The following is a 53,680-nucleotide window of genomic DNA, read 5'->3' as shown; positions in this document are numbered from 1 at the left end:
GGAACCGGCACGGCGCTGGCCCGCCCGCATCGACGTCGGCGTGGTCGGCCCGCACCGCGCCGGCGCAGACGCGGCCTTCGAGGTGCGCGCCTTCTTTTCGGACCACCTCGGGACCATCGTCGAAGACCCCGTGACGGGCAGCCTCAATGCGTCGCTGGCGCAGTGGCTGTTCGCCAGCGGCGTGGCGCAGCGCGACTACGTTGCGGCGCAGGGCACACGGTTGGGCCGCCAGGGCCGCATCCATTTGGGCCGCGACGCAGCCGGCCAGGTGTGGGTCGGCGGCGAAACGCGCACCCATGTCACAGGCGAGCTGCAGCTTTGACGTCACGCCTGCAGCGCCGGCGCGCACCGCGCCTGTGCAGCGCTGCGGAACCATGTATGCGACCGGCCCTGCAGCGAGGGCGGCGTTCCGCACCGAGCGCCATTCAGGCCGTGAAGCGGCGCTCGGGCAAGGGGATGAACTCGCTCTCGCCCGGCACGCGGGCGAAGCGGCCGGCTTCCCAGTCGTCGGCCGCCTGCACGATGCTCTCCTTGCGGCTGGCCACGAAGTTCCACCACATGTGACGGTGCCCCAGCGGCGCGCCGCCGATCACGGCCACACGCGCGGGCGCCGTGCTGTGGATGGCCACGCCGGCACCGGGCCGCAGCACGGCCAGCTGGCGCGGCGCCACCTCCTGGCCGTCGACGGTCAGCGCATGGTCGACCGCATAGACCGCGAGTTCGGGCGCCAGCGGCGGCAGCACGAAGCTGGTGCCGCCCTTGAGCGCCACATCCAGGTACACGGTCTCGGAAAAGGTGGTGACGGGCGAGACCTTGCCGAAGGCATGGCCGATCAGCACGCGCACATGCACGCCGTCCACCTCCAGCGCGGGGATGCTGGCGGCCGGTGTGTGCTCGAAGCTGGGTTCGGTGCGCTCGTGTTCCTCCGGCAGCGCCGCCCACAGCTGCAGGCCATGGTTCACATACGACTGCTGCGCCAGCCGCGCCGGCCGGCGCTCGGAATGCGCGATGCCGCGCCCGGCCGTCATCCAGTTGATCGCGCCGGGCTGGATCTCCTGCTCCGAGCCCAGGCTGTCGCGGTGGAAGATGGCGCCTTCGAACAGGTAGGTCACCGTGGCCAGGCCGATGTGCGGATGCGGCCGCACATCGTGGTTGTCCTCGGGCCGCTGCGCGGCCGGGCCGAAGTGGTCGAAGAACAGGAACGGACCGACGGCCTGGCGCTTGGCTGCAGGCAGCAGCCGGCGCACGGCGAAGCCACCGCCCAGGTCTTTGTCGTGTCCGTTCAACAGCAGTTCGATGGCCATGCGCGTCTACTCCCAGTAAGCGTGTACCGCGCCAGTGTAGTCAGCGCCGGTCCACGCTGAAGCGCCCGGCACCGAAGGCCACGAACGCCAGCAGGCCACCCGCGATCGCCACGTTCTTCATGAACATCAGCTGCTGCACCATGGCCTTGTCGGCCGGCACCGCCCAGTAGTTGTGGAAGAAGAACGAGGCCGCCAGCGTGAACACCGCCAGCACCAGGGCCGCGAGCCGCGTCTTGAACCCGACCAGCAGCGCCAGCCCCAGGCCCAGCTCGACCACGATGGCCAGCGCCGCGCCCACCTGCGGCAGCGGCAGGCCGACCGAGCCGATGTAGCCCACGGTGCCGGCAAAGCCGGTGAGCTTGCCGAAGCCGGCCGGGATGAACAGCACGGCGAGCAGGATGCGGCCGACCAGGGCCAGTGCGTCCTGCGCCGGGCTCGGCGCAATGGGATGGGCGTTCATGTCGTACTCCTTGTCGGAAAGCCTGAGAAAAACGGCCCGCGCACCCCCATGGCGCGCGGGCCCCGCAGTATCAGGCCGCCAGGTCGAACACCAGCACCTCGGCATCCTTGCCGTCGGCCAGACGCAGCTCCGACTCACCGGCCAGCAGCGCTGCATCGCCGCCGGACAGGCGCTGGCCGTTGACGGTCAGCTCGCCGCGCACCAGGTGCACATAGCCCTTGCGCGCCGGGTCCAGCGCCAGCGTGGCCGCCTCGCTGCCGTCGAACAGGCCGGCGTACAGCGCGGCGTCGGCATGCACCGTGACCGAACCGTCGGCACCATCGGGCGAGGCCACCAGCCGCAGCCGGCCGCGCTTTTCCTCGGCGTCGAAGCGCTTTTGCTCGTAGCCCGGTGCAATGCCGTTCTTGGAAGGCTCGATCCAGATCTGCAGGAAGTGCGTGGTCTGCTCCGGCGCGTGGTTGAACTCGCTGTGCATCACGCCGGTGCCCGCGCTCATGCGCTGCACATCGCCGGGCGGGATGCCCTTGACGTTGCCCATCGTGTCCTTGTGCGCGAGGTTGCCCTCCAGCACGTAGCTGATGATCTCCATGTCGCGGTGGCCGTGCGTGCCGAAGCCCTTGCCCGGGGCGACGCGGTCTTCGTTGATCACGCGCAGGTTGCCCCAGCCCATGTGCGCCGGGTCGTGGTAGCCGGCGAACGAGAAGCTGTGGTGGGACTTCAGCCAGCCGTGGTCGGCGTGGCCCCGGTCGGCGGATTTGCGCAGTGTCAGCATGGTGGACTCCTTGGTGGTTCGACGTGCGCCACAAGCGGCGCATGGACAGAACTTTAGGTCTCGGCCATTCAAAGACAATGCACGTGAATTCGCGTCATCGTTCAAAGCAACTGAATCAGCCATGCCCAGCAACCAGCCCCCCAGCCCCCGCGACGTGCTGACGCCCGATGCCCTGGCCATGCTGCAGGCCATCTCCGCCTCCGGCAGTTTCGCGGCGGCCGCCCGTGCGCTCGGCCTGGTGCCCAGCGCGCTGACCTACCGCGTGCGCCAGATCGAGGATGCACTGGACGTGCTGCTGTTCGACCGCAGTTCGCGCCAGGCCCGGCTGACCGAGGCCGGTGCCGAACTCATGCGCGAGGGCCGGCGTCTGCTGCACGAGATCGACGCCGTGGCCAACCGCGTGCGCCGCGTGGCCACGGGCTGGGAGCCGCAGCTCACGCTGGCCGTGGACAGCGTGATCTCGCGCACCACCATCCTGGACCTGTGCGAGGCCTTCTACGCCATCGCGCCGCCGACGCGGCTGAAGATCCGCGAGGAGGTGCTGTCCGGCACGCTGGAGGCCCTCGTCACCGGCCAGGCCGACCTGGCCATCGGCGTCGTGACGCAGGGCGGCGCGATCCGCGACCTGCAGGTCAGGCCGCTCGGCAAGATGCGCTTCGTCTATGCCATGGCCCCGCACCACCCGCTGGCCCAGGCCGACGAGCCACTGGCCGACGCCCTGGTGCAGCAGCACCGCGCCGTGGCCGTGGCCGATTCGGCCCAACGCGCCAACGTCACGCTCGGCCTCCTGGGCGGGCAGGACGTGCTGACCGTTCCCACCATGCGCGCCAAGCTCGAGGCCCAGCTGCGCGGCCTGGGCTGCGGCTTCCTGCCGGAGAACCTGGCCCGCCCCTACATCGACACCGGCCGCCTGGTCGCGCGCCGCGTTCAGCAGCCCGAGCGCATCGTCGACGTGGGCTATGCCTGGCATGCCGCATCCAGTGGCCTGGGCCTGGGCCGCGCCGTGCAGTGGTGGCTGCAGCAGCTGGAGAGCCCGGCCACGCGCGCGGCCCTGCTCAATGCACCGCATGCGGGTTGATGCGGGTGTGACGGCGGGGGGAAGGCCAGCGCCCACCGTGTAGAGTCAGGCCATGAACACGCGCACCCGGCCCACAAGATCCACCACATCTGCCGCGCCTGCGCGGCGCATCGCCGTCATCGGCGCCGGCCTCGCAGGCATCGCCTGTGCGCGAACGCTGGCCCAGGCCGGCCACACGGTGCAGGTGTTCGAGGCCAACGGCGTCGTCGGCGGCCGCATGGCCACGGCCGACACCGCCTTCGGCGGCTTCGACCACGGCGCCCAGTACTTCACGGTGCGCGATGCCCGCTTCGCCCAGGCGCTGGAGCAGACCGCCAAGCCCCTGTGCAAGCCCTGGAGCGCCAACACGGTCCATGTGCTCGACCCCTACGGACGCGTGGCCGCCGCCGCCCTGCCCACCGGCGAGCGGCACTGGGTGCCAGCGCCCGGCATGCAGGCGCTGCCGGCGCACTGGGCCGCCCCGCTCGCAGCCATCGAGTGCGGCACGCGCGTGACCGGCATCGCGCCTGACCGCCTGCAGGCCGCGCAATGGCAGCTGACCACCGAAGGCATGGTCGGCACGCCCGATGCGCAGCGCGTGTTCGGCGGCTTCGACGACGTGGTGCTGGCCGTTCCCTGCGCACAGGCCCTCCAGCTGCTGCGTGCCAGCGGCCTGGCGCCCGCGCTGCAGCAGCGCATCGCCGCCGTCAGCGTCGGCCCGTGCTGGACGCTGCTGCTGGCCTTCCCGCAGGCGCAGCAGGCCGGCTTGCCACACCTGGGGCCCCAGTGGAATGCGGCACGCAGCACCCACCACCGCATCGCCTGGCTGGCGCGCGAGAACTCCAAGCCCGGCCGCGGCGCCATCGAACGCTGGACCGTGCAGGCCTCCACCGCCTGGTCGGCCGAGCATCTGCAGGACGAACCCGCGCGCGTGCAGGCCAAGCTGATGCGTGCATTCGCCGAAGTCACCGGCATCCGCGCCGAGCCGGCCTTCGCCACGGCCCACCTGTGGCACCAGGCCCAGACCCTGGTGCCGCTGGGCGCCAGCCACGTCTGGGACGACGCCCTGCGCATCGGCGTGGCCGGCGACTGGTGCCTGGGCCACCGCGTCGAGGATGCCTTCGTCTCGGGCCTGGAGCTGGCGCTGCAGATGGCGTGAGCTACACCGGCCGCTTCGCGCCCTCGCCCACCGGACCGCTGCATGCCGGATCCCTGGTCGCCGCGCTGGCCAGCTGGCTCGACGCCCGCGCCCACGGTGGCCGCTGGCTGGTGCGCATCGAGGACGTGGACGCCCCGCGCTGCCCGCCCGGCCTTGACGCACTGATCCTCTCGCAACTGGCCGCCTGCCAGTTGCTCCCCGACGAAGAACCCACCTGGCAATCGCGCCGCGGCGCGCTGTACCAGGCCGCGCTCGACCGGCTGGTGGCCGGTGGCCATGCCTACCCCTGCGCCTGCTCGCGCAGCGAGATCGCACAGGCGCAGCCGGCCCGGCGCCACGGCGAACTGATCTACCCCGGCACCTGCCGCCAGGGCCTGCACGGCCGGCCGGCGCGCGCCTGGCGGCTGCGCACCGACCGGGCGGGCCCCGTGACCTGGCATGACCGCCGGCTCGGCGCCCAGCAGCAGGACGTGGCGCAGGCCGTGGGCGATTTCGTGCTGCGCCGCGCCGACGGGCTGTGGGCCTACCAGCTCGCCGTGGTGGTGGACGACGCCGACCAGGGCGTCACCGACGTGGTGCGCGGCGAAGACCTGGCCGACAACACCCCGCGCCAGCTGCTGCTGCAGCGCGCCCTGGGCCTGCCCACGCCGCGCTACCTGCACACCCCGCTGGTGCTGGGGGCCAACGGCGAGAAGCTGTCCAAGCAGAACGGCGCCCAGGCGCTGGCGCTGGACGATCCGGCGGCCGCGCTGCAGGCCGCCGCTCGCATGCTGGGCTTGCCCGAGGCCGCTGGTACGGCGGCCGAACGGCTGGCGCAGTGGGCCGCGGCCTGGCCCTTCGTGTGACGGATTTCACGCTTGCACCCGGCAGGCCGACAACTTGATTTAGTTTTTTCGCAGGCTTGGCCGCCTTCTCCAGGTACGGGCGCAACAAGTGGCCTGTACCCCATCAACCGCAAGGAGTAAACCACATGCTGAGCCTGCACACGAACACGGCTTCTCTGTCCGGTCAGAACGCGCTGACCTCGACCAACAAGGCCCTGTCCACTTCGCTGACGCGCCTGTCCACCGGCTACCGTGTCAACTCCGCCATGGACGACGCCGCAGGCCTGCAGATCGCCACCCGCCTGAACGCGCAGACACGCGGCATGGCCGTGGCCCAGCGCAACACGCAGAACGGCATCTCCATGATGCAGACCGCCGAAGGCGCGTTCGCGGAAGTCACCAACATCCTGCTGCGCCAGAAGGATCTGTTGACCGAAGGCGCGACGGCGTCGACCACTCAGGAAGACCGCGTGGCGTTGCAAGCAGAGTACGACGCACTTGGCCTGGAGCTGTCCAACATCATCCGGAACACCTCGTTCGGTGGCACCGAGTTGTTCAGCGACGGCAGCTCAGTCACTGGCACCGGCGGCCTCCTCAGCTCAACTGCGTTGACCTTCCAGATCGGAGCCAGTAGCGGTGAAACGATGGCAGTCAACACGCAGGCAGACCTTACTGCGCTGACCACCGCGCTGGCCGCCGTCAGTAGCAATTTCACGACGGCGGCAGCCGGCGCGGAACTGGGCACCACCACCACGACCGTTGCCAACGGCAATCTTGCCGACCTGGATGCTGCGCTTACCGCCGTCGGCAAGTTCCGCTCTACGCTAGGTGCGGCCTCCAACCGCCTGGAGCACGTGTTCAACAACCTGGGCAACATGAGCCTCAACACCCAGGCCGCCAGCGGCCGCATCATGGACGTCGACTACGCATCCGAGTCCGCCAACATGACCACCAAGCAGATGCTGATGCAGGCTGGCACCTCGATGCTCAAGCAGTCGAACTCCATGTCGCAGCTGGCGCTGTCGCTGCTGCAATAAGCGGCCACGCCCTCCCGTGAAGCCAACCGCGATCCGGTTGGCTTTTTCATGCCCGCCACCACGCCACCACCACGTCCGCCGCCATGAGCCTGGAGCCGATCTCCGCCACCAGCCGCGCCGCCGTGGTGCGCGCCGCGGCGCAGGGCCCGCAGGAGCGCGCCCCGCCCGACCCGGCCCTGACGCTGCGCCTGGTGCTGGGCGCCGGTGCCGCGGGCGAGAAGCTGGCGCGCGGCGAGCACGGCCAGGTCTACCGCCTCGGCGCTGGCGACGGCCTGCCGCAGTGGCGCGAAGGCCAGACCGTGCTGGTGCAGGTGCTGCGCGCCGGCCCGCCGATGGAAGTGCGCGTGCTCGGGGTGCTGGCCCCCGACGGCAACGCGGCCACCGGCCTGCACGAGGGCCCGGACGCCGAACCGCCCGCGCTGCGGCCCGACCAGGCGGCCATCCTGCGCCTGGCCGCCGCCTCCAACGACACCATGGCGCTGGCGGCCCACTGGCGCCAGCGCACCCTGGCGGCGCTGCAGCAGGCCGCCACGCTGGCGCCTGCGCATTCCAGCGTCGCTGGCGCCGAAGCGCCCGCCCCGCCCGGCACCGAAGCCGGGCTGCTGCTGCGCGTGCTGCCCTGGCACGGCTGGCCGCTCACGCTGTGGCTGGAACAGCGGCGCTGGACCGGCGGCCCCAACCGCCGCGCACGCCGCCGCGCGGGCACCCGGCTGTGCATGTCGGTCGCGCTGGCGCCGCTGGGCCAGGTGGGCCTCATGCTCGATGTGCTGGACGTGCAGGTCGGCCTCACCCTCACCGTGGCCGATGCCGCCAGCGTCGCGCCCTTGCGCGCCCAAGTCGGCGCCATTGCGGCCCGCATGGGCCGCGCCGGCCTGCGCCTCATGCGCTGCCATGTGCGCCACGATCCCGGTTTCGCGGTGCCCGCCGCCGCCACCGCGCTGCCCGCCATCGGCAGCCATGAGTTGCCGCTGGCCCTGTTCCGCGCCGGCACCGAGGCGCTGGAAGCGCTGCGCCGCCATGTCGGCCGCGGCGCCCGATGAGCACCCGGGCCGCGCCGGGCCCGGCGCAGCACGGCACGGGGGTGCCATCGCATAACATCACGACACAAAAGTTGTCGTCACGGCCGACCCCCTGGCATTGCCTGGCGGCGGTGCCGGCACCAGCGGGAGGTGCGATGAACCACGGGGCAGGCCAGAACCCGGCTGCGCAGCAGCTGGCACAGCTGCGTGCCCTGGACGATGTGATGGCCATCGCCGAATTCGCGCCCGACGGCACGCTGCGCCGCGCCAACCAGCACTACCTGGCGCTGCTGGGCTGCACGGCCGACGTGGCCGTGGGCAGCCACCACAGCCGCTGGTGCACGCCCGCCACCGCCGCCAGCACCGACTACGCCGGGCTGTGGCAGGCGCTGCGGCGCGGCCAGGCCCAGGCCGGCCCCGTCGAACGCGAGCGCATGGACGGCAGCAGCTGCTGGCTGCAGTCCACCTACGCCCCCGTGGTGGACAGCAGCGGCCAGGTCACCGAGGTGCTGGAGGTGGCCGCCGATGTGACCGACCGCCTGCTGCGCGAGCGCGCCGACGCGGCCCACCTGCGGCGGCTTTCGCTGGCATCGGACACGAGCGATGCCGCCATCGTCGTCACCGACGCACAGGCCCGCATCCTCTATGTCAACGCCGGCTTCACGCGCTTGCTGGGCTGGCGTGCCGACGAGGTGGCGGGCCAGGATGCGGTGGCCTTGCTGCTGTCCAACCAGGCCCCCGTGGCGATCGAGGCCTTCCGCGCCACGCTGCGCACCGGGCGGCCGGTCGAACGCGAACGCATCGCCCTGGGCAAGAACGGGCAGAGCCGTTGGGTCAAGGTCATCAGCCATCCGATCTTCGACGAGCTCGACGGCCGCCGCTACACCGTCTCCGTCTACACCGACATCACGCAGGCCAAGGTGCACGCCGCGCTGCAGCACCGCGTGCTGGAGGCCATGGCCCGCGAGCGGCCCCTGACCGAGGTACTGGAGCTGATCTGCCGCCAGGTGGAGCACCTGGCGCCCGAGGTCTGCGCCAGCATCCTGGAGGTGGACGAGCAAGGCCGGCTGCACCCCCTGGCCGCGCCCAACCTGCCGGCCAGCTACTCGCGGCAGCTCGACGGCCTGCCCATCGGCCCCATCGGCGGCTCCTGCGGCACGGCCGCCTGGCGCAATGCCCCGGTGATGGTCGACGACATCGCCACCGACCCGCTGTGGGCGCCCTACCGCGAACTCATCCTGCCGCTGGGCTACACGGGCTGCTGGTCCACCCCCATCCGCAACAGCCAGGGCGGCGTGCTGGGCACCTTCGCCTTCTACTTCAGCCAGCCGCGCAACACGGCCAGCGCGGCATTCCACCAGCGTCTGGTGGACAGCTGCACCCATTTGTGCGCGCTGGCGCTGCAGCGCGAACGCACGCGCCAGCACATCCGCCAGCTGGCCTTCTACGACAGCCTGACCGGCCTGCCCAACCGCAGCCTGCTGCACGCCCGGGCCGACCAGGCCATCGCCGCGGCCGCGCGCAGCCGCGAGACGCTGGCCGTGCTCTTCGTCGACCTGGACCGCTTCAAGCAGGTGAACGACTCGCTGGGGCACCCGGCCGGCGACGCCGTGCTGCGCCATGCCGCGGCCCAGCTGCAGCTGGAGCTGCGCGCCTCGGACATCGCCGGCCGGCTGTCGGGCGACGAGTTCGTCGTCGTGCTGCCGCAATGCGACGCCGGGCACGCGGCCGAGATCGTCGCGCGGCTGCAGGCGCTGGTGGCGACGCCGCTGGCCGTGGGCAGCTCCACGCTGTCGGTCACCGCCAGCGTGGGCGTGGCCATGTTCCCGGAAGACGGCCGCAGCATGGACGCCCTGCTGCAACGGGCCGACATGGCCATGTACCAGGCCAAGACCGGCGGCCGCGGCCGCTTCTGCTTCTTCAGCGCCGGCATGAACGATGTGGTGCAACAGCGGCTGGTGCTGGAGACGGCGCTGCGCCAGGCCATGGGCACCGCCCAGATGCAGCTGCACTACCAGCCGCAGATCGACATGGCCAGCGGCCGGTTGCATGGCGTGGAGGCCCTGGCGCGCTGGACCGACCCCAGGCTGGGCGAGATCGAGCCGGCGCGCTTCATCCCGCTGGCCGAAGACTGCGGCCTCATCGCCGACCTGGGCCGCTGGGCCCTGCGCGAAGCCTGCCGCCAGCTGGCGCAGTGGCGCAGCGACGGGCTCACCGTGCCCTCGGTCTCGGTCAACCTCTCGCCCACCAGCTTCCACGACCGCGAGCTGGCGCGCACCATCGCGCAGACGCTGGCGCAGCACGCCCTGGCGCCGCAAGACCTCACGCTGGAGCTGACCGAAAGCGTGCTGCTGGACGCCAACCCCAGCACCCTGCAGACCATCGCCGAGGTGCGCGCGCTGGGCGTGCGCATGTCCATGGACGATTTCGGCACCGGCTACTCCAGCCTCAGCTACCTGCGCCGCCTGCCCGTGGACGAGATCAAGCTGGACAGGAGCTTCGTCGCCGACCTGGAGAGCGACGGTGCAGCGCGTGCGCTGAGCAACGCGATCCTGGAAATCGGGCGCAGCCTCAAGCTGACGGTGGTGGCCGAAGGGGTGGAGACCGCGGCGCAGGACTCGCTGCTGCGGGCGCAGGGGTATGCGGTGGCGCAGGGGTATCTGGTGGCGCGGCCGATGGCGGGAGATGCGCTCGGGGGGTGGCTGGGGCGAATGGCTGGCCGTTGACCGCTGGTCGTGTGCACCAGCCTCGGGACTTCAGTGCGTGGTGCCATTTGGCGCGCGGCGCACCTTGGCAGCGCGGAGTTTGGGGCTCTATCTGCAACCAGGCGGAGGGGAGCTCCCGCTCCAGTGCCTTCCACCTGCTCTGTATCGGGGCCCCGAGAACCCCCAGCCCGCCATGAATGCGTCCACCAGGATCGGAACGTCAGATGCGGCCCAATGCCGCGTGCGCCTCTTTCCAGCCGCTGGGCCCACGAAGAATGGGCGACCCGTTCGGGGTGAGGCCCCGTCGTGTTATTCGAACACCGGCCGAAAGAAGGTGCGCTCGTAGCTGAAGAAGCAACGGTTTTCCTCGGCGTACTTGAAGGGGCCTGGCACTCGGGGTCGTCGAACGACTTGGTTCGGTAGTCCTCGTAGGCGGCGAGCGATGGGAAGGAGAAGGACGCAAGCGCGATATTGTTGGCTCCTTCCGAGGGGAGCAGATAGCCGTGGTGGATTCCACCGAACTTCTTCACGAGCGGGATCCAGACCTTGCCGTAGTGCTCAAACTCTTTGATCTTGGTCGGATCGAGGACATACCGGAGATGGCAGGTAATCATTGGCTGGGACTCCTTGGTGAATATGGGTGTACGGGCTGACGTTTGAACTATGCGGCAGCTTGCGGCTTGCCCCAAGAGGTCTCCTGGGCCGAGGGGTCAGCCGGCTGGGCGCCCCTGGGCACCGCCTTGAAGTAGATGAGTTCGGGATCGCCTTCATCGAGGTTTTCGATGATGCCGCTGCGCGTGAACCCAGCACGGGCGAAGAGGCGCTGCGCTGGCGCATTGGACGCATTGGTACTGGTAAACAGCTTTGAGGTCAGGCACAGGCGCTCAAGCTCGACCAGTAAAGCCAGACCGAGACCTTTGAATTGGTGCGCCGTGGCGACGCAGATCAAGGGAATGAAGGCGTGGCCGAAGAAGTTGTACTCCAGCGTGGCAAAGCCAAGCGGCTGACCGTTGACCAGGGCAAGCAGACAAGATCCTTGCTGAACCACGCGGCGCAGCTCGACCCTTCTGCTTTCGTGATTCCTGGAATAGGGATCGCATTCGTAGAGCTGCGGCAGATCGGCTTGCACAGCGGGACGAAATGATGGCTCGGCGGCGGCTGACATAAGGTGGCTAGCGCAGAAGTGGGCGGCCTGCGCGCCTTGTCGCGGAGGTCCGCCCGACTGGCGGGTCCGGCGGCGCGCGGCGAGGAAGTGGGGAATGACTGCTAAGACAACGCATGCTCAATAGCCGACACAACGAATGGCACAAGCACCTTCTTCGAGAGGGCTATGTACCCGAAGAGTGCAGCGAAGAAAACAATGCGCCCGAAATCACCAAGCTCGCGAAGCCGCGCCGAAATAGACGAAGGAGAAAACAGGAGCAGTATGACCGGCAGACCGACAATTGAAGATGCGGCGAAGACAATGGCAAACGACGGACTGAAGAGAGCGGCAAGCCCCGTAACGCCACAGCACACGCCGACAAGTACGAGCCCCAGTGCTCTTTGCGCTCTAGCGGGACATTCAAGTTCGGCGGCTCAATTTCCATAGGATGACGCCCAACGTTCGACGTAAGGAGCGGCTCGCTTGCGGGACGTCCCCTTGACGGAGGGGTTGGGCGTCGCAGCAAGGGGAATGCGCGTGTTGGGCATGTGACCGAGCTCAACGCAGGGATAGCACGCATGCTGCAGCTGCAAACAGCGCGCCAAATGCTCCACCGACGAGGACTTCTCTAGGTGACAGCGTGATTGTGCTTATGCCTTTGTGTCGATTTGCCGTAGCAACGCCATACGCTGACCAAGCTAGAAGATGGACCACATAAGAGGCAGGCAGCCAACTCGGCACCGTTGACTCATCAGAGAACAGAACATAGACAGACACCCCTCCCCAGACCCATTCCACCGCGGAGAAGACCCAACCTGTATTTGAAGGGCGACCACGAGCCATTAAGTACAGCGCGCAATCAGCAACTTGTGCAAGGCCAACTGCTATAGACACCCACAAATACATTGAGACCATCGTGACCTGACGCCTAATGTTCGCGCTCAGCGGCCGGCATAGCCGTCCCGCTGCACCATAGGGTGAGGTGTCAGCGGCTCATCGCCCATAGTGATGTCCGGCCTGCTTGGCAAACGAATCAGCGAATGATGAGATCCTTTCGAATAGCACATCGGCTCCGAATGCCTTGGCCGAAAAGCAGAACGCCAAAATTCCGCGGTAGAAGTAGTTCCACAAGTCTTCACGGTGCTCGTCGTGCCGTGGCGTTCCCCTCATACCATCAACATAGAAGCGAGGAGGCGACCCCCCGTACATGTCCATGATCTGCGGTGAAGCCGCATGCACGTAACCGGAGTAGGTCTTGCTAACTTGGCGAGTGACTTCGACACCGCGACTGGGATCTAATGCCGCGCCCTCCATTCTGGCGATATAGGCACGGATTTTCTTGCGCGGAGGCATGGGACGATCTTGATCTCCGGGGTTTCCAGTAACCGGATCGAATTCCTCCTGGTAAAACGCCGCCAAGTAATTCTCGTGGATAGGCGTCAACTCACCGAATATCAAGCCAAATGCGAGAAATGTGATGTCCTCTTGGATCTCATCGAGCATCCGCTGAAGCGCTGCTTGTTCTTGAACGAATCCCTGATTGAACAGGATAACGGCTGCGCGAAGCGTTGTGACGTACCGCGCGAGCTTTTGAACGACCGCTTGTCGTGGCGTTTTTTCCAGATATCGATAGGCGAATGAATCCGCAAACGGCACGGTCTGTGGCTGAGGCACCAGATTCGCCAACTCGTGGACCGTTGCGCTCATGTGTTTCAGGGCCGTGGCGTACAAAGCTTCTGCCATCTTCTGACACCTAACGATTTAGCTCAGCGGACGCCGCAGGCGGTCCGATGAAGCGCGTTGTTAGCCACGTCGCGCGCCCCTACGACCGACGCCGAAGAATTGCATGAAAAATGATCCCAATGCCAACAACGATCCATGTAAATCCTCCTGCCCAGTTTTGCATTTCTTTTGGAAGAACGAGGCGAATCAAGTTGTCGATCCAGCATGACGTTCGACATAGATGTTTGTCGCCTATCGCCAAGGCAATCCCTATCAGCACGGCGCCGGCACCGATGGAAAGCGCTGCTAGGGAGATTCGATTTGCCATGGCTAACGTTTAATATGAGAGGCGGCGCCAGGCTTGCCGGGTGACGCCCTCTCGATGGAGGCGTTATGAGTCTGGTGGAATGAGCGCTTCGAGTTTCTCTGGTTCGAACATTTCAAATAGTTCACCAAACGTGAAATGGACGTACTGCTTCCCCGCCGCATATGCGGCCACAATGTACGGATCGAATATGAATGTCAGCCCGTACCGATCTATCACGAATCGCGAGAGGAACTCCGCGCCAGATGCTGCATCGGTCTCTACGGCAATGGGATCTAGCCCAGCTGAAAAAAGCCGAGCATTTACCGCCTCGGCCAGCATCGGAAGCGCCTTCGGAGAAGCGAGGAGTTCCTCAAGAACTATTGGAGCAAACGGGGTTACAAAGAAGTTCTGAACTCGTGTTTCGTAGAACCTATGCGCAGCCCCAAAGGCCATCATTTCTAAGTCGTATCGAACGCTGATCACCTTCAAGTCGCGTCGGCACACCTCGTAGGTGCCGTTCAACCAACCGATCGGATATTCGGACCTATTCCGACTCCCGCGATGCTCAGCATCCTGCGAATGACGGAATTCCTCCAACAGTTCGAGTCCCCAGGCTTCGATGTTTTTCGACACGATGAGGTCAGCCGGATTCATGAGGTCTGGAAACTCGAAGCTGAAGAAGCATTCGGCACTTGAAGGGTCCACTTCGTAGATGCGCCGCTTGATCTCTACGGGGGGAGCCGAGAATGACACCTCGCCCGAGGTCTGAAATGCAGCAACCAGGGCCGCCTTGTAGAGGTGCAGTGCCTTGCGGTCGATTTCACCTTTGTGTGCGCGTCGGTGGCAGTTGGGACAAAGTGCGATCAGGTTCCCGTACTCGTGCTTCTCACAGGCTTCCCATGGAGTGATGTGGTGAATGTCGACATCGGCATGTCCGCAGCGAGGGATGGCGCATCTATGACCTGCCTCAACAAGGACGGCACGACGTACAGCGGCGGGAATTTGTGGCCTACTGCGTAGACTCATAACGCTCAAGCTCAGCGGGCGGCGAAGCCGTCCGCTGGAGCGGTGGGTTGGGCCGCATCTCCGCGGCTAGATTGGCTACCACTTGAACGCCTCACTGTCACCTTCGGATAGAACATCACCTGATGACAAGCAGAGATTTCCTGTGTCGTCGTATGCAGCAAGCTGTCGGCCAGTTTGGTGAGCAAATAGGCGAGCTCCTTGATTCATCTCCACTCGCTTGGGGCCGAACCAAATAGCCTCAAGCACCTCGCCAGAATTCAATCGTATTTCCATCCCGCCTTCGCTGAGCCCGAGGCCGTTGTCGCCGCCAGTCGCTTCAACTGCAGCCACCAAGACGCCTTTCAGCAGGTCGCTTGTGACCTCTCCATCAAAACGCTGAACGAACACCACGCCTTGCCACGCATTTGGATGCTGACTGGGGAGCTCCGCGTGGGCCACCGGGGTCTTCTCGATGAGCTTTCGCTTTTGTCTTCTCATGCTGCCCAACGTTGAGATGAGAGGCGGCACCCGGCTTGCCGGGTGACGTCCTCTCGATTGAAGAGTTAGGCATCGGCGGTCATGACCGTGACTTGGTTAAGAGCGCCTTCTTGATTGAACTCATAGTGAACCGTGTGTTCTCCGAATGCGCCCTTGATCCAGCCTTCACCGTCTGGTTCATTACGGAACGAGATAGCCCGGGCTTGAAAGGCGGCCCTGGCTTCCGCGAAATTGCGATAGAACGGAACTCCGGCGTAGCGTGCGTCTATCGGCTGGTAGTGCCTTCGAGGCAGTATGTACATGAAGATTGCGTCGAGTACTTGCTTTTCATTGAATCGGAAGCCAAACCCCGCCTCGTGAAACGACGCCCAGTAGACATCGGGGCTGTTCTCGCGAAGACGATCGAAGTCGTAGATGACCTTGACGTCATAGTGCTCAAGGATCTCGATGACTTCATCGCTCTTGAGCGACAGGTTGACTAGGGAGAGCAGGTTCATCCGATGCCTAACGCTATAGATCAACGGACGCCGAAGGCGGTCCGCTGGAGCGTCGTGTTATGCCGAAGAAGAGGCGAATGCTCGGATACGCTAGAAAAAGACCGAGCAAGGCAACGCCGATGCCAAGCTCACGGCAGTACCCCAAGGTGTCAAGATAGCTCGCGACTTGACTTCGCATCCTGTTGCTTTTCTGTCCGGAGGAAATGAAGCCTTCGCAGCTTCCGGCGAGAAACGCGTCAGCTCCGGCGCCTACCAGAGCAATTCCAGCGGCAAACATGAGCAATGCGTGGCCCACAACTAAGCTCCTCTGCCGCTTTGGGGATGTCAAAAAATAGGCACTCCACCAGATGACGAACAGTGACAAGATAAAGATATTAAATGCAACACCTGCAATTGCCCTAGCAGAAGAAAAGCTCTCAAATATCGCCGCGTTGCCAAGCCAAGCAAGCAATAGGACAAAGGTGAGAAAAAACCATCTCATACGGCTTGGTCGAACGGGAGTGAACCACTAGGCATAACGATATAGCTCAGCGGGCGGCGAAGCCGTCCGCTGGAGCGTATAGTTAGACGTCATGTCTCTCGACCAGCAAGCCCGACGATTACCGCGGCTTCATTTCGAATTGTGAGCAGCTTTCCTATAAAGAGCCGCTTGTCCTCGGGGGCCGTCGACAACAGCAATGGCTCCAAAGCCGCTATTCGGTTTCGGAACCGTTCAACAGAGGGAACCGAATGTTCCCACGAAGTGAAGTCATCCCACTCCAGTGGGTACTTCATGGGTCCGTCTACGAACCGATCGATCAACGCGACCATCGACCGCAAATCGGCCGGGCCTTCCCCGCGCAGATGAACACGCGACGAATCTCGGAGCCAGCTACGAATGCGAGTTAGGAGCGCGTGCATGACGTCTAACGCCTGAATTAAGCCGACCCGCGAAGCGGGTTCGGCTTGAATGAATTGTTAGCCCTCGCCATCAAAGCGAGAACGCCTCGACTTTTGACGTCGCGGGGCAGTAGACGTGAGCTGGAAAGATAGCCGGCGCTCCCAAGTAACTAGCCAGCCTTTCGGCATTTTCCTGCGACAGATCAGGCATGGCCTTATTGAAGAGGTAGAGATTGCCATGGTGGTAGATGCCGAGGCACGCAGATGTTCTGTAACCAACAAGCTCTGTGCCACTTGGTAGCGAGACTACGGCAGACAGCCAAAGGTACCGAAAAGGCAGTGAAGCCGCTTGACTCGGCAAGGGGAAGACTTTCTCCTCGGGAGTGGCCAGACTTTCGAAGGCAGACATCACTTGAGTTGCTTCAAACCCGAGTCCCTCCAGTAGCTCCATCTCTTCGGGATCGTCGTAACTAGCCCACACAGGATGCGCCGCAAAATCGGCCTCTGTGAGTTGGTCCAAAAGTTTCGGAGCGAGAATTCTCATTGAGGGCTAACGCCTGATTTCAGCGGACGCCGAAGGCGGTCCGATGGAAAGAAATGTTAGCCATTTCAACGTCCCTCTTTCACCTTGGCAACGCGCTCTGCTCGATTTTTGTCGGCAGCCCCTTCCCACAACAGCCCCAAGCCGACGGAGCCAATCACAAGCGCAAGACCAAAAGCCCCGGAGAACCATGGGAGGGTGGCGGCGAGAAATATAGCCAAAACGGTTGTGCCGACTACTGACAAACCCAGCCGCCAGTGGAACACGAGCAGCATAAACAAGTCGATCAGTGCATCCATGGTCTGGCTAACGCAAAGGCCAGCGGACGCCGTAGGCGTTCCGTTGGGCCGACCTGTTAAGGCTCATAGCTTGAGTGCCTCCCGGTTGGCCTTTTCAACCGCAACTACCTCGGCATCATTGGCCTTCCATTTCTGATGAAGTTGGGAGTAGGTGGAATACCAATTTCTACCCGCCAAATTTTCTAGAAGCGCAAGCATGACGTCGATGCTCGATATTTCATCAATGCGCTGAAGCTCCGAATTTCTTAAAGCTTCGACTACGTGCTGCATAGATTTTTCAGCCACCTCCGAATTCATCATGCTCCAGCTCCTGCCGTTCGCGAGGCGAAAGCCGTGAGGATCCATGTACCCATTGACTGGCCCAAAAGGTAGATTCGCGCAAAGCACGATGTATGTGCTTTTCTTCCCCGCAACGCCGTTCGCATCAACCCAAAGTTGTTGAAACACGCCATTCTTCTCGCGCGCAAATTTTCGCGCCGTGACTTTCCGAAAACCTTCATTTTGTAGAAAAGGCCACAGCGTCTTGCTTGAGGCTTGAATCAGTGGGTCGCCCATGTGAGCCTTAACTTGTTGTATCACGCACTCCACTGCGATTGATCACAGCATCCGTCGTGTTATCAAATCGCTGCAAGAACACATAAGTCATTGATTCGCAGACCATTTTTTTACTCCGCGCGGTTGATCACCTTAATAAAAAAATCGACAAAACCCGCGTCGGTTACAAATTTGCTCCCCGGGTCTTCCCCACTCTGGTGGACGCCCAAGTAAGTGAAGGGCCCCTACCCCACCGTCCCCACAATACTCACCTCCCGCTGCTCCGGAATCTCGTTGTACGAGAGCACCGCCAACCCCGGCGCAAACAGCCGCGCATAGCGCGCCAGCAGCGGCCGGATCTGCGGCATCACCAGCAGCAGCGGCGGCGTCGCCTGCTGCTTCATCTGGTCCCGCGCCAGCGGCATGTGTGTCTGCAGCTGCGACAGCAGGTTCGGATCCACCGGGAAGTTGTCCAGCGCCACCTTCGCCCCGCCCTGGCGCGCCTGGTTCAACGCCCCCAGCAGCATGTTCTCCAGATCCCCCGTGAGGCTGAACACTTGCAGCTCGCTGCGCTGGCCGGCCAGCTGCTCGACGATCTGCCGTCGCACGGCGCAGCGCACCTCGGCGGCCAGCAGGATCGGGTCCTTGGTCGTCTCGGCCGTCTCCAGCAGGCTGGTGGCGATCGGTACGATGTCCTTGAGCGAGACGTTCTCGGCCAGCAGCGCGCGGAACACCTTGAGCAGTTGCACATGCGTCATGGCCTTGCCCAGCGCCTCGGCCAGGCGCGGGGCCTGGCCGGCCAGGCGCTCCATGATCTCGCCGGCATCCTCGTGGTTGAAGAGCTCGGGCAGGTTCTCGCGCAGCAGCTTGCTCACGTGCGTGGCGATCACGCTGGGGCCGTCCACCACCTGGTAGCCCAGGCCCAGCGCATGGGCCTTCTGGTCGGGCTCGATCCAGACCACCGCCAGGCCATAGGCAGGGTCCACGCCGGGCGCGCCGTCCACCTGGCCGTACAGCTGCGGCGAGGGCACGGCCATGAGCCTGTCGGCCTGCAATTCGGCGCGCGCCAGCACGCTGCCGCGCAGCAGCACCGTGTACTGCGTGGGCTTGAGTCCCAGGTCGTCGCGCACGCTCACGGGCGGCAGCAGCACGCCCAGGCTCTCGCTCATGCTCTGGCGCAGCCCCTGCAGGCGCTTGACCAGCGGCGCACCCTGCCCCTGGTCCATCATCGCCACCAGCCGGTAGCCCAGCGCCACCGTCAGCGCGTCCACGCGCGGCAGGCTGCGCCAGTCCAGCTCGGCCGGCGGCTCGGCGGTCAGCAGCGCGGCGCCCAGCGCGCCCGCGTCCGCCCCCTCCTTGGGCAGGGCCTGCCGCTTGGCCATGCGCCAGGCCACGTAGGTCAGCAGCGCGGCAAAGCCGATGAAGCTGGCCCAGGGCATGCCCGGGATCAGGCCGAGGATCAACATCAGCGCGGCCGCGCTGTACAGGGCCTGCGGCGAGGCCAGCAGTTGCTGGCCGATCTGCGTCTGCAGGTCGCCCGCGTCGCTCACGCGCGTGACCACGATGGCGGCAGCGGAGGACAGCAGCAGCGCCGGGATCTGCGCCACCAGGCCGTCGCCGATGGTCAGCAGCGCGTAGGTGCGGAAGGCGTCGCCAAAGCTCAGGTCGTGCATCACCGCGCCGATGGCCACGCCGCCGACCATGTTGATGAGCAGGATCAGGATGCCGGCGATGGCGTCGCCGCGCACGAACTTGCTGGCACCGTCCATGGCGCCGTAGAAGTCGGCTTCCGAAGCCACTTCGCGCCGGCGCAGCTGCGCCTTCTCCTGGTTGATGAGGCCGGCGTTCAAGTCGGCGTCGATGGCCATCTGCTTGCCGGGCAACGCGTCCAGCGTGAAGCGGGCCGACACCTCGGAGATGCGCTCCGCGCCCTTGGTCACCACGATGAAGTTGATGATCATGAGGATCACAAACACCACCAGGCCCACCACGAAGTTGCCGCCGATCACCACGTTGCCGAACGACTCGATCACCTGCCCGGCGGCGTGCGTGCCCTCGTGCCCGCGCAGCAGCACCACCCGCGTGGAGGCCACGTTCAGCGCCAGCCGCAGCAGCGTGGTGGCCAGGATGATGGTCGGGAAGACGGAGAAGTCCAGCGGCCGCTGCACCGTCACGGCCACCAGGATCACGATCACCGACAGCACGATGTTGAAGGTGAACAGCACATCCAGCGCCAACGGCGGCATCGGCAGGATGATCATGGCCAGCAGGGCCAGCACCAGCACGGGTGCCATGGCACGGGTGCGGCGCAGCGCGGCGAGCAGGTCGGCGATGGTCAGCTTCATGGATTACTCAACGATTCGGGAACGGGCAACTGCTGCGGCAGGCCTGGGGGATGCGGGCGGCGCCCGGCCTGGAAGGCCTTGAGCTGCAGCACGTAGTTCAGCACCAGGGCCACGGCGCCATACAGCGCGATCGGTATCTGCTGCTGCACCTGGCTGGTCTTGTAGATGGCGCGCGCCAGTGGTGGCTGCGTCACCACCTCCACGCCATGCGTGCGCGCCAGCTGGCGGATGTACAGCGCCATCTCGTCCACGCCCTTGGCCAGCACGAACGGGGCCTCGGCACGGTTGCCGTCGTACTTCAGCGCCACGGCGTAGTGCTCGGGGTTGACGATGACCACGTCGGCCTGCGGCACGGTCTTGTTCAGGCTGCGGCGCGCCGCCTGCAGCTGCAGCTGGCGGATGCGGCTCTTCACCTCGGGCCGGCCCTCGGTGGTCTTGTGCTCTTCCTTCACGTCCTGCTTGCTCATGCGCTGGCCGCGCAGGAAGAAGAACACCTGCACCGGCAGGTCGATGAAGGCGAACAGCACGAACACCAGCACCATGGACGTCACGCCCGAGATCAGCAGCGCCGCGCCCTGGGCGATGGCCTCGGGCAGCGGCAGGGCCTGCAGCTGCAGGAACTGTTGCGCGCTGCCGGTGCACACGAACCACAGCACCACGCACAGCAGCAGGGCCTTGGCGATGGAGGCGGCCACGCCCGCCAGGTGCTTGCCCGAGAACTGGCGGCCCAGGTTGGCGATGGGGTTCAGCCGCTCCAGCTTGGGCTGCAGGTTCTCCACCGACATCGCCCAGCCGCCCGGCAACAGCGAGGCCAGCAACAGCAGCAGCGGCACCAGCAGCAGCGGCGCCACCATGCGCACGGTGAGCAGGGCGGCCTCGCGGAACAGCGTCGACCAGGTGTCTTCCAATGCACCGTTGCCTGCCAGGTCGGCCAGGCCGCCGCTGAACAGCCGGCGCATGTCCTGCAGCCAGCCCGGTGCCAGCCAGTACGCCAGCGTCAGGCTGGCCACGATGCCCACCGCCATCACCGCGTCCTTGGAGCGCGCGGCCTGGCCCTGCTGGCGCACCTTGCGCAGCTTGTGCGGTGTGGCCTTCTCGCTCTTGTCGGCCGACGATGCGCCCTGCTCCATCAGCGCGCCCCGAAGGTCTGCTCGAGCATCAGCAGCACCTGCCGCGTCATGCGCAGGTAGTGCTCGGGGATGAAGCGCACCAGCATGGCCAGCATGAACAGGCCGAAGATGGTGATGACCGAGAAGCCCAGCGCGAACAGGTTGAGCTGCGGCGCCACCCGCGCGAGGAAGCCGAAGCCGATCTGCACCACCATGGTGGCGAACACGATGGGCAGCGCCAGCAGCAGCGCGGCCGAGAACACCCACGACACATTGAACGCCACGGCCTGCAGCGCGCCCATGCGCAGCCCGCCGCCCACCGGCCACAGCGTGAAGCTCTTGCCGATCACCTGCACCAGCACCAGGTGGCCGTCGATGGAGAAGAAGATCAGGATGCCCAGGATCGACAGCAGGCTGGACACCACGTCGGACGACACGCCCGAGAGCGGGTCGTTCATGAGCGCCATGGCCAGCCCCATCTGCGACGACACCATGTAGCCCAGCACCAGCAGCACCGACATCACGAAGTGCAGCGCCAGCCCCAGCACCACGCCGATGGCCACCTGCTCGGCCGTGGCCGCCAGCGCGTGCAGCGAGAACGCGGCGATCGGCACGGCCGGCGCCGCCACCGGCAGCAGGATGACGGCCAGCACCATGGACAGCAGCACGCGCACCGTGAGCGGCACCGAGGTGTCGCCCACGATGGGCGCGGCGCTCAGCATGGCCAGCACCCGCACGAAGGGCCACCACCATGCCGACAGCTCGGCCAGCAGCGTGGTGAAGACGCCTTCCACGGCTACCCCACGAGCGCCGCCGCGCGGCGGAACACCTCGACGCAGAAATCCATGAGCTGCGAGGCCATCCAGCTGCCGGTCAGGATGATGGCCAGCAGCGTGACCATGAGGCGCGGCAGGAAGCTCAAGGTCTGCTCGTTGATCTGCGTGGCGGCCTGGAAGATGCCGACGACGAAGCCCACGACCAGGCCCGGCAGCACCAGCACGGCCACCAGCAGCATCACCAGCTTCAGGCTGGCGCTGACCAGGTCGACGGCGATGTCGGGTGTGAGCATGCCGCCTGCCCTAGAACGCCCGCACGCTGGTCACCAGCGTGTTCACCGTCAGCGTCCACCCGTCCACCAGCACGAACAGCAAGAGCTTGAGCGGCAGCGAGATCACCAGGGGCGACAGCATCATCATGCCCATGGCCATCAGCACCGAGGACACCACGAGGTCGATCACCATGAACGGGATGAACAGCATGCAGCCGATCTGGAACGCCGTCTTGAGCTCGGACAGCACGAAGGCCGCCAGCTGCACCGCGAAGGCGTGCTGCGACGGCTCGGTCACGGCCGGCTCGCGCGCCAGCTGGCTGACCTGCTGCAGCGCGGCTTTGCTGGTCTGCGCCAGCATGAAGCGCGACAGCGGCTCCTTGGCCTCCACCAGTGCCTGCTGCAGGCCGATGCGGTCCTCGTCGTAGGGCAGGAAGGCGCGCTCCCACATCTGCTCGCCCACCGGGCGCATCACCAGGATGGTCAGGATCAGCGCCACGCCGGTCACGATGCGGTTGGGCAGGCCCTGCTGCAGCCCCAGCGCCTGGCGCAGCAGCGACAGCACGATGACGAAGCGCACGAAGCTCGTGCTCATGAGCACCAGCACGGGCAGCAGCCCGAGCAGCGTCATGATCACCAGCACCTGCATCTTGACCGTGTAGTCGGTCTGTGCGTCGCCGGTCACGGCGGAGAGCAGCGGGATCTCGGCCGCGGTTGCGGCGCCGGCCAGGGCCAGCAGCACGGGCGCCAGCGCGAAGGGGCGCCACGCGCTCAGCATCTTCATGGGGTGTGGTCCGCGCGTCAGGGGGTGTCCAGCGACAGCAGGTCCAGGTCGGACAGCTCCAGCACCTTGAGGCCGTAGTTCTCGCCCGAGACCACCACTTCGGCGCGGCCGATGGCCGTGCCGTTGACCTTGATCACCAGCGGTGCGCCGGCCAGTGCGTCGAGCTCGACCACGCTGCCGTGCTCCAGCCCCATGAGCTGGTCCAGCGACACATCGGCCGAGCCGACCTCCAGCGTCAGCGTGACGGGGATCTTGCGCAGCATCAGCGAGAGGTCGCGGCGCGGTTTGGCGGGTGCATCGGCAGTGCCTGCATCCACGGTGAGGTCGCCCAGCAGTGCGTCCACGTCGTTGGTGTCTGGCTTGTCGGTCATGGTCTGTCTTTCACATCAAAGGTCCTGGAACGCCGTCAGCCACAGGCGCCCCTTGTGTTCGGCCACGCTGGCATTGAACAAGGGCGAATCCTTGACCAGCACCACAGCCGTGGGTTGCGGAATCGGCAGCACGCTGCCGGGTTGCAGGTCCAGGATCGCGCCCAGCGGCAAGCGCTGCTGCACCAGGCGCGCCGTCAAACGCAGCTTGAGCCGGGACGACAGCGGCAGCGCCGGCGCAGCGGCGCCCTCGCGCGCCAGCTGGCGGCCGCGGCCCAGCCGGTCCAGCAGCCGGTGCATGCAGCCATCGTCCAGGCTGAAGCGCAGTTCGTGGCGCTGCCCGCCGTCGGCCTCGACCAGTGTCAGGTTCAGCTGCCACAGGCCCGTGGGCAAAGCGGATTCGGAATGGAAGGGCACGGCCGGGTCGGCCGGGGCGGGCTCTGCCGCAACGCCAACCGGCGGCAGGCCGGCGTCGATGCGCCGTGCCAGCGCCAGGGCGAGCTGCTGCCCGAGCCGGGTGGACAGTCGCTCCTCGCTGGCCGTCACCGCCACCGCGCCGGGCTCGACCGCAGCCGGGTCGCCGCCGCCGTAGCGGTACAGCAGCAACTTGAGCACCAGCGCGCGCGGCACCGCCATGCCGATGCGGCCGGACGGGCAGGTGTAGACGTTCCAGCGCACCGGGTCTTCGTTGTGCGGGGGCTGGCGCATGCCGGTGCCGTCCACCTGCAGGCCGATGGCGTAGCGCCGGTTGAGCCCCTGGCGCAACAGTTCCGACACATCGGTGCCAAAGCGTTCTGAAAACGCGCCCAGCAGGTGCATGGGGCGCCCCAGCGTGCGCGGATCCAGCACCCGGTGCGTCACAGGAGGACTAGCGTCTGACACGGACATGGCTCAAGTTCCCACGTAAATCGGATGCAACCATGTGCACAATCGGCATCGCCTGCGTTGACTGCGCGTGGCCTGCGGTCGCCCTGCTGTTGCTGCAGGCGAGACAAGATAGATGCGCTTTCCTCACATTTTTTACCACCCTCAGGGAAATTGTCCACTATTTCTAGTCACTTTTCGTGGCACATTAATTTAACGCGCACTTTTGCCGCCTAATCCGGGTTCACGCCCTTTCGTCGCCCCACCATGCAAGTGAGCAAAACTCTGCCCGGCATCAGCCTGGCGCCAGAAGACGACAGCACCGACGAGGGTGAGGACAGCGTGGTCGCGCGGCGGCTGCACGACTTCTTCTCGGAGCAAGGGCTGCCGCGGCACAAGCATGCGTCGCAGCTGGCGCTGATCCTGGGGCTCTCGCGCTCGGGGGCCTTCCGCAAGTTCCAGGACGCCTCCTTTTCCGCCAGCGACCTGCAGACGCTGGCCCAGCATTTCCAGGTCGACATCAGCGCCCTGCTGAGCGCCGAGCCCGCACTGGCGGCGCCGCGTGTCGAGGGCGATGTGCACGACGCGCGCGTGCTGATCGGCACCCTGGCACTGCACTGCAAGGCCACACTGGGGTCTGCCCTGCAGCCCGGCGAACACTGCGAACTGGTGGCCACCCAGCAGGGGGCGGAATGGCTGATCCAGCCCTACGGCGCGGCCACCCCCAGCGCCGAACGCCGGCGCGTGCTGCAGCTGGTCGTCACGCCCTCGCAACGGGCGCTGCCCCGCATCGCGGTGCTGGAGGATTCGCGCGACCTGGCCGCCAACATGAAGGATGCCTTCGAGGCCTCGGGCTACCGCGTCGAACTGTTCGGCTCGGCCGCGGAACTCGCCCGCCGCGCGGACGAGGCGCCGTTCGACGGCTACCTCATGGACTGGTGGCTCAACGGCCAGACGGCCAGCCAGGTGCTGCAGGCCATCCGCCGGGCCCAGCCCTCCGTGCCCATGCTGCTGACCACCGGCGCCATCGCCGCCGGTTATGCCGGCGAGGCCGACATCGTGCAGGTGGCCACCACCCTGCGCATTCCCGTCATCGAGAAGCCTTTCCGCCTGGCCTTGGTGATTTCCCAGCTGCGTCAGCTGCTGGAGCAAGCCCAGGCCAACCGCTAGTCGCCGGACCGGCACCGAACAGGGCCAGCGCCGAACGCAGGCGGCCCGCGCTGATCGGCTTGTCGAACTTGGCGGCGAACAGCGCATCGGCGGTGGCATCGGCCTCGTGGTAGGCCGACAGGGCCACCAGCGGCGTCTCCACGTTCAGCGCATCTTGCCGGCGCGCGTGCTCGGCCACCGTGTAGCCCGAGCCATCGGGCAGGCGCAGGTCCAGCAGCACACCGTCGTAGCGGTCGGTGTCCAGCAGCACCCGGGCCTCGCGCACGGAGCCGGCCAGGTCGGCCTGCGCGCCCAGGGCCAGCAGCATGGCATGCAGGCTGGCCCGCACATCGGCATCGTCTTCCACCACCAGCACGCGCAGGTGCCGGCCGCCGCCCTGCGCCACGGCGCTGTGCTGGCGCGCCTCCACCTCGGCCGGCACCCGCACCGTGAAGGCCGAGCCCTCGCCCGGCCGGCTCACCGCGTAGGCGCGCCCGCCGAGCAGCTCGGCCATCAGCTTGACCACCGCCAACCCCAGGCCGCTGCCCATCTGCACGTGGTCGCGCCCGCGTGTGAACGGCTCCCAGATGTCGACCGAGGTGTCGAAGCCCGGGCCCTGGTCGATCACGGCCACCGTCACCTCGCGCTGCGCCTCGCGCACCTGGATCGAGCAGACCACCTCGCCGGGGCTGGCGTACTTGACGGCGTTGGACACCAGGTTGGCCACGATCTGGCGCAGCCGCGCCGGATCCGTCACCACGCGCGGACAGGGCTGCGGATCGATCTGCACCCGCAGGATCACGCCGCGTTCGCGCGCGGCTTCGTCGAACTCGGCGGCGATCAGCTCCATCATGAGGTCGGGCTGGAACAGCGTGGGCGAGACCTTCAGCCGCCCACCGGACAGCCGCGCGAACTCCACCGTGTCGTTCATCTGTGCCTCCAGCTGCTGGGCGCTGCGGCGCAGCCGGCGGAAGGTTTCGTCGCCATGCGGCACCTTGCCGCCCAGTTCGATCAGCTCCACCGAGCTGACGATGGTCTGCAGCGGCGTCAGCATCTCGTGGGCCATCATGCCCAGGAACTGGTTGCGCGCCGTCAGCGCCGAGCGGGCCTCCTGTAGCGCCTTGCGCGCCTCGCGCACGCGCAGCACCGCGATCACCAGCAGCACCCCGGCTGCCAACACCAGCAGCGCCCCTCCCATCCACTTGCTCCAGTCCAAGCATCACCCCCTGTTGCGCGCAGATCCACAGAAGCACATGGACCGCGACGAGGCCGCCATCCTAGCGCTGCTTCAAGAAGCGGCAGCAAGTGTTTGAATTTACTAACAGCGGGGCAGCACTTCGTAGCACTTTGAAATTTGAGGTGCGTAAAAATCACGAAAGTTGGAAAAATGGACTTATGATGGTGCGGAATACTCAACACTCATTGATTGAGTTCCACGCAACGCTGAGGGAATGCGTCATGGCAAACCACATGAACAACGCAATTGCTGCGAATCTGGCACACATCAAGGCACAAGCAGCAAACCTCCAGGACATCCTGCCCCAGGCTGCCTACGACGGGCCCGAGCCGACCGCCACGGGCGCGGGCGGCTTCGGCCAGCGCATGCGCGACGCCGTGGACAGCGTGAACGCCCAGGACCATGCGGCCGGCCGGCAGATGGCTGCGGTGGACAGCGGCCAGAGCGACGACCTGGTCGGCGCCATGCTCTCCAGCCAGCAGGCCAGCCTGTCGTTCTCCATGCTCATGCAGGTGCGCAACAAGGTCGTGACCGCGGTCGAAGACCTGGTCAAGCTGCCGATCTGATGCCCGGGACCGCCACGTGATCGCCACCCTGAAGGCCGGAGTCCAGAACCTGCGCAATGTCGGCATGCCGGCCTTGCCGGCCGGGCTCTCCCGCTCGCTCGTGCCCATCTTGCTGCTGGCCGTGGGCCTGACGGCCGTGGTGATGATGCTGCTGTGGCGCGACGAGGCCGGCTACAAGCCCGTGTTCGGTGCGCGCGAGCGCATTTCGGCCTCCGACATGATGGCCGTGCTGGACGCCGAGAGCGTGCCCTACCGGCTGCACCCCGACAGCGGCCAGGTGCTGGTGCCGGGCAGCCAGCTCGGCCGCGTGCGCATGCTGCTGGCGGCCCGCGGTGTCACGGCCCAGCTGCCGGCCGGCCTGGAGCTCATGGACAAGAGCGACCCGCTGGGTGTGAGCCAGTTCGTGCAGGACGTACGCTTTCGCCGCGGCCTGGAGGGCGAGCTGGCGCAAAGCATCCGCACGCTGGACGCCGTGGAATCGGCGCGCGTGCACCTGTCCATGCCGCGTTCCACCTCGTTCGTGCTGGGCGATGGCGAGAAGGCCTCGGCCTCGGTGGTGCTGGCGCTGAAGCCCGGCCGCAAGCTGGCGCCCGAGCAGATCGCCGCCATCGTCAACATGGTGGCCGGCAGCGTGGCCAGCCTGGACGTGCAGCGCGTGAGCCTGGTCGACCAGGCCGGCAACCTGCTGTCCTCGCGCGTGGACCTGAGCCAGGGCTTCGATGCCGTGGGCGGTGGCGACGCCGCCCGCCGCCACCAGGAGGCCACGCTGGCCAACGTGCGCGAACTGCTGGGCCCCGTCGTGGGCCTGGACAACTTCAAGGCCAGCGTGACCGCCGAGGTCAGCGAAGACCGCATCGACGAGACCGTGGAGAAGCTCGGCGACACGCCGCGCATCACCTCCGAGGCCGTGCGCGACGAGCAGGACCGCGCGCAGTCCGCGCTGGGCGTGCCTGGTTCGCTGTCCAACCGCCCGCCTCCGCCCGCGAACCCGCCGAACCCGAACGCCCAGGCCCAGGGCAACGCGCAGAACGGCAACAACGACGCCACCGCGCGCCGCAACGCCACCACGCGCCAGTACGCCTACGACCGCCAGATCCGCCAGATCCGCCACGCCCGCGGCCAGCTCGCGCGCCTGAACGTGGCGGTGGTGCTGAACAACGGCGCCGCGCCGGGCGGCAGCGGCTGGAGCGCAGAAGACCTCACGCGCATCGAAGGCGTGCTGCGCAACGGCCTGGGCATCAACGCCGAGCGCGGCGACAAGCTGGCCGTCTCGGCACTGGCCTTCACCGCCCCGCCGGAGATGGCGCCGTGGTGGAAGCAGCCCGACCGCATCTACGAATACGCCACGCCCGTGGCGTGGCTGCTGGGCGCCCTGCTCGCCTACTTCCTGCTGGCGCGCCCGCTGCTGCGCAGCGTGCAGCAGCGCCTGGCGCCGCAACCGCCGACGCCGCGCCGGCGCAGCGACGATGCCGAAACGACCCCGCTGGCCGCGCTGACCGGCCCGCAGCCCGCGCCTGCCGCCGTGGCGGCACTGCCTCCGGCCGCAGGCACGCAGATCCCGGTGGTGCCGCTGCTGGAGGACTACGACCTGCCGCCGCCGGGCTCGCCCGTGGACGTGATGGTCAACCACCTGCGCGTGCTGGCCGCCAAGGAGCCCGAACGCGTCGCCGAAGTCGTCAAACAGTGGGTGCAAAAGCATGGCCGAGCCGAATGAATCCACCGCGCTGGCCGAACTGCCCGCGCCTGCCCCCGCCAGCCCCATCGAGCAGGCCGCCATCGTGCTGCTGTGCATGGGTGAGGAGCCGGCCGCGGCCGTGCTGCGCCACCTCTCGCGCGAAGAGCTGCTGGAGGTCACGCAGGTGATGTCGCGGCTGTCGGGCATCAAGGTCGAGGCGGTCAAGCACGCCATGACGCGCTTCTTCGACAACTACCGCGAGCAGAGCGGCGTGCACGGCGCCTCGCGCAGCTACCTCAAGCGCTCGCTCGACCTGGCGCTGGGCACCCAGATCGCCGGCAGCGTGCTCAACAGCATCTACGGCGACGCCATCCGGCCCAAGATGCAGCGCCTGCAGTGGGCCGCGCCCAAGTGGCTGGCCGAGCGCATCGCGCACGAGCATGTGCGCATGCAGGCGGTGTTCCTGTCCTTCCTGCCGCCGCCGCAGGCCGGCAGCGTGATCGAGAACCTGCCCGCGCAGGACCGCGACCACCTGCTGATCGCCATGGCCCGCCTGCAGGAGATCGACAACGAGCTGCTGACCGAGCTGGACGAGATCGTCAGCCGCTGCCTGGACGAGATGGGCACGCAGAGCGCCGCCGTCGAGGGCACGCGCCAGGTGGCCGAGATCCTGAACCGCCTGCCGGGCGACAAGCGCCAGATGATCGAGTCGCTGCGCGTGCACGACGCCGAACTGGTCTCCAAGATCGAGGCCAGCATGTACGACTTCTTCATCCTCTCCAACCAGACCGAGACGGTGCTCACCCGCCTGCTGGAGGAAGTGCCGCTGGAGCAATGGGCCCTCGCGCTCAAGGGCGCCGAGCCCAGCATCCGCGACGCCATCCTGCAGACCATGCCCAAGCGCCAGGCGCAGAGCTTCCAGGACATCCTGCGCCGCGCCGGCCCGGTGCCGATGTCGCGCGTCGAGCAGACGCGCAAGGAAATCATGGCGCAGGTCAAGGCGCTCGCCGATGCCGGCGAGATCGAGATCCAGCTGTTCGCCGAAGCGACCGTGGAGTGACCGGCATGCAACTGCGCAACGCCCGCCCCCACCGCTTCCCGCCCCTGGCCCAGGTGCAGGCCCGCTCGAGCGGGCCCGATGGCGGCGATGCCAGCCAGGCCTTCCAGCAGGCCATGGACCAGGGCTATGCAGAAGGGCTACGCAGCGGCAAGGAAGCCGGCGAAGCCCTGGGCCACAAGAGCGGCCATGCCGAGGGCCTGCGCCAGGGCGCCGAGCAGGCGCGCCGCGAGATCATGGAGAGCTTCGACGAGAAGGCCGGCCCGGTCGATGCCATCCTGGAAGCCCTCAACAAGCTGCAGGCCGAGTACCAGGAAGCGCTGCGCGACGAGGTCGTCGAACTGGTCGGCAAGGTGGCGCGCCAGGTGATCCGCTGCGAACTGGCGCTGCAGCCGCTGCAGCTCTTGACCATGGTGGACGAGACGCTGGCCACGCTGCCCCGCGTGCGGGCCCGCGAGGTCGAGGTCTTCCTGCACCCTGAGGATTTGCAGCGCATCACCGACCTGGACCCCGAGCGCGCCAAGAAGTGGAAGCTCCTGCCCGACACCCGGCTGGAGCCCGGCGAGTGCCATGTGCGCGCCGGCCGCCACGAGGCCGATGCCGGCTGCCGCCAGCGCCAGGCCGCCGTGATGGACCAGGTGCGCGCCCAGCTCAAGGGCAAGGGCCGGCCCGAGGCCGCCGAGGGCCTGGACGAGGACGAAGACGATCTGCCGGCCGCGCCGGCGCTGCAGGTGGTGCGATGACGCTGCGTGCCGCCCTGCGCGATGTCGAACTCGGCCAGGTGCCGGTGGCGCGGCCCACCGGCCGGCTGGTCGGCGCCTCCGGGCTGCTGCTGGAAAGCGCCGGCTGCACGCTGCACACCGGCCAGCGCTGCCGCGTCGAGACGGCCGCCGGCGAGTGGGTCGAGGCCCAGGTCGTCGGTTTCCGCGAAGAGATCGCCTACCTGATGCCGTTCCGCGCCATCGAAGGCCTGGCCACCGGTGCGCGCGTGATGCCGCTCGCCGAACGCCGCCAGCCGCTGATCGGCCCGAGCTGGCTGGGCCGCATCGTCGACGGGCTGGGCGAGCCCATGGACGGCCGCGGCCCGCTCGGCGGCGAACACCCGCTGGCCGCCCAGCCACCGCGCGTGCACCCGCTGCGCAAGCAGCCCGTGCACGAGCCGCTGGACGTGGGCGTGCGCGCCATCAACGGCCTGCTCACGCTGGGCAAGGGCCAGCGTGTGGGCCTGATGGCCGGCAGCGGCGTGGGCAAGAGCGTGCTGCTGGGCCTGATCACGCGCCAGACCGTGGCCGACGTGGTGGTGGTGGGCCTGATCGGCGAGCGCGGCCGCGAGGTGCGCGAGTTCATCGAGCGCTCGCTCGGTGCCGAAGGCCTGGCGCGCGCCGTGCTGGTCGTGGCCCCGGCCGATGAATCGCCGCTGATGCGCCTGCGCGCCACCGAATTGGCGCACGCCGTTGCCGCCCACTACCGCGACCAGGGCCAGCATGTGCTGCTGCTGGTCGATTCGCTGACCCGCTACGCCATGGCCAAGCGCGAGGTGGCGCTGGCCCTGGGCGAGCCGCCGGCCACGCGCGGCTACCCGCCGTCGGTGTTCAGCCAGCTGCCGCAGCTGGTGGAAAGCGCCGGCAACGGCGAGCGGGCCGAGGGCAGCATGAGCGCCATCTACACCGTGCTGGCCGAAGGCGACGACCAGCAGGACCCGGTGGTGGACACCGCGCGCGCCGTGCTGGACGGCCACATCGTGCTGTCGCGCGCGCTGGCGGAACGCGGCCACTACCCCGCCATCGACATCGGCGCCTCCATCAGCCGCTGCATGTCGCTGGTCGCCAGCCCCGCCCAGCAGCGCGCGGCGCTGCAGGTCAAGGAACTGCTGGGCCGCTATGCCCAGGTGCGCGAGCTGCTGCCGCTGGGCGCCTACGTGGCCGGTGCCGATCCGGCGACCGACCGGGCCGTGGCCGCCTTCCCGCGCATGGAAGCCTTCCTGCAACAGGGCACGCACGACGCCGCGCCCATGGCCGGCACGCTGGCGCAACTGGAAAGCCTCGTCGCATGACCAACACGCGCCACCCGGAACCTGCGCTGTCACGCCTGGCGGACCTGCGCGAACGCGAGGTCGAACGCCGCCAGACCGAGCTGGCCGAGCAGCTGGCCGACGCCGAACGGCGCCGCCGCAACCAGGACCGGCTGGACAGCCTGTGGCGCACCAGCACCACCAGCGGCACGCTGTCGCCGCTGGCGTCCCTGAACTGCGCCAACTACAAGCAGAACGTGATGGAGCTGGCCGAGCGCCACCGCGGCGACCTGTCGCGCCAGGAGCAGGCGGTGGACCGGGCCCGGCTGGCCTTGCTGACCGCCGCGCGCCGCCAGGGCGCCATCGACCAGGTGCTGGCGCAGCGCCTGCAGGAGCACGGCCGCGCCCTGCGCAGCGCCGAGCAGAAGCGCCAGGACGAGATCGCCCGTCAGAGCTGGCTGCGGAGGGCGCCATGAGCACCACCCGGCCGCCCGCAGCCGCGCCATCGAATGCAGCGCGCGCACTTCATGCCCGGCCGCCAACGGTCGCCTTCTCCACGGGTAACCCCCGTCAAGGAGTCTGATATGGCCGAAATCGATCCCGCGTCCATGGCCTCGCAACTGGCCAACCTGTATGTGGCCAGCGCCCAGAAGCAGCTGACCACCCAGAGCCAGAGTGCGCAGAGCACATCCACCGCGCTGACCAAGCTGCAGTCGGCGCTGAGCGCATTCGAGACCGCGCTCGGCGGCCTGGCGAGCCGCACCACCGGCGTGATGCAGCGCAGCGCCACGTTGACCGGCGGCGGCACCGCCATCACCGCGGCCAGTGCCACGGCCAAGGCGGCACCGGGCAGCCACCAGCTGTTCGTCGAGCAGGTGGCCACCGTGCACCAGGTCGCGTTCGAGGACCTGCCGGCCGTGCCCGTGGCGCTCGGCGGCCCGCTCGTGGTGCAGCTGGGCGACGGTTCCAGCTTCTCGGTCGACCTGACCATGGCCGACCAGAACAGCGACGGCACCATCTCGCACGCCGAGATCGCCCGCGCCATCAACATGGCCGATGACAACGGCGGCAAGGCCGTGGCCAGCGTCGTCACCAGCGGCACCCAGACGCACCTGGTCCTGGGCGCCGGCAGCAGCGGTGCCGACGGCGCCATCACGCTGGACGCCAGCGGCCTGCCCGCCGGCGCGCTGAAGACCGCCCTGTCCAGCGGCCGCGAGCTGGTGGCCGCCCAGGATGCGGTGGTCTGGCTGGGCGCCCAGGGCACCGGCATCCGGCTGCAGCAGGCCTCCAACACCTTCACGGCCATCGAGGGCGTGACGCTCACGCTGGCCCAGCCCATGGCCAGCGGCAGCGCCCCGGCCACGTTGACGGTGGCCAACGACAACAGCGCCACGGCCGAGAAGCTGCAGAGCTTCGTGACCGCCTACAACACGCTGGAGAAGGCGCTCGACGACCTCACCGCCTACGGCAAGGAAGGCGCCGCTTCGGCCGTGTTCGCCTCCGACACAGGCGTGCGCAACCTGCGCACGCGCCTGGACAACGCGCTGCGCATGGAAGTGGACGGCGTGCGGCTCATGGACTTCGGCATCAAGACCAGCCGCGACGGCAGCATCTCGCTGGACAAGGCCAAGCTGGACAAGGCGCTCGCCGCCAACCCCGAGAAGCTCGACGCGCTGTTCGGCAACACCGGCCTGACCACCGCCTCGGGCGTGCTGGGCGCGCTGCAGTCCGTGGCCGACAGCTGGACCGACACCAGCAACGGCCAGATCAAGCGCCGCCAGGACACCGTGCAGGTCACGCAGAAACGCATCACGCAGCGCCAGGACCGCCTGGAGCTGCAGTACGAGAACGCCTACCAGCGCTACCTGGCCCAGTTCACGCGGCTGCAGAACCTGCAGGCGCAGATGAGCGAGACCTCCAGCCTGTTCAGCTCGCTGTCGACCACCACCTGAACCAACGCCGAGACCGACCTTGGACCACGACGCCTACAACCACTACCACGCCGTGAACCTGCACGCGCAGACGGCCAATGCCTCGCCGGTCCAGCTGGTGCTGATCCTGCTGGACGGGCTGCTCGAAGAGCTGGCGCGCACCCGCGCCCACATCGAGGCGCGCCGCTTCACCGAGAAGGCCCGCAGCCTGGACAAGTGCGTGGACATCCTCAACGGCTTGTCGAGCGCGCTGGACGCAGAGCGTGGCGGCGAGGTCGTGGGCAACCTGGCCCGGCTGTACGACTACTGCAGCTGGCGCCTGTACCGTGCCGGCGGCGAACTGGACCCGGCCATGGTCGATGAGGTCGCCGGCCTGCTGCGCACGCTGCGCGCCGGCTGGCAGGATGTGCAGGCGCAGGACCTGCGCCGCAGCACCGCAGGGGCCGCGCATGTCTAGACAACAGCAGCTGACCCAGCTGGCCAGCCAGGTGCTGCGCGCTGCCCGTGCGCAGGACTGGCAGGCCGTGCAGCAAGCCGACAGCGCACTCGCGCGCGAGCTGCCGCAGCTGGCGGCGCTCGGCCCCTGGTCGGGCGCGGAACTTGAGGCGCTGGAACGGCTCGGCACAGCCCATGCCATGGCGCGCGGCCTGTGCCACGAAGCCAGTGAAGCACTGGAGCAACAGATCGCCCAGCTGCGCGAGGGCCGCGACGGCTGGCTCGCCTACGCGCTGCAGGACGGTGCATCCCCGCTCGAGGCCCGCCCATGAACACCCTGCCCCTGCAAGCCCCCCGAGCGCCCCAAGCCGCGCCGCAGCAACAAGGCGCCCTGCCCGCTGCGGTGCTGCCGGCCGCGCTGCTGGCCGTGCTCGCGCCCGTCGCCACCTTGGGCGCGCCGGCCGCCGCCGCCGCAGCAGCACCAGCCCAACCCGGCAGTTTCGACCGCACGCTGCAGCTCCTGCTCGATGGCGCCGCCGCGCTGCCGACACCCGGCGCCGCCGCGCCTGCCCTGGCCGCGCCCGCGCAGGACGACTCCGACGCCGAGACCGACACCAGCGCTGCCGATGCCGGCACCGCACTGCCGTTCGATCCGGCACTGGCCAGCCTGCAGCCGCCGCCGGCCATCGCCGTGCCGCTGCCGGCCGCCGCCGGCACGCCGGCCGTGGCGCCTCAACGCCCGGCCGCCGCCACGACCGTGGCCGTGCAAGCCGCCGCCGGTGCAGCGCAGGCCCTGCCCGCCAGCATCCCGGCCCCGGCTTCCGCGCCAGCGCCGGCCGCCGTGGCGCCCGTGCCGGTTTCCAGCGCCAAGGCCGCGCCGGCCGACACCGCCACCACCGCACTGCCGCTGGAGCGCCCCAACATGGCCACCGCCCTGGTGCCGGCAGCCGCCAGCGCGCCGCCGGACAGCGTGGAGCCGCGCAGCGGCGAGGCGGCGCCGCAGGGCCGTGCGCCCTCGCTGCTGCAGCAACTGGGCGACCGCATCGCCGTGCAGCTGGAGCGCGGGAGCGAGCGCGTGGTCATCCGGCTGGACCCGCCGCACCGCGGCCAGATCGAGATCCACATCCGCCAGGACGCCAGCGGCGCCACCCAGGTGCAGCTCAGCGCCAGCCACGGCGACGTGGTGCGCCAGCTGCAGGCCATCGGCGATGGCCTGCGCCAGGAGCTGGCGCAGCGCCACGGCGGCGACGTCAGCGTGCAGGTGGCGCAGCAGCAACAGGCCCGCGGCGATGCCGAGGGGCGCCAGCGCCAGGAGCGCCAGGCCCAGCAGCAGCCCGGCCGCGCACTCGATGAACAGAGCGAAGACGGCCAGCGCTTCGCACTCGCGGCGGACCGCTCATGACCAAAGGCAAGCTCATCGCCATCATCGCCGGCGCCGTGCTGCTGACCGCGGGCGCGGCCGGCGGCGGCTTCTGGTGGTGGCAGCGCGGGCACAGCACCGAGGCCAAGGCCCCGCCGCCGCCCAAGCCCTCGACTTTCCGCTATGTCTCCATGGACAAGGTCATCGTGATGCTGCGCAGCCAGGCGGGCGACCCGCTGGCCCACTACATGGCCGTGGACGTGGTCTTCAAGGCCGACGACCTGGTCAAGGAAAAAGCCGTCAAGGACCAGCTGCCGCTGTTGCGCAGCGTGACCGTGAAGGCGCTCTCCGAGTTCACGCTGGAGAAGGCCGGCGCGCTGACCATCGAGCAGCTGACCACCGAGGTCAACGCCGCCTACAAGGCGCGCTACACCGCCGACAGCATCGAGCAACCCTTCGCCGAGGCCTTGATCAGCAAGCTGATCATCGAATAAGCAATGGACCTGCGCGACGGATACGCCGAACTGAAGGGAGCTGCAGAGCGCGGCGCAGCCGCGCTCGAACAGCAGCACCTGCTGGCCTGGCTGCCGCTGGTCAAGCGCATCACGCGCCAACTCTCCTCGCAGATCGGTGGCGCCATCGACCGCGAGGACATGGAGCAGATCGGCCTGATGGGCCTGCTGGAGGCGCTGCGCCGCTACGGCGAGCCCGACGCCAAGTTCGCCTCCTTCGCCGCACTGCGCGTGCGCGGCAGCATCCTGGACGAGCTGCGCCGCCAGGACTGGCGCCCGCGCAGCGTGCGCCAGGACAGCCACAAGCTGCGCGATGCCGAACGCGCGCTCACGCGCAAGCTCGGCCATGCGCCCAACGAGGCCGAGTTGCAGGCAGCGTTGCAGATCAGCGCCGACGAACTGCAGGAGCACCGCCTGGCCGAGAACGCCGAGATGCTGGTCAGCTTCGACGAGATCGTGGAGGAGCTGCACCGCCTGCCCTCGCAGGGCCAGTCGCCCGAGGCCGCGCTGATGACCCGGCGCAGCATCGAGCAGGCGCTGGCGGTGCTGGACGCGCGCGAGCAGCGCGTGGTGCAGCTGTACTACGAATTCGACCTGAGCCTGAAGGAGATCGCCGCGGTGCTGGGCCTGACCGACGCCCGCGTGTGCCAGATCAACAAGGGCGCGCTGCGCAAGATGAAGGACTTCCTCAAGGAAGCCTGACCCCTCCCGGAATCCCACACCATGCAATTTCTCGTCGGCCTGCTCATCATCGCCGTCACCGTGTTCGGGGGCTTCATGTTCCACGGCGGCCAGATGGGCGTCATCTGGCAACCCGTCGAAATCGTCATCATCTGCGGTGCCGGTGCCGGCGCGCTGGTCATCGGCAACCCCAAGCACGTGCTGACCGAGATGTGGCTGCAGGTGCGCCACAGCCTTGGAAAGCGGCGCGACGGCAACGAGTTCCACCGCCAGCTGCTGCTCCTGATGTACGAGCTGCTGCAGACCGCCGCCGGTGGCCTGAAGGCGCTGGACGCCCACGTCGAGGCACCGCAGGAAAGCGACATGTTCAAGCGCTACCCGCTGGTGCTGGCCGACCCCAAGCTGCTGGCCTTCATCGTCGACAACTTCCGCCTGATGGCCATGGGCAAGATCAGCGCGCACGAGCTCGAAGGCGTGCTCGACCACGAGATCGAGGCCATCCACGAAGAGCTGAACCAGCCGCAGAAGTCGCTGCAGAAGATCGCCGAGGCCATGCCCGGCTTCGGCATCGTGGCCGCTGTGCTGGGCATCGTGATGACCATGGCCGCCATCGGCGAAGGCGCTGGCTCGGCCGAGGTGGCCGCCAAGGTCGGTGCGGCCATGGTCGGCACCTTCATCGGCATCTTCATGTGCTACTGCCTGCTCGACCCCATGTGCAACATGATGAAGCAGCTGGTGGCCGAGGAGCAGTCCATGCTGGAGATCGTCAAGGTGGTCATCGTCACGCACGTGGCCGGCAAGCCGCCACTGCTGGCCATCGACGCGGGCCGGCGCCTCGTGCAGCTCAACACCAAGCCGAGCTTCGCCAAGCTGGAGGGCTGGATCAATGCCCTGACCGGCGGCGGCGAACCCGAACCAGCCCGGCGTGCCGGCGACCGCGCATGAACACTGCCGCCGCCGGCCGCGACAAGGGCCACGCCACCATCATCAAGAAGGTGTCCAAGAAGGGGCACGACGAGGCCCATGGCGGCGCCTGGAAGGTGGCGTTCGCCGATTTCGTGCTGGCGCTGATGTGCCTGTTCCTGGTGCTGTGGATCCTGGCGGCGCGCAGTTCCGAGCAGACCGCCGAAGACCTGCGGCGCGTCCAGGGCGGCAAGATGTTCGAGGACGGCGGCAGCATGGTCGCCAAGATCGACCAGCAGCGCGGCAGCCTGATCCCGCGCGAGCCCGTGCCGGCGCAGAGCGACACCCTGCAGCCGCGCCGTGCCTACGCCAACGGCGACACCAACAAGCCCGAGCAGCCGAACAAGACCCAGCCCGACCAGCCGCCCGCGCGCCGCTACGAAACCGCCGCCGACCTGCGCGAGCTGGCCGTGGTCATCACGCGCATGGCCGACGACACCGGCCTGGCCAGCAACCTGCAGAACATCGTCACGCCCTACGGCCTGCGCGTGCTGCTGCACGACACCGACCGCTTCGGCATGTTCGAGCGCGGCAACGCCTACCCGACCGAACGCTTCCGCAAGCTGCTGCGCCAGCTCGGCCCGGTGTTCGCGCAGGTCGAGAACCAGATGCTCATCGTGGGCCACACCGATTCCACGCCGTTCGCCGGCGTGGAGAGCTACCCCGGCGCGCTGTCGAACTGGTCGCTGTCCAACAACCGCGCCATGGCCGCCCGCTTCCAGATGATGGCCGGCGGCATGCCGACCACCAGCGTGCTGCAGGTCGTCGGCATGGCCGACCGCGCGCCGCTGGACCTGACCCGTTCCGACGCCGACGTGAACCGCCGCATCGAGCTGCTGGTGCTGACCAGCGAACACGCCCAGGCCATCCGCACCATGTTCGGCCCGCCCGCGGGCAACACGCTGTTCGCGCCCGGCGCCGACGCGGTGATTCCCGAACGCAGCGCGCTGCAGGCCCTGCGCGACCGCCTGGTCGCGCGTTGAGAACGGCCATGGAAACCAGAACCCGAGGATTGCGCATGAAGATCACCAGCAACGGCACGCCCGCCACCCCGCCCGCCCCGGCTGCTGCGCCTGCCGCACCCGCCGCCCCGGCTGCCGCGCCGGCAGCCGCCACCGCCGGCAGCGGCGCCTCGGCCGCTGGCGCACTGCTCGCCACGGCACGCGCGCAGCTGCAGCAGATGCCCGAAGTCGATGCCGCGCGCGTGGCCGAGATCCGCGCCGCGCTGGAGCGTGGCGAGATCGGCTTCGACGCCGGCAAGCTCGCCGCGCTGATCGAGCGCTACCACGGGAGCGCGGGATGACCCTGGCCAGCGCCACCCGCGACGCGCAGTCCGCAACCACCGGCGCTGCGCGCGCGCTGCCGCGTGCGGCCGTCGAGCGGCTGCTGCGCGACGTGCAGGCCGACCTGGCGGACTACGCAGAACTGCAGGAACTGCTGGAGCAACAGTTCGCCAGCGCGCTGCGCCACGATGCGCAGGCGATGGAGTCGGTGGCGGCCGGCATCGTGGCCGTGGTCGACCGCATCGACGCGCGCCGCCAGTTCCGCTATGGCCTGCTCACCCGGCTGCAGGGCGGTGGCGTGCCCACCGTGCCTGCGCTGGTGGCGCTGTGGCCGGCTGCGCAGCGCGCCGGCGTGCAGGCGCTGTGGGACCAGCTGGAGCAGGCCGTGCACGACTGCAAGGCCCGCAACCTGCGCAACGCCCGCCTGCTGACCGAGCAGCATGTGCTGCTGACGCGCGTGCTGCACGGCACCGAGGACCCGCTCTATGCAGACGCCTGAATCGACCTCGCTGCGCGCTCTGCGCCCGCTGGCGCCCACGCAGCCGCTGGCCGCCAGCGGCGGTGGGGTGCAGGCCGCCAGCTTTGCCAATGCCATGCGCAGCGCCGAGACGGAGATCGGCGACCTGGTGCGCAACGGCTGGAGCCACAGCGAACTGCCGGTGATGGGCACCGAGGGCCTGCTGCGCCGCATGGCCGCGCTGCAGGCCACGGCGGTGGCCGATACGCAGGGCAGCGCCCTGCCCCTGCTCACGCCGGGACTGGCCCGCACGCCCCGCGCGTCTTCCGGCACATCCGGCACGGCCAGCACGGCAGCACTGGCGCCCGGCCAGGCCGTGCCCGCCGCCGCGCAGCGCGATTTCCTGCAGGCCATCACGCCGTGGGCGCGCGAAGCCGGTGCCGCGCTGGGCGTGGCGCCGGAGCTCGTCGCCGCGCACGCCGCGCTGGAGTCGGGCTGGGGCCGGCGCCCGCTGCGGGGCGCCGACGGCGGCGACAGCCACAACCTGTTCGGCATCAAGGCCAACAGCAGCTGGCGTGGCGCCAGCGTGCAGGCTCTGACCACCGAGTACGAGGACGGCGCGGCGCAGAAGACCACCGAGGCCTTCCGCGCCTACCCGGACCATGCCAGCGCCTTCCGCGACTATGCGCAGCTGCTGCAGAGCAGCCCGCGTTACCAGGAAGCGCTGAACACAGGCAGCGACGCCGCGGCCTTCGCCCAGGGGCTGGCGCGCGGCGGCTACGCCACCGACCCGGACTACGCGGCCAAGCTGGCCCGCGTGGTGCGCCAGGTGCAGGCCCGCGGCGCGGCCGAATGAGCCGGCCGCATCAGGAACCGCCCATGCTTTCCGGCTCGACCAACCCCTCTTCCAGCACCCTGGCCCGGATCACCTTGCCGGTGGTGGTGTTGCGCACGCGCACGACCTGGCGCGCCCTGCCGTTCTCCAGCGCCTCGCCGGCCGCGCTGACCTCGACGCCGCCGTTGCGCGCGCGGATGGTCACGCTGTCGCCCCGCTTGACCAGCACCGGCGCCGACAGCCAGCGCGCGTGCAGCGCCTGGCCGGTGCGCAGCGTGCGGTTGCTCGATTGCGCGATGGCGTCCTCGGGCAGCGTGACGGCACCGGCCAGGTCGGTCAGCTGGCGCCGCTCGATGGCCAGGTCCTCGGCCTGCAGTGCACGGTTGGCCGGCACGTCGCGCGCGGCGACCACGACCAGCGCGGAGACCGCGGCCCGCACCGTCCACTCGCGCTGCCAGCCATCGGTGCCCGGACAGACCACGGCGAAGCGCATCCGCGCGGCCGAGCGGGTTTCCAGTGCGTCCACCGTGAGCGCTTCAGCGCACGGCGGCAGGGGCTGCGGCAGCCGGGCCACGGCCTTGACCTCGAACACCGGCTCGGCCAGGCCGCGGGCATCGGCCTGCCCGGCGAGCCAGTCGCGCGCGGCCTGCTCGACCAGGTCTTCGACACGCGCGGGCACGGTTGCCAGCGCCACCAGCGGCAGGCCGATGGCCAGCACGCACGACCAGATTGATCGACGAAAGGGGATGTGATGGGACTTCAATTCGACAAGGCTTTGGGCCTGCATGCGGACGCCTTGCGGCTACGCGCGGATCGTACCAAGGTCCTCGCGTCCAACTTGGCGAACGAGAGCACACCGGGTTACCAGGCGCGCGACGTGGATTTTGCGCAGGCGCTGAGCCGTGCCAGCGGCGACGACCCGTTCGCGGTGCTGGACAGCGGCGCGCCCGAGCTGATGTACCGGCTGCCGCAGCATGCATCGCAGGACGGCAACACGGTGGAACTCGGCGTGGAGCAGGCCGCGTTCTCGCAGAACGCCGCCGATTTCGCGACCAGCCTGCGCTTTGTGGACATGAAGCTCAAGGGCCTGGCCAAGGCCATTGCCGGCCAGTGAGCGCGACCAGGGAATCACCATGAGTTTTCGCGCCATCGCCCAGATCGCCGGTTCCGCCATGTCGGCGCAGACCGTGCGCCTGAACACCATCTCCAGCAACCTGGCCAACGCGCAGAGCGCCGCCGGGACCGAGGCCGACGGCTACCGGGCGCGCAAGCCGGTGTTCGCGGCCATCGCCCAGCTCGGCCAGGGCACCCAGTCGGCCGGCAGCCGCGTGCAGGTGCTGGACGTGGTGCAGAGCCCCGAGCCGCTGCGCCGCGTGCACGAGCCCGACCATCCGCTGGCCAACGCCGACGGCGATGTCTTCTATTCCAACGTCAACTCGGTGGCCGAGATGACCGACATGCTGTCGGCCTCGCGTGCCTTCGAGACCAATGTCGAGGTGCTCTCGCGCGTGAAGTCCATGCAGGCTTCGCTGCTGCGCCTCGGAGAAAGCTGAACCCCATGGTCACCACCGTCAACAACCAATCCGCCGGCCAGACCGCCAGCGCCGGCCTGCCCAGCATCGCCAGCGCGCTCGGCGGCGACATCTCCGACCTGTTCGTCAAGCTGCTCGTCGCGCAGATCAAGAACCAGAACCCGCTGGAGCCGACCGACCCGGCCGCCTTCGTCGGCCAGCTCTCCCAACTGAGCCAGGTCGAGGCGCTGCGCCTCTTGGCCGACCAGGGCACGGCCAGCGCCAGCGCCATGGCCAGCATGCAGGTGATCTCGCTCGGTTCGCAGGTCGGCACCGATGTCACGGTGCAGACCGGCCAGCTGCAGCTGGACAAGGAACCCGTGCAGGTCGATTTCACGCTGTCCAGCCCCAGCACCAAGACCACGCTGGTGCTGACCGGCTCGGGCGGCAGGAAGCACAGCATCGAGCTGGGCACCAAGCCGATCGGCGCGGTCTCCACCGCGGTCGACCCGGTTGCGCTGGGCATCGCGCCCGGCACCTACACGCTCAGCGTGGAGACCAGCACCAAAGAGACGCCGGCCACCAGCGTCACCGGCCTGCTGGGCAACGTGCAGATCGGCAGCAACGGCGCCGCCATGGTGCAGGTTGCCGGTGTCGGCCAGGTCCCCGCTTCGTCCCTCGTCGGCTTCCACGGCCGTCCCACCACCCCGATCAACTGAAGTCCTGAGGAGAACGCCATGAGCTTCGAAATCGCACTGTCCGGCATCAACGCCATCAACACGTCGCTGGACTCCATCAGCAACAACATCGCCAACGCGGGCACCTACGGCTTCAAGGCCACGCGCGCCAACTTCGCCTCGCTCTACGCGGGCAGCCAGCCGGCCGGCGCGCAGATCAACTCGCTGACGCAGAGCATCGACATCGGCGGCGGCGCCATGACCACCGGCCGCGGGCTGGACGCCATGGTGCAGGGCCGCGGCTTCTTCGTGACGAAGGAAGCCAGCGGCGTGGAGGTCTACACGCGCGTGGGCATCTTCGGCACCGACCAGGACGGCTTCCTCGTGGACGCCTCCAACCGCCGCGTGCAGGGCTATGCGGTGATGCGCGACGCCGCCGGCGTGCCGCTGGAAGGCGCCGGCCTGGGTGCCATGGGCGACCTGCAGGTGCCCAGCGGCCAGGTGGCGGCCCAGGCCTCCTCGCGCATGCAGTACGTGAGCAACCTGTCGTCCGACTGGGTCGCGCCCACCGCTGCCTTCGACGCCAGCAACCCGCTGACCTACAACAGCTCGGACGTCTCCGTCGTCTACGACTCGCTGGGCAGCCAGCACACGGTGACCCAGTACTTCGTGAAGACCGCCACCAACCAGGTGACGGTGCACTACACCTTCGACGGCGTGGCCAACGGCACGCCGCAGGCACTGAACTTCGGCACCGACGGCAAGCTGGCCACCGTGCCGGCCGTGACGCTGGCCGCCACGCCGGCCGGCGCCACCGCCATGAGCATCGCGCTGGACTACACCGGCACCACCCAGTACTCGGGCGAGTCGCGCCCCTCGGTCAACGCGCCCAACGGCTACGCCTCGGGCACGCGCGTGAACGTCACGCTGTCCGAGGACGGCTCGGTCATCGCCGAATACAGCAACGGCCAGAAGCAGAAGGTCGGCACCGTGGCGCTGGCCACCTTCCCGAACGAGCAGGCGCTGCAGGCCATCAGCGACACCAGCTGGACCACCACCTCGACCTCGGGCACCCCGCTGTACGCCACGCCGGGCACCGGCATGGCCGGCGAGCTGACCGTGGGCGCGATCGAGCAGTCCAACGTGGACATGACCTCCGAACTCGTCAACCTGATGACCTCGCAGCGCAACTACCAGGCCAACACCAAGGTGATCTCGACCGCCGACGACATGATGCAGTCGCTGATGCAGGCGGTCTGAGCGCGCGATGGACGCCCTGATCTACTCCGCCATGGCCGGGGCCGAGCGTGCGCTCAAGGCCCAGCAGGTGCGCGCCAACAACCTGGCCAATGCCGGCACCACGGGTTTCCGCGCCGACATGGAGACGGCCGCGCACCAGGCCGTGGAAGGCTACGGCTACGACGCCCGCCACATGGCGCGGCTGGAGTCCGACGCGGTGCAGACCCGCGCCGGCACGCTGACCCCGACCGGCCGCGAACTCGATGCCGCCATCGTCGGCGATGGCCTGTTCGCCGTGGCCTACGGCGATGGCGAGGCCTACACCCGCTCGGGCGCCTTCACGCTCGATGCCGAAGGCCAGCTGCAGCTCGACGGCCGGGCCGTGCTCGGCGAAGGCGGCCCCATCGTGCTGCCGGCGACCAACCGCATCGAGATCGCCGCCGACGGCACGGTGCTGGTGCTGCCCGAGGGCACGCAGGAGATGCAGGTCATCGACAAGCTCAAGCTGGTCAAGCCCGAGCCCGGCGCGCTGCGCAAGAACGAGGTCGGCCTGCTGGTCGGCCGCGACGGTGGGCCGCTGGCCCCCAGCGAAGAGGTGCAGGTGCGCGGCGGCTACCTGGAAGGCAGCAACGTCTCGCCCATCGAGGAGATGGTGGCGACGCTGCAGCTCAACCGCGACTTCGAACTGCAGATGAAACTGTTCAAGGCCGCCGACGAAATGGCCGCCAACGGCAACCGGCTGCTGCGCGAGTGACGCGCCGCACCTGAACGACAAGGAGAAACGACATGAATCCAGCACTGTGGGTCAGCAAGACCGGCGTCCAGGCCCAGGACGCCAAGCTGCAAGCCATCGCCAACAACCTGGCCAACGTGAACACCGTGGGCTTCAAGCGCGACCGCGTCGTGTTCGAAGACCTGTTCTACACGGTGGAGCAGCAACCCGGCGCGCAGATGGCCGCCAACCGCAACGCCGATGGCGGCGTGCAGCTGGGCAACGGCGTGCGCGTGGCCGGCACGCAGAAGGTGTTCACCTCGGGCAGCCTGCAGACCACCGGCCGCGAGCTCGACGTGGCCATCATCGGCAATGGCTTCCTGCAGGTGGAGCTGCCCAGCGGAGAGAACGCCTACACGCGCGCCGGCCAGCTCGGCCTGTCGCTGGAAGGCCGGCTGACCAACGCCCAGGGCCTGCCGATCAACCCGCAGATCACCGTGCCGGCCAATGCCACGGGCATCACCATCGGCGAGAACGGCATCGTCTCGGCCATCGTGGGCAACGCCACCACGCCCACCGAACTGGGCCAGCTGACGATGACCACCTTCGTCAACCCCACGGGCCTGCTGGCCCTGGGCGACAACCTGTACCAGCAAACCCAGTCCAGCGGCGAGCCGGCCGAGGGCAACCCGGGCGAGGACGGCCGCGGCAAGCTCAAGCAGGGCGCGCTGGAAGGCTCCAACGTGCAGGTGGCCGAGGAGATGGTGGACATGATCGCGGCGCAGCGCACCTACGAGATGAACACCAAGGTGCTGTCCGCCGCCGACAACATGCTGCAGAACCTTGCCCAGATCGCGAGGTAGGCACCGCGCTGGACACCGGAGGCACGCCATGAACAAGTCGCCCAGGACCATCCTCCTCGCGCTGGCCGCGCTGCTGCTGGCCGGCTGCGAGACCCTGCCGCCCATCCCCAAGGCCGCGGCCCAGCCCGAGGAGCCGCTGATCATCGTGGCCAACCCGCGCCGCGGCGTCTCGGGCGGCGTGCTGCCGATGGACACGGTCACCTCGCTCACGGCGGACAGCCGCGCCTTCCGTCCCGGCGATGTGCTGACCGTGGTGCTGCAGGAGACCACGCAGGCCAGCAAGCGCAGCGGCGTGACCAGCGACAAGAACAGCAGCACATCGATCACGCCCTTCCTGTTCCGCGGGCGCTCGCTCAAGACCGACATCGGCATCGATGCGCAGCGCAGCTCGGACGCCGGCAACACCGCGACCCAGCAGAACGCGCTGCAGGGGGCGATCACCGTCGTCGTGCACGAGGTGCTGCCCAATGGCCTGCTGGCCATCCGCGGCGAGAAAAGCCTGACGCTGAACCTGGGCGAGGAGTTCATCCGCGTGACGGGCTATGCGCGCGTCTCGGACATCGACACCGACAACCGCCTCTCGTCGCAGCGCATCGCCAACGCGCGCATCACCTATTCGGGCCGTGGCACGCTGGCCGAAAGCCAGCGCCAGGGCTGGCTGACCGCCTTCTTCAACAGTCCCTGGATGCCCTTCTGAGGGACGCCGCCATGCGCAAGCTTTCCATCTCCTTCTGCACCGCGGCAGCCCTGCTGCTGGGCGCCCTGCCCGCCCCGGCCCTGGCCGCCGCCCAGGCGCTGCGCAACCTCGCCCATGTCGAGGGCGTGCGCGAGAACCAGCTGATCGGCTACGGCCTGGTGGTCGGCCTGCACGGCTCGGGCGACAGCACCCAGGTCAAGTCGGCCGGGCAGTCGATCAACAACATGCTCAAGCAGTTCGACCTGAAGATGCCGGAGCGCGTCGAGGCCAAGAGCAAGAACACCGCCACCGTGATGGTCAGCGCTAGCTTTCCGCCCGGCTACCGCAAGGGCCAGACGATCGACATCACGGTGTCCTCGCTGGGCGATGCCAAGAGCCTGCGCGGCGGCACGCTGCTGCTGACGCCGCTGCGCGCGGCCAATGGCGAGGTCTACGCGCTGGCCCAGGGCAACGTGGTGATCGGCGGGCTGTCGGCCCAGGGCGCCAGCGGCTCCAGCGTGACCGTGAACACGCCCACCGGCGGACGCATCCCCAACGGCGCCAGCATCGAGCGCGAGATCGAGACCGACTTCGACACCGCGCCGAACGTGCGCCTGTCGCTGCGCCGGCCCAACTTCGAGACCGCCACCAACATCGTCAACACCATCAACCGCAGCTTCGGCGGCGTGGCCAGCACGCGCGACGCCACCACGGTGGAGGTGCAGGCGCCGCTCGATCCGACCCGGCGCGTGGCCTTCGTGGCCCAGCTGCAGGCGCTGCGGGTGGACGTGGGCGTGGAGACGCCGCGCGTGGTGTTCAACTCGCGCACCGGCACGGTGGTGATCGCCGAGGGCGTGACGGTGCGGCCGGCCGCCGTCTCGCACGGCGCGCTCAAGGTGATCATCAGCGAGAACCCGCGCGTGAGCCAGCCGCAGGCCTTCTCCCAGGGCCAGACCGTGGTGACGCCGCAATCGCAGGTGCAAGTGGAGCAAGGCAACGGCCGCATGTTCGCCTGGCCGGCCGGTGCCAAGCTGCAGACCATCATCGACACGGTGAACAGCATCGGCGCCACGCCAGACGACATCATGGCCATCCTGCAGGCGCTGGACCAGGCCGGCGCCATCGACGGCGAGCTGGTGGTGATCTGATGCAGACCACGCCGATTGCCAACGGCGCCCCGGGCGCCAAGCCGGACGACGCCGTACGCGCCCGCATCGAGGACGCCGCGCTCAAGTTCGAGGGCATGTTCATCCAGCAGATGCTGAAGACCATGCGCCAGGGCAGCGGCGCGCTGGCCGGCGAGAACGGCTTTCTGCGCCAGGACCCGGACGACCCGCTGCTGGGCTTTGCCGACCAGCTCATGGCCGACCAGCTGGCCGGCCAGCGCGCCTTCGGCATCGCCGACATGCTGCTGCGCCAGCTCTACCCCAGCGCACCGGCCGCGCCGCTTAAGCCGGCGGCCGAAGCTGCCGCCTTGCCATTGCAGATGCAGACCAATCCGCCGGAACCCACGCCATGAGCATGATCAACAACGCGCTGTCGGGTGCGATGGCGGCCCAGGCCGCGCTGGCCGTGACCAGCCAGAACATCGCCAACCTGCAGACACTGGGCTACACGCGCCAGGGCATCTTGCTGCGCGCCGCTGCGCCCACCGGCGGCCTGTCGCCCGGCAACGGCGTGCAGACGCCGCAGCTGATCCGCTTCGCCGACGCCTACAAGAGCCAGCAGCTCTGGGAAGCCGCCTCCACGCAGGGCCGGCATTCGGCCGTGCAGGGCTACCTGACCCAGCTCGAACAGGTCATGGGCGACGACGTGTCGACCATCAACGCCGGGCTGGACGGCTTCTACGCGGCGCTCAACGCGGCCAGCGTGGAGCCGACCTCCGCCCCGCTGCGCCAGCAGGTGATCGCCTCGGCCGAGGCGCTCACGGTGCGCTTCAACAGCATGAACCAGGTGCTGGCCAACCAGCGCATCGCCATCACGCAGCAGCGCTCGGCGGTGCTGGACCAGGTCAACGTGCTGTCGGCCGAGGTCGCGGTGCTGAACGGCAAGATCGCCGGTGCCGGGGCCACGGGCGCCAACCCCTCGTCACTGATCGACGAGCGCGACAACCGCATCGACGAACTGGCCGCGCTGGTCGGCGTCAACGTGGTCGACCAGGCCGACGGCTCGCGCAGCGTGGCGCTCAAGAACGGCACGCCGCTGGTGGTGGGCACCACCGTCGGCAAGCTGGAGGCGGCCGCGCCGCTGGCGGACGGCACGCCCGCGCTGACGGTGCGCTTCGCCAAGGAAGTCTTCACGATCGCCAGCCGCAGCATGGGCGGCCAGCTCGGCGGCCTGGACGACTACCAGGCCAAGACGCTGCAGCCGCTCACGCAGTCCATCAGCGACATGGCGACCGGCCTGACGACGCTGTTCAACAACCAGCTGGCCGCCGGCTACGGCCTGGACGGCACGCCCGGCAAGCCGCTGTTCCAGCTCGACACCTCCAGCGTCTCCGCCCTGCTGACCATCACGCCGGGCCTGACCGCGCAGGACCTGGGCTTCTCCAGCGATCCGGCGTTGCCCGGCGACAGCGCCAACCTGCTGGCCCTGATCGGCCTGAAGGACCAGCAGGTGCCGATCGCCTCGCTGGGCTCGGTGCAGCTCGGCGATGCCTACACCCAGCTCGTCAGCAACCTGGGCACCACCAGCCAGCAGAACAAGGCCGCGCTGAGCGTGGCCGACACGGTGCGCTCGTACGCCAAGGCCAACTGGGCCTCCACCAGCGGCGTCAACGAGGACGAGGAAGCCGTGAACCTGGTGCAGTACCAGCAGATGTACCAGGCCAACATGAAGGTCTTCAGCACGGCCAACACGCTGTTCGAGGCGACACTCGCCATCCTCCGGTAAGACCACCATGCGCATCGCCACCAGCCAATACCACATGACCATGAGCCAGACGCTGGCTGCCGCACAGGCGCGGCTGGAGCATGTCATGCAGCAGATGTCCACCGGCCAGCGCCTGCTGCTGCCCTCGGACGACCCGGTCACCACCGTGCGCCTGTCGCGCATGGAACGCGAACAGGCGGCGCTGGCGCAGTACCGCGACAACGTCGGCGCGCTGTCGGTGCGCCTCACGCAGAACGAGACGGCGCTGGACAGCACCCTGAAGGACATGCTGCAGGTGCGCGACCTGATGGTCTGGGCCAGCGACGGCGCCAACACCGCCGATGACCTCAACGCCATGGCGGGTGCGCTGGTGAGCCTGCGCGACAGCCTGTACTACACCGCCAACAGCCGCGACCAGGAAGGCCGCTACCTGTTCTCGGGCACGCTGAGCACCACGGCCACCATCGCGCTGGACAGCACCGCCGCCGCCGGCAGCCGCTACAGCTTCAGCGGCAACGAGGCCAAGCAGCAGGTGGTGGTGGGCAACAACATCACCCAGTCGGCCAATGTGAGCCTGCCCGAGATGGCGGCCCTGCTGAACCGCCTGGACCTGGCGGTGGCGCAGCTGCAGACCGCCGGCGTCAACAACAACGACCCGGCCGTGCGCGCGGTGCTGAAGGATGCGCTGGACGGCACGGACGAGGCCATGGCGTCGGTCAGCGCCAAGGTCGCCGGCCTGGGCGGCGCGCAGAACATCCTGTCCACGCTGGACGAGACGCACGGCAATGTCGGGCTCGCGGCCGACCAGGCCAGGATCACGCTGAGCCAGCTCGACTACGGCGAGGCGGCCATCCGGTTGACGGGCTACCAGACGGCGCTGCAGGCCACGCAGAAGGCCTATGTGCGCGTGGCCGGGCTCTCGCTGTTCTCGCAACTGTGAAGGCCGGCTGAACAACGATGCAGATCACTCCCCTGCGTCCCGGCGGCCTGGGGCTGGACCGGTCGCATGCGTCCGACGGCGTGGCGGCCGTGCCGCGCGTGGGCGAAGCACCGGCTGCCGCACCGGCACCGGCCCCGTCCGCGCTGCCGGTGGTGCATGCCGGCCTGCGCGGCCTGGACGCCCAGCGCAACACGCGCGTGGCCGGCGCCCAGCAGGCCCTGGCCTACCTGGACCGGCTGGCCCCGCGGCTGCGCAACCTGCAGACCGACCTCTCCCGCGCCGTAGCAGGCCAGCCCGTGCCGGCCGACCGGTTGGAAAGCCAGCGCGCGCGGCTGGACCAGCTCTGGACCGAGCGCGCCGCGGCGGCCGGGACGGCGCTGGACCCGCAGCTGAACTTCAGCGCGCAAGAGCCGGCCCGGCGCAGCTTCTCGGTGCGTGGCCTGGCCCAGCCGCCGCAGGCGCGTGAGACGCTGACCGTGGCCGTCGGCCTGCCGTCGGCGGCCCGTCCCGCCGTGCGCGTGCAACTCGATCCCGAAGCCACACCGCAGGCCCGGGCCGATGCCTTTGCCCAGGCGCTGGCGCCCCTGGGCCTGCAGGCCGAGGCCGATGCCGGCGGTGGCCTGCGCTTCTCGGTGGCCGAATCGCGCTGGCCGCAGGTGCGCGACGGCCTGGCCCTGCAAGGCGAAGGCCGCCAGTTCGCGTCCGGCCGGCTGCACCGCGTGGCGGCCGATCCACAGCCCGACGTGCTGACGCCGGCGCAATGGGCGCTGCAGGACGAGGGCGGTGCGCGCCAGGCCTTGCAGCAGCTCGGCACGGCGCTGCAGCGCAGCGATGCGGCGCGCGCAGGTGCGCGCGCCGTGCTCGATGGCGACCGCGCGGCCCTGGCCGATGCCGCCCCGGCACGGGATGCGGCCTGGGCCGCGGATTTCGGCACCGAGTTCGCCGCGCGCCTGCGCGGCGAGGCCGGCCCGCGCGACAGCTACGGCAGGCAGGCCACGCTGGGCGCGGCGCTGTGGGGCCTGGGCCGCCAGCGCGTCGAACGCCTGCTGGACGCCGGCTGAAGCCGGCCGACCGCGCAGCGACAATGCGCGGATGCCTCCAGACACCCTGCCCCGCATCTACCTTGCCGGCCCGGACGTGTTCCGGCCCGACAGCGCGCAGGTGTTCGCGCGGCTCCAGGCCATCTGCGCACGCCTGGGCCTGGCCGGCCTGGAACCAGCCGACGATGCGGCGCCCGACGCAGCTGCGCTGGCGGACGATGCACGGGCCCAGCACATCTACGAAGGCAATGTCGCGCGCATCCAGGCGGCCGATGGCGTGCTCGCCAACCTGGCCGACTTCCGCGGCCTGGAGCCCGACTCGGGCACCGTGTTCGAGATCGGCTATGCGGTCGCGCTCGGCAAGCCCGTCGTGGCCTATGGCGTGCCGGCGGGCAGCTACGCGGCGCGCGTGGCAGCGGTCCGCGATTGCGCGCCCGATGCCCAGGGCGTGTTGCGCGAGCGGGCCGACGGGAACATGGTCGAAGGGCTGGGCCAGCGGCTCAACCTGATGCTGGCCCGCTCGGTCGGCCTGGCCGATTCGCCCGAGGCCGCGCTGCGCCAGCTGGCCGAACGGCTGGGCGTGCGCACCTACAATCCCGCCGCGTGAACACGCCTTCTTCCCCCCCCGGCGAAACGCCGGACCAGGCCACCGGCCTCGCCCCTTCCGACGTCGCCCATCCGCGCGCCATCCGCAGCTTCGTCAAGCGCGCCGGCCGCACTACGCTGGGCCAGGCCAAGGCCACGGCCGAACTCGGCCCGCGGTTCGTGCTGCCCTACCGGGCCGCGCCGCTCGATCTGGCCGAGGCCTTCGGCCGCCAGGCTCCCACGGTGCTGGAGATCGGGTTCGGCATGGGCGACGCCACGGCCCACATCGCCGAGCTGCTGCCCGAGACGAATTTCCTGTGCTGCGAGGTGCACGAGCCCGGTGTGGGCGCGCTGCTCAAGCAGATCGGCGAGCGCGGGCTGGCCAACATCCGCATCCTTGCGCACGACGCAGTCGAGGTGCTGGACCACATGCTGCCGGCCTGGGATGCCCAGCAGAACCCGCAAGGCCTGGCCGGCATCCACATCTTCTTCCCCGACCCCTGGCACAAGCTGCGCCACCACAAGCGCCGGCTGATCCAGCCGCCGTTCGTGGCGCGGCTGGCGCAGCGCCTGGTGCCGGGGGGCTACCTGCACTGCGCGACCGACTGGGAGCCCTATGCGCAGCAGATGCTGCAGGTGCTGTCGGGCGAGCCGCTGCTGGCCAACACGGCGGCGGATTTCGCGCCGCGGCCGCATTACCGGCCCGACACCAAGTTCGAGCGCCGCGGCCTGAAGCTGGGGCACGGCGTCTGGGACCTGGTGTTCCAGCGCCGCTGAAGCTCACAAGGGCTGCAGGATGCCTGCGCCCAGCAGCGCGAACACCGCGATGCCCAGCACCACGCGGTAGTACACGAAGGGCATGTAGCTGCGCGTGGACACCAGCTTGAGGAAGCCCACGATCACGGCATAGCCGACGAAGAACGCGATGACGGTGGCCAGCAGCGTCTGGCCGTCGCCCACCGGATTGACGGTCCCCCAGGTCTTGTAGAGCTGGTAGAAGCCCGACAGCAGCACCGCCGGGATGGCCAGCAGGAACGAATAGCGCGCTGCCGCCTCGCGCGTGTAGCCCAGGAACAGCCCCATGGTGATGGTGCCACCCGAGCGCGAGACGCCCGGGATCAGCGCCATGGCCTGGGCGAAGCCGAACAGCACGCCGTGGCCCCAGGTCAGCGTGTCCAGCGTGCGCTGCTTGCGGCCCAGGCGGTCGGCCGCGGCCAGCACCAGCGCGAAGACGATCAGCATGGTGGCCGTGATGTACAGGTTGCGCAGCGAGCCTTCGATCGCGTTCTTGAACAGCAGGCCCAGGATGGCGATGGGCGCCGTCCCCAGGATCACGAGCCAGCCCATGCGGGCGTCGGGGCCGAGCGGCCGGCCGCGCTGCGTCAGCGATGCCCACCAGGCCAGGAAGATGCGCGCGATGTCGTGGCGGAAGTACAGCAGCACCGCGGCCTCCGTGCCGATCTGCGTGATCGCCGTGAATGCCGCACCCGGGTCGCCGCCAGAGGGCAGCAGCGGACCGAAGATGCGCAGGTGCGCGCTGGAGGACACCGGCAGGAACTCGGTGAGTCCCTGGATCAGCCCGAGGACGGCGGCCTCGCCCCAACCCACCGAACTCATGGGTACACCCTGCGGCCTGCGGCCTGCCCCGCCAAGCGGGAGGGAGCGTGCTGGGGGCGGCCCGGTGCTGCGCTCATCGCGCGCCTCCGTGCAGGGTTGCGAAGGCCGGTGGCGATGCGAGGCTGGGCAAATGCATTGGGGTGTGGTGTGTGGGCGGTGAAAACGCGGGCCGATGATAGCGGCCCAGGGTTTCCACCAGGAGGCATGACAGCTCAGCGACAATTCCGCGCCATGCCTGCCCCCATTGCGCCCGCCCTGCCCCTGCGCGGCGGCGTGGCGGCCAGCGCCGTCGGCTTGCCGGCCGGTCCCTGGGCCACCTGGCTGGACTTCTTCGCTGATCGCTTTCCGCACGTGCCCCGTGGCGATTGGCAGGCCCGCCTGCAGGCGGGAGAGGTGTGCGATGCGCAGGGCAGGCCCTTGCCGCCGGATGCGGCCTACCGCGCGCACGGCAAGGCCTGGTACTACCGCAGCCTGCATGCGGAGCCGCGCGTGCCGTTCGAGGCGGCCATCCTGTTC

63 protein-coding genes and 1 pseudogene (2 of these 64 cut by a window edge) are annotated in these 53,680 nt (G+C 68.6%); 41 read left to right on the top strand and 23 right to left on the bottom strand.

The genetic code is table 11. The features are described from left to right. On the top strand, positions 1-322 hold the end of the coding sequence (locus tag DES41_RS20240; RefSeq protein WP_114469443.1) for a PhzF family phenazine biosynthesis protein. The gene continues 521 nt to the left of window position 1, outside the view; only the last 322 of its 843 coding nucleotides appear in the window; the start codon falls outside the window, past its left edge; it ends in the stop codon at positions 320-322. Positions 323-425: 103 nt separating this feature from the next. Here DES41_RS20240 and DES41_RS20235 read toward each other — a convergent pair whose 3' ends face one another. The 3 genes from DES41_RS20235 to DES41_RS20225 form a co-directional block, all read right to left on the bottom strand. Next, positions 426-1,304, bottom strand: a complete 879-nt coding sequence (locus DES41_RS20235; RefSeq protein WP_114469442.1) for a pirin family protein — start codon at positions 1,302-1,304, stop codon at positions 426-428. A gap of 40 nt (positions 1,305-1,344) precedes the next feature. After that, positions 1,345-1,764 carry a DoxX family protein gene (locus DES41_RS20230; RefSeq protein ID WP_114469441.1) on the bottom strand — a complete coding sequence of 140 codons (420 nt, stop codon included), beginning with the start codon at positions 1,762-1,764 and terminating at the stop codon, positions 1,345-1,347. Between the two features lie 70 nt (positions 1,765-1,834). After that, positions 1,835-2,536, bottom strand: coding sequence for a pirin family protein (locus tag DES41_RS20225; RefSeq protein WP_114469440.1), 702 nt, complete (start codon positions 2,534-2,536; stop codon positions 1,835-1,837). A gap of 121 nt (positions 2,537-2,657) precedes the next feature. Here DES41_RS20225 and DES41_RS20220 point away from each other — a divergent pair, with 121 nt between their 5' ends. The 6 genes from DES41_RS20220 (at position 2,658) to DES41_RS20195 (ending at position 10,358) form a co-directional block, all read left to right on the top strand. Further along, complete coding sequence (locus DES41_RS20220) at positions 2,658-3,614, top strand: LysR family transcriptional regulator (protein ID WP_114469439.1); 957 nt, start codon at positions 2,658-2,660, stop codon at positions 3,612-3,614. Between the two features lie 52 nt (positions 3,615-3,666). Continuing rightward, complete coding sequence (locus tag DES41_RS39145) at positions 3,667-4,752, top strand: NAD(P)/FAD-dependent oxidoreductase (protein WP_114469438.1); 1,086 nt, start codon at positions 3,667-3,669, stop codon at positions 4,750-4,752. Further along, positions 4,749-5,597, top strand: coding sequence for a tRNA glutamyl-Q(34) synthetase GluQRS (gluQRS, locus tag DES41_RS39140; protein WP_245965789.1), 849 nt, complete (start codon positions 4,749-4,751; stop codon positions 5,595-5,597). The genes DES41_RS39145 and gluQRS overlap by 4 nt, the downstream gene beginning before the upstream one ends. Before the next feature lie 125 nt (positions 5,598-5,722). Beyond that, positions 5,723-6,613, top strand: coding sequence for a flagellin N-terminal helical domain-containing protein (locus DES41_RS20205; RefSeq protein WP_114469437.1), 891 nt, complete (start codon positions 5,723-5,725; stop codon positions 6,611-6,613). Positions 6,614-6,696: 83 nt separating this feature from the next. Then, positions 6,697-7,653 carry a hypothetical protein gene (locus DES41_RS20200; RefSeq protein WP_114469436.1) on the top strand — a complete coding sequence of 319 codons (957 nt, stop codon included), beginning with the start codon at positions 6,697-6,699 and terminating at the stop codon, positions 7,651-7,653. Between the two features lie 134 nt (positions 7,654-7,787). After that, complete coding sequence (locus tag DES41_RS20195) at positions 7,788-10,358, top strand: EAL domain-containing protein (protein ID WP_114469435.1); 2,571 nt, start codon at positions 7,788-7,790, stop codon at positions 10,356-10,358. Between the two features lie 288 nt (positions 10,359-10,646). On the opposite strand, the pseudogene DES41_RS20190 reads toward DES41_RS20195, so the two are convergent. Continuing rightward, a pseudogene (locus tag DES41_RS20190) lies at positions 10,647-10,951 on the bottom strand (NIPSNAP family protein). Positions 10,952-10,998: 47 nt separating this feature from the next. Further along, entirely contained in the window at positions 10,999-11,466 is a 468-nt protein-coding gene (locus tag DES41_RS20185; protein WP_170168237.1) for a GNAT family N-acetyltransferase, read from the bottom strand. Positions 11,467-11,615: 149 nt separating this feature from the next. Between DES41_RS20185 and DES41_RS38790 the strand changes: the two genes are divergently transcribed. Beyond that, on the top strand, positions 11,616-11,786 hold the full coding sequence (locus DES41_RS38790; RefSeq protein WP_211333014.1) for a hypothetical protein: 171 nt from the start codon (positions 11,616-11,618) through the stop codon (positions 11,784-11,786). A gap of 688 nt (positions 11,787-12,474) precedes the next feature. Here DES41_RS38790 and DES41_RS20180 read toward each other — a convergent pair. From DES41_RS20180 to DES41_RS20135, 15 genes are all read right to left on the bottom strand, one after another. After that, positions 12,475-13,224 (bottom strand): ATP-grasp domain-containing protein, encoded by a 750-nt coding sequence (locus DES41_RS20180; protein WP_147282904.1) that lies wholly within the window; start codon positions 13,222-13,224, stop codon positions 12,475-12,477. A 370-nt stretch (positions 13,225-13,594) separates the two neighbouring features. After that, entirely contained in the window at positions 13,595-14,536 is a 942-nt protein-coding gene (locus DES41_RS20175) for an HNH endonuclease (protein WP_114469432.1), read from the bottom strand. Positions 14,537-14,611: 75 nt separating this feature from the next. Then, complete coding sequence (locus tag DES41_RS37870; protein WP_147282903.1) at positions 14,612-15,013, bottom strand: hypothetical protein; 402 nt, start codon at positions 15,011-15,013, stop codon at positions 14,612-14,614. A gap of 65 nt (positions 15,014-15,078) precedes the next feature. After that, entirely contained in the window at positions 15,079-15,510 is a 432-nt protein-coding gene (locus DES41_RS20170; protein ID WP_114469431.1) for a hypothetical protein, read from the bottom strand. A gap of 13 nt (positions 15,511-15,523) precedes the next feature. After that, a complete protein-coding gene (locus tag DES41_RS38785; RefSeq protein WP_211333013.1) occupies positions 15,524-15,991 on the bottom strand; it encodes a hypothetical protein in 468 nt (155 codons plus the stop codon). 489 nt (positions 15,992-16,480) lie between these two features. Beyond that, positions 16,481-16,909 (bottom strand): hypothetical protein, encoded by a 429-nt coding sequence (locus DES41_RS37865; RefSeq protein ID WP_147282902.1) that lies wholly within the window; start codon positions 16,907-16,909, stop codon positions 16,481-16,483. Positions 16,910-16,998: 89 nt separating this feature from the next. Then, the gene (locus tag DES41_RS37860) at positions 16,999-17,229 is read right to left on the bottom strand and encodes a hypothetical protein (RefSeq protein ID WP_147282901.1); all 231 of its coding nucleotides are present in this window, start codon (positions 17,227-17,229) and stop codon (positions 16,999-17,001) included. A 63-nt stretch (positions 17,230-17,292) separates the two neighbouring features. Next, positions 17,293-17,784, bottom strand: coding sequence for a hypothetical protein (locus DES41_RS37855; RefSeq protein ID WP_147282900.1), 492 nt, complete (start codon positions 17,782-17,784; stop codon positions 17,293-17,295). A gap of 224 nt (positions 17,785-18,008) precedes the next feature. Then, a complete protein-coding gene (locus DES41_RS20165; protein WP_114469430.1) occupies positions 18,009-20,108 on the bottom strand; it encodes a flagellar biosynthesis protein FlhA in 2,100 nt (699 codons plus the stop codon). Then, complete coding sequence (gene flhB, locus DES41_RS20160) at positions 20,105-21,238, bottom strand: flagellar type III secretion system protein FlhB (protein WP_114469429.1); 1,134 nt, start codon at positions 21,236-21,238, stop codon at positions 20,105-20,107. The genes DES41_RS20165 and flhB overlap by 4 nt, the downstream gene beginning before the upstream one ends. Next, positions 21,238-22,011 carry a flagellar biosynthetic protein FliR gene (gene fliR, locus DES41_RS20155; protein WP_114469428.1) on the bottom strand — a complete coding sequence of 258 codons (774 nt, stop codon included), beginning with the start codon at positions 22,009-22,011 and terminating at the stop codon, positions 21,238-21,240. The genes flhB and fliR overlap by 1 nt, the downstream gene beginning before the upstream one ends. A 2-nt stretch (positions 22,012-22,013) precedes the next feature. Next, entirely contained in the window at positions 22,014-22,286 is a 273-nt protein-coding gene (fliQ, locus tag DES41_RS20150; RefSeq protein WP_114469427.1) for a flagellar biosynthesis protein FliQ, read from the bottom strand. A gap of 10 nt (positions 22,287-22,296) precedes the next feature. Continuing rightward, positions 22,297-23,049 (bottom strand): flagellar type III secretion system pore protein FliP, encoded by a 753-nt coding sequence (fliP, locus tag DES41_RS20145; protein ID WP_114469426.1) that lies wholly within the window; start codon positions 23,047-23,049, stop codon positions 22,297-22,299. Positions 23,050-23,066: 17 nt separating this feature from the next. After that, positions 23,067-23,420, bottom strand: coding sequence for a FliM/FliN family flagellar motor switch protein (locus DES41_RS20140; protein ID WP_114469425.1), 354 nt, complete (start codon positions 23,418-23,420; stop codon positions 23,067-23,069). A 15-nt stretch (positions 23,421-23,435) separates the two neighbouring features. Continuing rightward, a complete protein-coding gene (locus tag DES41_RS20135) occupies positions 23,436-24,305 on the bottom strand; it encodes a FliM/FliN family flagellar motor switch protein (protein WP_114469424.1) in 870 nt (289 codons plus the stop codon). 243 nt (positions 24,306-24,548) lie between these two features. Here DES41_RS20135 and DES41_RS20130 point away from each other — a divergent pair, with 243 nt between their 5' ends. Continuing rightward, positions 24,549-25,451 (top strand): helix-turn-helix domain-containing protein, encoded by a 903-nt coding sequence (locus DES41_RS20130; RefSeq protein ID WP_114469423.1) that lies wholly within the window; start codon positions 24,549-24,551, stop codon positions 25,449-25,451. Here DES41_RS20130 and DES41_RS20125 read toward each other — a convergent pair. Next, the gene (locus tag DES41_RS20125) at positions 25,372-26,646 is read right to left on the bottom strand and encodes a hybrid sensor histidine kinase/response regulator (RefSeq protein WP_147282899.1); all 1,275 of its coding nucleotides are present in this window, start codon (positions 26,644-26,646) and stop codon (positions 25,372-25,374) included. The genes DES41_RS20130 and DES41_RS20125 overlap by 80 nt on opposite strands. 242 nt (positions 26,647-26,888) lie before the next feature. On the opposite strand from DES41_RS20125, the gene fliE reads away from it, so the two are divergent. The 17 genes from fliE (at position 26,889) to flgJ (ending at position 40,454) form a co-directional block, all read left to right on the top strand. Continuing rightward, positions 26,889-27,233 (top strand): flagellar hook-basal body complex protein FliE, encoded by a 345-nt coding sequence (fliE, locus tag DES41_RS20120; protein ID WP_114469421.1) that lies wholly within the window; start codon positions 26,889-26,891, stop codon positions 27,231-27,233. Between the two features lie 16 nt (positions 27,234-27,249). Then, positions 27,250-28,947 carry a flagellar basal-body MS-ring/collar protein FliF gene (fliF, locus tag DES41_RS20115; RefSeq protein ID WP_114469420.1) on the top strand — a complete coding sequence of 566 codons (1,698 nt, stop codon included), beginning with the start codon at positions 27,250-27,252 and terminating at the stop codon, positions 28,945-28,947. Then, complete coding sequence (locus DES41_RS20110) at positions 28,931-29,968, top strand: FliG C-terminal domain-containing protein (RefSeq protein WP_114469419.1); 1,038 nt, start codon at positions 28,931-28,933, stop codon at positions 29,966-29,968. The genes fliF and DES41_RS20110 overlap by 17 nt, the downstream gene beginning before the upstream one ends. A 5-nt stretch (positions 29,969-29,973) precedes the next feature. Then, complete coding sequence (gene fliH, locus DES41_RS20105; protein ID WP_342769673.1) at positions 29,974-30,708, top strand: flagellar assembly protein FliH; 735 nt, start codon at positions 29,974-29,976, stop codon at positions 30,706-30,708. Further along, the gene (gene fliI / locus DES41_RS20100; RefSeq protein WP_114469418.1) at positions 30,705-32,018 is read left to right on the top strand and encodes a flagellar protein export ATPase FliI; all 1,314 of its coding nucleotides are present in this window, start codon (positions 30,705-30,707) and stop codon (positions 32,016-32,018) included. The genes fliH and fliI overlap by 4 nt, the downstream gene beginning before the upstream one ends. Then, entirely contained in the window at positions 32,015-32,452 is a 438-nt protein-coding gene (locus DES41_RS20095) for a flagellar FliJ family protein (RefSeq protein WP_114469417.1), read from the top strand. Before fliI ends, DES41_RS20095 begins: the two co-directional genes overlap by 4 nt. Before the next feature lie 108 nt (positions 32,453-32,560). Next, entirely contained in the window at positions 32,561-33,928 is a 1,368-nt protein-coding gene (gene fliD, locus DES41_RS20090; RefSeq protein ID WP_114469416.1) for a flagellar filament capping protein FliD, read from the top strand. 19 nt (positions 33,929-33,947) lie between these two features. Then, positions 33,948-34,364 (top strand): flagellar export chaperone FliS, encoded by a 417-nt coding sequence (fliS, locus tag DES41_RS20085; RefSeq protein WP_114469415.1) that lies wholly within the window; start codon positions 33,948-33,950, stop codon positions 34,362-34,364. Further along, positions 34,357-34,674 (top strand): hypothetical protein, encoded by a 318-nt coding sequence (locus DES41_RS20080; RefSeq protein WP_114469414.1) that lies wholly within the window; start codon positions 34,357-34,359, stop codon positions 34,672-34,674. The genes fliS and DES41_RS20080 overlap by 8 nt, the downstream gene beginning before the upstream one ends. Beyond that, on the top strand, positions 34,671-35,744 hold the full coding sequence (locus DES41_RS20075) for a flagellar hook-length control protein FliK (RefSeq protein ID WP_114469413.1): 1,074 nt from the start codon (positions 34,671-34,673) through the stop codon (positions 35,742-35,744). Before DES41_RS20080 ends, DES41_RS20075 begins: the two co-directional genes overlap by 4 nt. Then, positions 35,741-36,196, top strand: a complete 456-nt coding sequence (locus tag DES41_RS20070) for a flagellar basal body-associated FliL family protein (protein WP_114469412.1) — start codon at positions 35,741-35,743, stop codon at positions 36,194-36,196. Before DES41_RS20075 ends, DES41_RS20070 begins: the two co-directional genes overlap by 4 nt. Positions 36,197-36,199: 3 nt before the next feature. Further along, a complete protein-coding gene (gene fliA / locus DES41_RS20065) occupies positions 36,200-36,916 on the top strand; it encodes a FliA/WhiG family RNA polymerase sigma factor (RefSeq protein ID WP_114469411.1) in 717 nt (238 codons plus the stop codon). Between the two features lie 21 nt (positions 36,917-36,937). After that, the gene (gene motA / locus DES41_RS20060; protein ID WP_114469410.1) at positions 36,938-37,840 is read left to right on the top strand and encodes a flagellar motor stator protein MotA; all 903 of its coding nucleotides are present in this window, start codon (positions 36,938-36,940) and stop codon (positions 37,838-37,840) included. Continuing rightward, entirely contained in the window at positions 37,837-38,841 is a 1,005-nt protein-coding gene (locus tag DES41_RS20055; RefSeq protein WP_114469409.1) for a flagellar motor protein MotB, read from the top strand. The genes motA and DES41_RS20055 overlap by 4 nt, the downstream gene beginning before the upstream one ends. A 35-nt stretch (positions 38,842-38,876) precedes the next feature. After that, entirely contained in the window at positions 38,877-39,161 is a 285-nt protein-coding gene (gene flgM, locus DES41_RS20050) for a flagellar biosynthesis anti-sigma factor FlgM (protein WP_114469408.1), read from the top strand. Beyond that, complete coding sequence (gene flgN, locus DES41_RS20045; RefSeq protein ID WP_114469407.1) at positions 39,158-39,640, top strand: flagellar export chaperone FlgN; 483 nt, start codon at positions 39,158-39,160, stop codon at positions 39,638-39,640. Before flgM ends, flgN begins: the two co-directional genes overlap by 4 nt. Beyond that, positions 39,627-40,454 carry a flagellar assembly peptidoglycan hydrolase FlgJ gene (flgJ, locus tag DES41_RS20040; protein ID WP_170168236.1) on the top strand — a complete coding sequence of 276 codons (828 nt, stop codon included), beginning with the start codon at positions 39,627-39,629 and terminating at the stop codon, positions 40,452-40,454. Before flgN ends, flgJ begins: the two co-directional genes overlap by 14 nt. Before the next feature lie 10 nt (positions 40,455-40,464). Here the strand turns inward: flgJ and flgA are convergent, their stop codons facing one another. Next, positions 40,465-41,196, bottom strand: coding sequence for a flagellar basal body P-ring formation chaperone FlgA (flgA, locus tag DES41_RS20035; protein ID WP_245965787.1), 732 nt, complete (start codon positions 41,194-41,196; stop codon positions 40,465-40,467). On the opposite strand from flgA, the gene flgB reads away from it, so the two are divergent. From flgB to trmB, 14 genes are read left to right on the top strand one after another with little or no spacing between them, the layout of a single operon-like run. Further along, positions 41,185-41,547 (top strand): flagellar basal body rod protein FlgB, encoded by a 363-nt coding sequence (gene flgB / locus DES41_RS20030; protein ID WP_114469552.1) that lies wholly within the window; start codon positions 41,185-41,187, stop codon positions 41,545-41,547. The two genes, flgA and flgB, sit on opposite strands and share 12 nt — an antisense overlap. 19 nt (positions 41,548-41,566) lie before the next feature. Continuing rightward, the gene (gene flgC / locus DES41_RS20025) at positions 41,567-41,986 is read left to right on the top strand and encodes a flagellar basal body rod protein FlgC (RefSeq protein WP_114469551.1); all 420 of its coding nucleotides are present in this window, start codon (positions 41,567-41,569) and stop codon (positions 41,984-41,986) included. A 5-nt stretch (positions 41,987-41,991) separates the two neighbouring features. After that, entirely contained in the window at positions 41,992-42,663 is a 672-nt protein-coding gene (locus DES41_RS20020) for a flagellar hook capping FlgD N-terminal domain-containing protein (RefSeq protein ID WP_114469405.1), read from the top strand. Positions 42,664-42,681: 18 nt separating this feature from the next. Continuing rightward, entirely contained in the window at positions 42,682-43,881 is a 1,200-nt protein-coding gene (locus tag DES41_RS20015; protein ID WP_114469404.1) for a flagellar hook protein FlgE, read from the top strand. A 7-nt stretch (positions 43,882-43,888) separates the two neighbouring features. After that, positions 43,889-44,614, top strand: coding sequence for a flagellar basal body rod protein FlgF (locus DES41_RS20010; RefSeq protein WP_114469403.1), 726 nt, complete (start codon positions 43,889-43,891; stop codon positions 44,612-44,614). A 32-nt stretch (positions 44,615-44,646) separates the two neighbouring features. Then, positions 44,647-45,435 carry a flagellar basal-body rod protein FlgG gene (gene flgG, locus DES41_RS20005; protein WP_114469402.1) on the top strand — a complete coding sequence of 263 codons (789 nt, stop codon included), beginning with the start codon at positions 44,647-44,649 and terminating at the stop codon, positions 45,433-45,435. A gap of 28 nt (positions 45,436-45,463) precedes the next feature. Beyond that, positions 45,464-46,132 carry a flagellar basal body L-ring protein FlgH gene (locus DES41_RS20000; RefSeq protein WP_114469401.1) on the top strand — a complete coding sequence of 223 codons (669 nt, stop codon included), beginning with the start codon at positions 45,464-45,466 and terminating at the stop codon, positions 46,130-46,132. Positions 46,133-46,143: 11 nt separating this feature from the next. Beyond that, positions 46,144-47,259 carry a flagellar basal body P-ring protein FlgI gene (locus DES41_RS19995; RefSeq protein WP_114469400.1) on the top strand — a complete coding sequence of 372 codons (1,116 nt, stop codon included), beginning with the start codon at positions 46,144-46,146 and terminating at the stop codon, positions 47,257-47,259. Further along, positions 47,259-47,630 (top strand): flagellar biosynthesis protein FlgJ, encoded by a 372-nt coding sequence (locus DES41_RS19990; RefSeq protein ID WP_114469399.1) that lies wholly within the window; start codon positions 47,259-47,261, stop codon positions 47,628-47,630. The genes DES41_RS19995 and DES41_RS19990 overlap by 1 nt, the downstream gene beginning before the upstream one ends. Next, the gene (flgK, locus tag DES41_RS19985; protein WP_114469398.1) at positions 47,627-49,003 is read left to right on the top strand and encodes a flagellar hook-associated protein FlgK; all 1,377 of its coding nucleotides are present in this window, start codon (positions 47,627-47,629) and stop codon (positions 49,001-49,003) included. Before DES41_RS19990 ends, flgK begins: the two co-directional genes overlap by 4 nt. Before the next feature lie 7 nt (positions 49,004-49,010). After that, complete coding sequence (gene flgL / locus DES41_RS19980) at positions 49,011-49,922, top strand: flagellar hook-associated protein FlgL (RefSeq protein ID WP_114469397.1); 912 nt, start codon at positions 49,011-49,013, stop codon at positions 49,920-49,922. Positions 49,923-49,939: 17 nt separating this feature from the next. Further along, positions 49,940-50,983 carry a hypothetical protein gene (locus tag DES41_RS19975; protein ID WP_114469396.1) on the top strand — a complete coding sequence of 348 codons (1,044 nt, stop codon included), beginning with the start codon at positions 49,940-49,942 and terminating at the stop codon, positions 50,981-50,983. Between the two features lie 31 nt (positions 50,984-51,014). After that, positions 51,015-51,569, top strand: a complete 555-nt coding sequence (locus DES41_RS19970) for a nucleoside 2-deoxyribosyltransferase (protein WP_211333012.1) — start codon at positions 51,015-51,017, stop codon at positions 51,567-51,569. Continuing rightward, a complete protein-coding gene (trmB, locus tag DES41_RS19965) occupies positions 51,566-52,324 on the top strand; it encodes a tRNA (guanosine(46)-N7)-methyltransferase TrmB (protein ID WP_114469395.1) in 759 nt (252 codons plus the stop codon). The genes DES41_RS19970 and trmB overlap by 4 nt, the downstream gene beginning before the upstream one ends. A gap of 3 nt (positions 52,325-52,327) precedes the next feature. Here trmB and DES41_RS19960 read toward each other — a convergent pair whose 3' ends face one another. Beyond that, on the bottom strand, positions 52,328-53,164 hold the full coding sequence (locus DES41_RS19960) for an undecaprenyl-diphosphate phosphatase (protein ID WP_114469394.1): 837 nt from the start codon (positions 53,162-53,164) through the stop codon (positions 52,328-52,330). Positions 53,165-53,395: 231 nt separating this feature from the next. Here DES41_RS19960 and DES41_RS19955 point away from each other — a divergent pair, with 231 nt between their 5' ends. Then, positions 53,396-53,680 carry the beginning of a pseudouridine synthase gene (locus DES41_RS19955; protein ID WP_114469393.1) on the top strand. It continues 642 nt past the right edge of the window, so 285 of the gene's 927 nt are visible here — the first part of the coding sequence; its start codon is at positions 53,396-53,398; its stop codon lies off the right edge, out of view.

Source organism: Pseudorhodoferax soli, assembly GCF_003337555.1.
Classification (GTDB): Bacteria; Pseudomonadota; Gammaproteobacteria; order Burkholderiales; family Burkholderiaceae_C; genus Pseudorhodoferax; species Pseudorhodoferax soli.
This window is presented reverse-complemented; position numbering and strand designations above follow the sequence as displayed.

Bases quoted from the DNA above. Each gene is read 5' to 3' on its own strand.
- DES41_RS19970 (WP_211333012.1), top strand. From the start codon at position 51,015: ATGCCTCCAGACACCCTGCCCCGCATCTACCTTGCCGGCCCGGACGTG.
- DES41_RS19975 (WP_114469396.1), top strand. From the start codon at position 49,940: ATGCAGATCACTCCCCTGCGTCCCGGCGGCCTGGGGCTGGACCGGTCG.
- DES41_RS20015 (WP_114469404.1), top strand. From the start codon at position 42,682: ATGAGCTTCGAAATCGCACTGTCCGGCATCAACGCCATCAACACGTCG.
- DES41_RS19990 (WP_114469399.1), top strand. From the start codon at position 47,259: ATGCAGACCACGCCGATTGCCAACGGCGCCCCGGGCGCCAAGCCGGAC.
- fliP (WP_114469426.1), bottom strand. From the start codon at position 23,049: ATGAAGATGCTGAGCGCGTGGCGCCCCTTCGCGCTGGCGCCCGTGCTG.
- DES41_RS38790 (WP_211333014.1), top strand. From the start codon at position 11,616: ATGCTCAATAGCCGACACAACGAATGGCACAAGCACCTTCTTCGAGAG.
- flgC (WP_114469551.1), top strand. From the start codon at position 41,567: ATGAGTTTTCGCGCCATCGCCCAGATCGCCGGTTCCGCCATGTCGGCG.
- fliQ (WP_114469427.1), bottom strand. From the start codon at position 22,286: ATGCTCACACCCGACATCGCCGTCGACCTGGTCAGCGCCAGCCTGAAG.
- flgB (WP_114469552.1), top strand. From the start codon at position 41,185: ATGGGACTTCAATTCGACAAGGCTTTGGGCCTGCATGCGGACGCCTTG.
- DES41_RS20200 (WP_114469436.1), top strand. From the start codon at position 6,697: ATGAGCCTGGAGCCGATCTCCGCCACCAGCCGCGCCGCCGTGGTGCGC.
- flgL (WP_114469397.1), top strand. From the start codon at position 49,011: ATGCGCATCGCCACCAGCCAATACCACATGACCATGAGCCAGACGCTG.
- DES41_RS20110 (WP_114469419.1), top strand. From the start codon at position 28,931: ATGGCCGAGCCGAATGAATCCACCGCGCTGGCCGAACTGCCCGCGCCT.
- DES41_RS19960 (WP_114469394.1), bottom strand. From the start codon at position 53,164: ATGAGTTCGGTGGGTTGGGGCGAGGCCGCCGTCCTCGGGCTGATCCAG.
- fliA (WP_114469411.1), top strand. From the start codon at position 36,200: ATGGACCTGCGCGACGGATACGCCGAACTGAAGGGAGCTGCAGAGCGC.
- DES41_RS20205 (WP_114469437.1), top strand. From the start codon at position 5,723: ATGCTGAGCCTGCACACGAACACGGCTTCTCTGTCCGGTCAGAACGCG.
- DES41_RS20165 (WP_114469430.1), bottom strand. From the start codon at position 20,108: ATGAAGCTGACCATCGCCGACCTGCTCGCCGCGCTGCGCCGCACCCGT.
- DES41_RS20055 (WP_114469409.1), top strand. From the start codon at position 37,837: ATGAACACTGCCGCCGCCGGCCGCGACAAGGGCCACGCCACCATCATC.
- DES41_RS20140 (WP_114469425.1), bottom strand. From the start codon at position 23,420: ATGACCGACAAGCCAGACACCAACGACGTGGACGCACTGCTGGGCGAC.
- fliD (WP_114469416.1), top strand. From the start codon at position 32,561: ATGGCCGAAATCGATCCCGCGTCCATGGCCTCGCAACTGGCCAACCTG.
- DES41_RS20235 (WP_114469442.1), bottom strand. From the start codon at position 1,304: ATGGCCATCGAACTGCTGTTGAACGGACACGACAAAGACCTGGGCGGT.
- DES41_RS20020 (WP_114469405.1), top strand. From the start codon at position 41,992: ATGGTCACCACCGTCAACAACCAATCCGCCGGCCAGACCGCCAGCGCC.
- fliE (WP_114469421.1), top strand. From the start codon at position 26,889: ATGGCAAACCACATGAACAACGCAATTGCTGCGAATCTGGCACACATC.
- DES41_RS20195 (WP_114469435.1), top strand. From the start codon at position 7,788: ATGAACCACGGGGCAGGCCAGAACCCGGCTGCGCAGCAGCTGGCACAG.
- motA (WP_114469410.1), top strand. From the start codon at position 36,938: ATGCAATTTCTCGTCGGCCTGCTCATCATCGCCGTCACCGTGTTCGGG.
- flgJ (WP_170168236.1), top strand. From the start codon at position 39,627: ATGCAGACGCCTGAATCGACCTCGCTGCGCGCTCTGCGCCCGCTGGCG.
- DES41_RS20000 (WP_114469401.1), top strand. From the start codon at position 45,464: ATGAACAAGTCGCCCAGGACCATCCTCCTCGCGCTGGCCGCGCTGCTG.
- DES41_RS20220 (WP_114469439.1), top strand. From the start codon at position 2,658: ATGCCCAGCAACCAGCCCCCCAGCCCCCGCGACGTGCTGACGCCCGAT.
- DES41_RS20080 (WP_114469414.1), top strand. From the start codon at position 34,357: ATGTCTAGACAACAGCAGCTGACCCAGCTGGCCAGCCAGGTGCTGCGC.
- DES41_RS20075 (WP_114469413.1), top strand. From the start codon at position 34,671: ATGAACACCCTGCCCCTGCAAGCCCCCCGAGCGCCCCAAGCCGCGCCG.
- fliH (WP_342769673.1), top strand. From the start codon at position 29,974: ATGCAACTGCGCAACGCCCGCCCCCACCGCTTCCCGCCCCTGGCCCAG.
- DES41_RS20130 (WP_114469423.1), top strand. From the start codon at position 24,549: ATGCAAGTGAGCAAAACTCTGCCCGGCATCAGCCTGGCGCCAGAAGAC.
- DES41_RS20175 (WP_114469432.1), bottom strand. From the start codon at position 14,536: ATGAGTCTACGCAGTAGGCCACAAATTCCCGCCGCTGTACGTCGTGCC.
- DES41_RS20135 (WP_114469424.1), bottom strand. From the start codon at position 24,305: ATGTCCGTGTCAGACGCTAGTCCTCCTGTGACGCACCGGGTGCTGGAT.
- DES41_RS20180 (WP_147282904.1), bottom strand. From the start codon at position 13,224: ATGGCAGAAGCTTTGTACGCCACGGCCCTGAAACACATGAGCGCAACG.
- DES41_RS20170 (WP_114469431.1), bottom strand. From the start codon at position 15,510: ATGAACCTGCTCTCCCTAGTCAACCTGTCGCTCAAGAGCGATGAAGTC.
- DES41_RS19995 (WP_114469400.1), top strand. From the start codon at position 46,144: ATGCGCAAGCTTTCCATCTCCTTCTGCACCGCGGCAGCCCTGCTGCTG.
- flgM (WP_114469408.1), top strand. From the start codon at position 38,877: ATGAAGATCACCAGCAACGGCACGCCCGCCACCCCGCCCGCCCCGGCT.
- flhB (WP_114469429.1), bottom strand. From the start codon at position 21,238: ATGGAGCAGGGCGCATCGTCGGCCGACAAGAGCGAGAAGGCCACACCG.
- DES41_RS37870 (WP_147282903.1), bottom strand. From the start codon at position 15,013: ATGAGAAGACAAAAGCGAAAGCTCATCGAGAAGACCCCGGTGGCCCAC.
- fliI (WP_114469418.1), top strand. From the start codon at position 30,705: ATGACGCTGCGTGCCGCCCTGCGCGATGTCGAACTCGGCCAGGTGCCG.
- flgG (WP_114469402.1), top strand. From the start codon at position 44,647: ATGAATCCAGCACTGTGGGTCAGCAAGACCGGCGTCCAGGCCCAGGAC.
- flgK (WP_114469398.1), top strand. From the start codon at position 47,627: ATGAGCATGATCAACAACGCGCTGTCGGGTGCGATGGCGGCCCAGGCC.
- DES41_RS38785 (WP_211333013.1), bottom strand. From the start codon at position 15,991: ATGAGATGGTTTTTTCTCACCTTTGTCCTATTGCTTGCTTGGCTTGGC.
- DES41_RS37860 (WP_147282901.1), bottom strand. From the start codon at position 17,229: ATGGATGCACTGATCGACTTGTTTATGCTGCTCGTGTTCCACTGGCGG.
- DES41_RS20095 (WP_114469417.1), top strand. From the start codon at position 32,015: ATGACCAACACGCGCCACCCGGAACCTGCGCTGTCACGCCTGGCGGAC.
- DES41_RS20070 (WP_114469412.1), top strand. From the start codon at position 35,741: ATGACCAAAGGCAAGCTCATCGCCATCATCGCCGGCGCCGTGCTGCTG.
- flgN (WP_114469407.1), top strand. From the start codon at position 39,158: ATGACCCTGGCCAGCGCCACCCGCGACGCGCAGTCCGCAACCACCGGC.
- DES41_RS39145 (WP_114469438.1), top strand. From the start codon at position 3,667: ATGAACACGCGCACCCGGCCCACAAGATCCACCACATCTGCCGCGCCT.
- DES41_RS37855 (WP_147282900.1), bottom strand. From the start codon at position 17,784: ATGGGCGACCCACTGATTCAAGCCTCAAGCAAGACGCTGTGGCCTTTT.
- DES41_RS20225 (WP_114469440.1), bottom strand. From the start codon at position 2,536: ATGCTGACACTGCGCAAATCCGCCGACCGGGGCCACGCCGACCACGGC.
- DES41_RS20010 (WP_114469403.1), top strand. From the start codon at position 43,889: ATGGACGCCCTGATCTACTCCGCCATGGCCGGGGCCGAGCGTGCGCTC.
- DES41_RS20230 (WP_114469441.1), bottom strand. From the start codon at position 1,764: ATGAACGCCCATCCCATTGCGCCGAGCCCGGCGCAGGACGCACTGGCC.